Raw genomic sequence first — 54,684 nt, 5'->3', positions numbered from 1 at the left:
TCTATCTCGCGGGGTTCGACGTTTTCCGCGTCGATGCATTCGACTACGGTCGCGCGCTTCAGCGCATGTGCGCGGACGCCGGATTCGAGGGCCACTACCCGCTCGATGCACTGGCGCCGGAGGACCTGTCACCGCAGGAAAAAGCTGCGTGGATCTATCGCTCCAACCTCGCTGCGATCGGACGCGCGGATATCGTCATGGCCAACGTGGCAGACTTTCGCGGCGCGGGCGAACCCGACAGCGGGACCGCGTTCGAAATCGGGTTTGCGGCTGCGCTTGGGAAGCCCATCTGGGCTTATCGGGAGGATCTCGCCGCGTTGCGCGAGCGCGTGCCATGCAGCGCGACACAGCTCGGCAATATTTGCGAACGTGGCTATCTGGTTGAGGACTTCGGGCTTCCCCTTAACCTGATGCTCGCATGCGCGGCAAAGATCGTCCAGGGCGGTCCTGCCGAGTGCCTGCGTGCAATCTCCGCCGCCTATGACACCTATGAGGGTGGGAGAAGAGCCCCCTCCTCCTGCAGGCTGAGTGGCGGATCGGAGATTCGCCAGCCGTAGGGATGACGCCATTTCAGTATATAAGGTGCTGAATGCCATGAACGAATCGCATCTGTGGACAGCGGAGCCGCATACCGCCTACCTGCATTGGCAGACGACGGACGCGGCCGGCGCGGACCGCCGTCGGTTCTCCCAACGCTCGATCGTGCAGCACAGGGCGATGTTCGACCGGTTCCTGCGCCATCTGGTCACCCGCGGCGTGGCACTCGCGACCTTTGGGCCCGAGCACCTTGAGTCGTTCTTTGACGACGTCGAAAACCGCTGTGCGCCAGGGACAACCACCCGGCTGCGTTACGTCAAGCTGATCGACCGGCTGTGTCGCCATCTGGTCGACGTCGGCCTGCGTCACAGCAATCCGGCGGCAACCTTCGCGCTCTCGGCCGCGTGGCCCGAGGACGAGCCCGAACCGCTCTTTCTCGATACCGACGCAGACACCGCCCTGCAAGGCTATGTCCAACCCGACGCCGGCGACGATGGCCGCCTGTGCCGCAACCGCGCGGTCGTAGCGCTGCTGCTCGGCGCGGGCCTCACTGCAGCCGAACTGCGCGGCGCGCGATGGCGCGACATCGTCATCGAGGGGATAAGGCCGCAGGTGTCCGTTCCGAAGCGAGGCGCACGCCTTGAGAGAACTGTGGCCCTTCCCGCGTTCTCGACGCCCGCGCTTGCGGCATGGCAACGGCTTCATCCGTCGCCCGACGGCGCGCTTCTTTTCCCCGCGCCGCGCACAGACGACAAGCCGATCAACGATGTACTCCTCGGCGCGATAGTCCGCGACGCACTGGACGCAATCGGCTTTGCCGCGCCGGACATGAGCCCACGCGTGTTGCGCAATACCTTCGCGCGTCGTCAGCTGCTGTCTGGCCGCACCAACGAACAGACGAGCGCAATGCTGGGTCTGGCCAGTCATCGCACCGTTATCCGCATCCGCGACACCATCAGCGCCCAGACGACTTGACTTCGCTTCCCACTCCGTAGGCTGGTCTTGCCAGTTCATCCGTACCGGCACAACGTTTGTTCGGAGTGCTACATGCCATACAAGACATCATTCACGGACATGGCCTATCCCGATGAAATGGGCCGGCCATGCGCCCTTCAGTTCCGCATTGCGCTTACCGCTACAACTGAGCGTCTGGCGATTGTCCATCTGCTTGAAACGAAGGCCGAGTACCAGGGTCCGATGGAGTCATCCATCGTCCGGGACCAGATCCTGAATCGCATTCTGGATACTCACCTGCGCGGTGTTCCGTTGAACGCTATCCGGCTCGTCGTCGAGAGCGGCGAAGAATCGTCGTTGTTTCCAATCGATTTCGACGTTGGGGACTACATCAAACGCGGCAATCCCTATGAAGCGACACATGTCACCACTGGTCGCGGCCTGTTCCGGGAACGCGTCGCGATCCGGTCCGAGTCGGTTGTCGCCGGGCGCACCCGCGTACAGACCAGCCACGCCGAGCCTGTTGCCGTCCCGCGCGACATTGCCAACGCGCTGCGCTAGGCGTGTCACGACGTCGCCCAGCGCGCAAGCTGGAAAGGCGGTGCAGTTAAGCCGTCTTTTGCGAGCGCGTTCATGCGGCGACCTGCCAAAATGTTTGAGAGTTTCTGTATCCGATGACCTGCAACGCACATCACAGCCCTTCGTTGCCCACCACCATTCGAGAGCGCATGAAAACAATCAAGCCGACGAACGAGCAGCTCGACACACTCGAGACGGTCGCCTCCGGCGCGACGGTAAAAGTGAAAGCGTACGCCGGCGCCGGCAAAACCTCGACGCTCGGGATGATTGCGGAACGGTTCAGCACGAAGCGTGGCCAGTACCTCGCTTTCAACAAGGACATTGCGACCGAAGCCAAGCGGAAGTTTCCGCGCAACGTTATGTGCCAGACAGTCCACTCGGTCGCCTTCCGGGCCAGCGACAAGGCGCTGACCGCGCGGCTGAACCTCCCCAAGGAGCCGCCTCACCTCCTTGCCGCCCGGTACGGGCTCGGGCCCATCCGCGTACCGACGATTATCGGCAAGAATGTCGAGCTATCCGCCTTCCAGGTTGGCCGGCTCGTTGCCGACGGAGCCGCGCGCTTTTGCCGGTCCGCTCAGGACGAGCCCCAGGCGTGGCACATTCCGGTGGACGAGATGATCACGGAGCAGTCGGCCGACGAGTTGCGGACGATGCTGCTGCCGTTCGTGGAGCGCCACTGGAACGAGAGCATCGACCCACAGGGGAAGACCGCCATTACCCCGGACACGTATCTGAAGACATGGGAGCGGTCGCGGCCGCAGATCGGCGCCGATTTCATCCTGTTCGATGAGGCGCAGGACAGCGACGGCCTGATGCTGTCGGTCCTTCGTCGCCAGCAGCACGCTCAGGTCATTTATGTGGGCGATCCGTATCAGCAGATCTACGAGTGGCGCGGCGCGGTCAACGCGATGGAATACATCAACGCACGGGAGTGCGCGCTCACCGAGTCGTTTCGCTTCGGACCGCACTTTGCCGCGCTCGCTTCTCGCATTCTGAACCTGCTGGGCGAGCGGGTACCGCTTCGCGGCCAGGCCAGCGTCTCATCGACCTTCTTCGAGGAGCATGACCCAACACGGAGCTTCGACGCGATCCTCTGCCGGAAGAACGTGACCGTCATCGGGACCCTGGCAAACGGCCTGCAGTGCGGCCACAAGGTCGCCGTGCGGGCGAACATTGAGGAAATCCTCGCATTCGCCGACGGCGCAGACCGCCTGATGCGGGGCCAGCGGACCTTCAGCCCGGCGTCGCTCGCGTTATTTGAAACATGGCGCGACGTCCAGCAATACGCAGCTAGCCACGCGGGTCGTGACCTCCTGCCGGTCGTCCAGCTTATCGACCGTGAAGGCACCGCGTATCTGCGCGACCTCCTGTCCCGCGCCTCTCCGGAGGCGGAGGCCGACTATGTGGTCTCAACGATTCACCGGGCGAAGGGTCTTGAATGGAACCGCGTGAAGGTCTGCGGCGACTTCCGCTTCAAGACAGAAGATGACGGCCGCACCACGGTGACCGATGAGGAAAAACGCCTGCTGTACGTCGGCCTCACGCGAGCCCGGCATGAAATGGACGTCTCTGAACTGCGCAACGATCTGCTCAAAGTTTTTCACGACGCCGCTCCGATCGAGCCGGGGCGGTAACCGTTCGGTCTTAAGGACGACACCTTTTGGCCAGACGCGCGCCTGGATATACCCTAGAATCACCGCTCAATCCAGATCGTCAGAATGTGATGGCAGGTATACCGAAAGGACAATCGACCCGACGACCGGAACGCTCCGTCATCCATGAAGGTGTATTCGACGCGCGCGAGCCAATTACGCACGGAAGAGAGAGGGAGTACGGCGATAACCTCGCGAGGTATGCGACCAGGGGATTCCCCCGACTCGACCTTGGCACATCGCTGACGCCTCAGGAGCCGCCAGGACGATCGAGTGCGAGTGCTTGCGCACGAAGGTCTGCGACACGGCCTATCGCAGACGAAAAAAAGCCCGGGGTTCCAGAGGAACCCACGGGCTGATCAAGACACTATCGGCGCTCACGTGTTGAAAGTGAGGCGAAACTGATCGCCGACTATCGACACGCGATGGTGCGTTATCGGTACTACTGTCTTCACATCATGTTTGATAGAGAAAAAGCGAGCGCTTGCTTGGAAGCAGCGCTGACGGAACACGAGGACGTTTTCGTTCCACCAAATCGTGAGCCCGAAGCTTACTTTGATGAACTCGAGGCCGACATCCGCGCATGCGTTTGTGAACCGTTCCTGCTTTCAGCCAAGGTCGAAGAGCCGGCATTCCCGTGGGCGAATGCCGGCGAGCAGATTTCTGGATACTGCGTTGCGCGAAGAGATGGCTATTGGCTTGTCTATCAGATTACCGAACGACGTTTCCTCTGCTTTTGGGGAGCAGGCGAAAACCTTGCCGCACACGGCGTATACGGTTCTCCGCTGTACTGTTGGTCAGCCTGACGGGCGACCACAAACGGGAGATCGACCGCCTGGACAATTGGCCGAGAGCCGTATTAGGCTGCGCCAGTCGCGATCCGGCTCCGTGGGGCCATGAGCCGACGGTCGATTGCGTTACCGGTCGGCCATTCAGGCGTCGGCTCCGCCTCCGCGACCGGTCATTCGACTGTCGAAGACGAACGCACGTTCATCGGCCATTGCGTTCGTTAGGCCGATCTCGGGTCTACGACGGCAATGCGGCGGAATGCTTCCCGTGGCTCCGTCTAAGAGTTGGACGGCGGCTTCACGTACGCGAAGGCCGGGTCGATGCTGCTTGACCTGACGGACCGTACGGTCGAGCAGGCGGATCTTTTCGCCGACACGTCGCCCCGTCTGGATCGCCTGAGGGCGGCGTTGGACGCGGTGAACGACCGGTTCGGCCGGCACACCATCCGCGTGAGGAACGTCGATGGCCGGTAGGCTTACCACATGAGCCAGAACGCCAAGACGCCCAGCTACGCCACCGAGTGGGAAGGGTTGCCCACGGACCGGTGAGCCGACACCCTGCTGCTCCGAACTACGCCCTTTTCCTGATATAGTTGCCGCTGGCTGTCGCCGCCTGCCGCACGCGCCCTCCAGGGCATGACGAAGACGATGTTTCACCGCACCCACCCCATTCAATCGTCGTTGTTTTCGATGGGCGGTCCGCAACGCGTGCACCGGATGTACCGCCCAGGAGAAAGCAATGGACACTCAGCAGTTGAAGCTGCTGGCCGGGCTCGTCCGCGGCCTTTTGCAGCCCTCGCATCCTTCCGTTGGCCACGGCCAATCGCTCGATCTCATCGCAGCGCTCCCCGGGCTTCGTAACTGGCCCGAGGTGATGGCCTTTCCGGATCGCGTCGCCGCGACCGAACTGGACACCACGTCGACCGGCCGCTTGGCGTTTCGCTTGAAAAAGCGCTTCGCGGTCGACATGTCGCCGCAGGAGCTGCTCGCTGCCCTGTCACCCCCCGGGGTGGTCGTCAGCCGCAGTGCTCTGCAGGTCTGGCCGGCTGGCCCCGTTCCTGGTGTCTACCTCACCACCTCACAGGACGCCATCGACGCCCTGCTGGAGGTCTACGAGGACGCCACCGACGGCGCGGTCGTCTACGCCGAGCGCGCTGGCAATCAGTGGGCCGGGAGCATCGACCTGGGCGAGTACGGCCTCTGGTCGTCCGGCTTGGACCGAGTGCCCAGCGGCACGCTGCTCATCGTCGGACCATTGAAGCTGGACCAGCAATCGTGGAACGACGCGGGCGAGCGTCTCGAAATGGCATGCAACCATGCCCTGAACTCCGGGCATCGCATCGCCGTGCTTCTCGACACCCCCACGCCTGAATCCGCCCACGAGGATGTCCGCTTGCTCGTGACGTCGCGCCCGGACCACACGGATCACGATACGGCGTTGATCGGTGTTGTCACGGACGATGGGGAGCTGGAACCGCGCACGCCCTTCGCGCGCCAGTGGCCCCGCGTTGAGCTGGTGCCCACCGCGGCCACGCCGGACGCTTTCCCGACCTCGATCATGGGTCCGCTGAGCGAGGCCCTGGCCGGGAAGACGAGCGGCCTGGTGCTGTTCGGGTCGGGGGCCATCGACGAGCATCCGGCCATCCATCTTGTGGCAGCATCGCTCGCCCTGACCGAGCACGCGGGCCCGGCGGCTCGTGTAATGCCCCGGCACCGCTCCACCCCGTCGAAGGACTGGGACGTGCCGGAAGCGATTCGCGCGCTGCCATTCCTCCCGTCGATCGAAAGCGCCTACGCCCAGGGGTATCGCCGGATCATCTACACGCCAAGCTCTAGCCGTTCTGACCAATTGCTTGGCTTGAGCAACGACGCGCTGCTGATCAGTGGCGCCTACGGCAGTGATCTCGCACAGGTGTTCATGGCCTCGTCGCGCTACGGTGGTGGGAAGGACGAGGAAAGCCTACTGAGCCGCATCATTGCCATCGCCGCCACGGTCGACATGCCGACGGGCAGCAGCGGCACCGCGTCGGTCGCCGATCTTTACATCGCCAACGGGCAGGCCGTCGGAACGCTGAAGCGGTTCAAGGAGGTCGACGAGTTCATGACCGCCCATCGCTTGGTGCGTTGGGAAGACGAGCTGACACGCCTGCTCGATGCCGGGTCGGTCACGCATGAAGCCGTCAAGGAAGCGTTCCCGCGCAGCCATGGGATCGAAGCCTTCCTGGCCGACCACGCGGCGACGCGTTCGGACCAAACAGCGTAAGCCGAAAGGGGGCGCGCCCTCTTGCCCGACGCCCCTCCAGCACCCACGGGGATACTCCATGGACGTAGCCTGGTTTCTCAACCGCCGGCTGGCTTTCATCCGCCAGCTCTACACGACCTCATCGGCGCCGTTCGTCGATCGCCGGATCAAAATAGAAAACGAGGAAGAGCCCTGGATCCCTCCGTATTCGGAGGATGGTGAGCCACCGTTCGAGCTTGAATGGCAGGAGGCCAGTGACTCGGTCGACGTACTGGGCCACACGTGCCTGTGCCTCGTGGCCTCATCGTTGCAGGCTTACCTCCAAACGCGAGTCATTCTCCACTGCGAGAAGCTGACCGACGCGGAGCGCAAGCGGGTGTTCCGAAACGGATGGATCTGAGGCTACAACATCATTTTCACCGAAGCGTTCGGCATCCCCCTCGCAGACGGCCCCGTAAGCTTGGACGTCCTCGAAGACATCGTGCTGACGCGCAACAGCATCCAGCATGAGGTCGAACTCACCTCGATGCGTCCGCGCCACGCCGACCGAAAACCCGGCGCCGCGCCCTCGGTGTTTCTCGATGCCAGCGAGGTCGAACTGCTGCACGGGATGGACCAAAGCACGACAACGTGGCTCGCCCCGCCCACCGTGCACGTCAATCAGGAAACGTTGGAATCATCGATCGACACCGTGGAGCGGTTCGTCGGCTGGCTTGACGCAGCCATCGAAACCAAGCTCCATAGACGAGAATGATGGAGTGATCGTCCCGGCTGACCGGACCTTATCGAGCGCGGTCCCGGCCGCTACACGAATACCCACCAGCAGGGTCGCCGTTCGTCTGACGCCGCTCGTGCTTGCGCCGCTATGGCCGAAGACGAGTCCATAGATGAAGGCGCGGTACGGCCGTTCCACCCTGATACCTGCCGTTGGAACCGCGAAGACCCGACCGCCGGCAATGGGTCGACTCCTGCCCGACGCAGACCGATCGATGGCGGGCGACTCCCCCGGTTCTACGTCGGACCGGGTTCGGCCAACTTCCGACACTGGCCGGCGTACGCGCGCGGACACTCGAACGGCTGCTCCTCCCTCCCCAACGGACCTTCAAGCGTTGAGCCGAATGGCCCGACCGCGCTTGACGGGGCGCACTGTACTCACGGCGATGACGTTGATTCGCGCAACTGAAGTTCAAGGTACTCGGACGACCATCTCGACCTCAAGTTGATAGTCCGGCGTATACAGCGCCTGCACGCCGATCGTGGTGATGCTCGGCTTGCCGCCGCTGAACGTGTCCCGAAGTGCCGTGAGCGCCTGTTGGAAGCGACCGGTCGTCGCGTTCACAACATAGAGCCGGACCATCACGACGTCGTTTGCCGAGGCGCCCAATTCGGTCAGCGCCTTCTTGAGGTTAGCGGCGACGATGTATGCTTGTGAGGTGAGATCCGGCGGCAAGTGCTCCCCATCGGGGGCGCCTCCGACCTGGCCTGACAGGAATGCCAAGCGGCCGGGGTCTGCCACGCTGATCTGCGCGAACCCTCCCGCAGACATGTCCCATAGAAAGGAAGGGTTATGATGGGTTACCGGTGCCGCAACGGCTTTCTGTGGTTCTGATGACATCTTTCTCTCCTGTAAGGGATGTGCCGCGACACCGGACGCGGCTGGTAGTACACGCCGGTCCGGTTCAGTCCAAATAGCTCGCACTGCCGCTTCGCAGGCAGCTTCCCACTTCGCTCGATCATCGCTTGCCGCTCGGACCAGGGAATCGCCCGAGCGCGCGACCTAAAAGATCAGGGCCGTACCCGCGTAACGCCTTCAGAGTTGCGACCAACCGCCATCGACTGGAAGTTCCATGCCTGTCGTGAAGGTCGCATCGAACCCGAGGTAGAGGACCGCCTTCGCAATTTCCTCTGACGTGCCGAAGCGCTTCATCGGAATCATGCCGATCGTCTTCTCCCTAACCTGGGCGACCACGGCTTTATCGGGAAACACCTTGTTGAGGATCGGCGTGTCGATGGGGCCGGGCGTCACCGCGTTGACGCGAATTTCGCGAGGAAGCAGCTCGACGGCGAGCGTCCGGGCGAGTGATCGCAGTGCAGCCTTGGCGGCTCCGTAGGTAGCTTGGCCCGGCAGTCCCTTGACGTTGGCGACGGAGGTCGTGAGGACGACGGAGCCTCCCCGATTGATCAGCGGCGCGAACTTCTGGACCGCGAAAAAAGGGCCCTTGGCGTTCAGGTTGAACATCTCGTCATAGATGGCTTCGGTCACGCTCCCAAAAGGCGTTGGAATGCTGAACCCGGCGTTGACGAAAAGCAGGTCGATGGTGTCGAACTCGGTCTTTACCTGAGCGGCCAGGGCGTCGATGTCGGTTAGCGACCGCGCGTCGCTCGAAACCACGATCGCGCCGTCCCCAAGCTCCTGCTGCGCCGACTCCAGGCCCTCCTGCGAGCGGCCGGTCACCAGAACGCGCGCGCCCCCGTCGAGGAGCATCTTCGCTGTCGCGAGCCCCATGCCACTCGTGCCGCCGATAATCACCACCTTTTTATCCTGGTACCGGTTCATATGTGTTCTCCTTGAGAGGGTTAGGGTTACTTTGCCGATACTTAGCTACTTTGCACTACTATTCATTTCAAAATACCGTATGGCCCGTGGGCGATCATGTAACTACGCAATCTCCCGCTGATTCTGGCAACTGCGACCATTTCGCCGCGACCGGCGCGCCTTCAGGACACCGCGCGTAAGGATTCCGCGTACGACCAGTTGACGCCAGAGACGTTGACGACGGCCTGCCACGCGGCTTCTTGATTAGCGCCATCGAGGAGGTGTGGGTGTAGCTGCGCCTCAATTGGGCCTGAGAACTTCCCTTGAGCGGAGGCGAAGAATTGCCCTGAGACCTCGGTTCCGAACTTCGAGGCCTGGATATACCGGCCCGCTGCCGTCTCCGGCGTCTGATTCATGCCGGGAATGAGGTTCGCGATCGGGATAAACAGATACTTCACGGCTAGGCTAGCTTGTCGCGAAACGTTGGTCGCAGTCGCCGCACCGGGCGAGACAGCGTACACGGCCATGCCAGAGGGCAGCCGCCGCGCCAGCGCTGCGACCCACCAGGCGACGAAGAGCTTCGCGTCGGCATACGCATTGTTGGGCACATACTTCACGTTCGGCCCGTTGCGAATCAGGGCTTCCATAGCAGCGGTCAGGTCGCCCTGGTGGTATCTGGCAGCGAGTGCGTCCACGTCGGTGTACTTGAACATGGGTACGCCCCCTCGGGCAGGCTCCGCGCTGGTGATGACAATCCGCGCGTTGGGGCTCAGCAGGTTGGCGCGGAGCAACCCGACCGTCAATTGATGATGACCGATGAGCGGGGCCTGAGAAGCCTCGACGCCCTCCGCAGTGATCACGCGCGCCTTGCCAGGAACCATCCCTGCATTGAGCAGTAGGAAATCGATCGGCCGACCTCGCTTGACGAGTTCGGCGAGCGCGGACAGGACGCTGGCCGGCGTGTCCAACTCCAGCTCCAGCGGCGTGAAGACCTGTCTTTTAGTTTCCGCCGCGAGGCTAGCGGCCGTTTCCTGGGCCCGAGCCAGGCTACGGCCAGTGACGATGATCTCGCGCCAGCCCTCTCCGGCAAATGTGCGGGCAGCCGCATAACCGAGCCCGGAGGTGGCACCGGTGACGAGCACGATCGAATGTTCCATGGGCGTCTCAGTGGTAAAGGGAAAGGGGGAAGGTCGAGTCGTGAGGCCACGGACGACTTGCTAATTTCGAACTATTCAGTTATATATTGATGCGATGACGAGTGTCAAGGAGTTTTGAACCAAATGATTCAAAATGCTGCCAGGCCGAGGGGCCGACCACGCAGCTTCGACGAGACAGGGGCGCTGGAAAAGGCGACTCAGGTATTCTGGTCGAAAGGCTACGACGGAGTGACGATTGACGATCTCGTCGCCGGGATGGGTGTGGGACGGCCGAGCCTGTATGCCGTCTTTGGGGACAAGCGGGCGATATTCTTGCGGGTCCTTAAGGCGTACGCGGAACGGAAAGGCGCATCAGCCGCGAAGGCACTCCTCTCACCACTGAGTCTTCGCGACTCGATCACGGGCTTTCTGAGGTACGCCGTCGAAAGTGCGACCGAGAAAGGGTCCGCCCGGGGCTGCCTTCTGATTTGCGTCGCGCCGCTTGTGGACGACCCTGAGGTCCAGCAGTTCCTGCAAGATGCGGCCGCTGGTGGCACCGCGCTGGTGGACGGTCGTTTCCGGGACGCAATCATTGCGGGAGAAATCCCATCTGGCTTTCCCGTCGCCGCGCGCGCAACCCAAGTCACGGATTTAGCGCGTGGGCTAACCATGCGTGCGCAGCTAGGAGTGCCGCGCAAGATGCTCCTCAAAGATGCCGAGGAAGCGGCCGACCTGGTGCTCCTGCCGCGACGCATCTGACGGGTTATTGGACAAAAATTAATTGAGAAATGACCACGACAACTGACATGTGCGGCGGATCCGGGCGTTTCGTCGTCTGATGAACAAAGTGGCGACGTGGTCAATCGACTCCAGGCGCGCCGATGGGAACGCAACAGTTTTTTTTACTGCGGCAGTGCGGGACGGATATTTCATTTTCCTTGGCACGTGCTGGTTGCTCGACGCCACTCTTGCTGAAAAAATCGCCGCAACTTCAGCGACGCATTTTTCATTATTGGTGGCACCCGACAGGTACAGTTCTCTTTCGCGGCGAAACGGAATTCGTGAGACTGGTGCGCTTTTCGCCAGACAGGAAATCGAAAATTGAAAGACCGACCGCCTTGATCGGGCGCAACCACCCACGATAGTCGACGTCCGTTGTACAACCGGAAGCTACCGTTCAGGAGGCAAGGTTGGTGAGCGTCTCAGAAGGGTCGGCTGCGGTCCTTCGCTTACTCCTTTTCGGTGAATAAGAGCGCGCCGAAATGAAGAGGCCGGTGGAAACACCGGCCTCTGAAGTTTTTATGTATTACGATGTATAGATACATACCTTGCTAAGATAGCGAAATCCTCTATCCGGCAAGGCGGCCAGCAGACCATCCGCTCAACTATGCACCGTTAAGGTATTAGTCAAGCGATCCCGTAGGGGTATAAATGCAGGCTAGGACGACTCCACGACCCGGATATGCTTCATCCAGGTGACGCCTGACGGAAGACGCCTGATGAGGGCCAGCAGACCCGCGTCATCGTGATTCCGCGCCTCGACAAATGCGTCGTTAAGAATAGCGGCCTGGAGGTAGAACAGAAAAGCGAGCGCTCCGGTGCCATGTTCTTCGGCTACGGTGCCAAGAGTTTCAACTTCGTCCAGAAGCTCACGGACAAAATTCGAAGACAGACTCGCGCGATGCATCGTCACGATGGCCGCCATCGCCAGATCCGCGGCGGCGCCCAGGTCGTTCTCCGGAATGTCGGCGGCTGCGATTGCGCCGGAATCGGCGAGACACCGCATCACGTCGTCTGAAAAATCAGTGCAAGAGTAAGTCATTTGGCCCGCTCCACAAGAGGATTGCCGGGGCAGGCTCCCCGTCCGGGGGCTTGCCCCGGCGGGTGAGTAAAAGATGCGTCAGAGGTTAGGTCGGCACACAGTCGCCGTGACGCGAGTCGCGTCGCGTGCCCGTGGACACGGCTACTTTCAGGCGCCGGTCGAACGGCGACGGACTCGCGCCAGATGTGCGTGTCGCTCTGTGTGCCGTGGCGGACAAAGCGGCCGCCGACTGCTGCTCCCAGAACAGGCATGCAACGGCAAGCAACGCGCCAATTGCAGCGGCGGTAGTGATCTGCTTTTTCATGAAGGCTCTCCATGCGAAAGGCCCCGACACTCTTTCGAGGTCGAGGCCTTGCGGATCAGGAACAGGTTTTCGGATGCGCGACCGGAAAAACCAGCACGCGACCATCGTTGCAGAGAATGAAGTCGCCCGGCTCACCTCGCGGCTGCTGGATGACAATCGTCGATATGTGTCTCGACGGCTGAGGCTGGGCCTGCGGTTGAATCGTGCAGGCACACAGCGTCGAACTGCCTGCTGCCAGAAGCAGCATCATCAGGTTTTGCATTTAATGAACCCGGTATGAAAAGGAGAGCCGCTTACGCGGCCCGCGATTCGAGAGGGATGCTGGCGTGGTGCGTTACCCATTTGCCGCCGACGAGGACGTCACGCAGAAGCGTGCCGTTCAGGACGTAGGTGTGGACAGTGCCCGTGCGTTGCATTGCAGGCCGAACGGAGACGGTGACCGCTCCGGTTCGTGCATACATGTCGTACTTCTGTTTCATGGCGTTCCTCGTTGAAAAAATGGCGAGGGAACGCCCCTGTGGGGAGCGATCCCCACAGGGTTGAAAGATAAATTGACGCTCAAACGGCAAGCGCCTCTACGTCGATAACGGCGTCAGCTTCCGCAACCAGGTCCGGCGTTTGCGAGATGAAAAACTCCCGCTCATAGCCGCCCTGCCGCAATACCTCCCGCTTCATCCGCATGAACTGCAGCTTGCGCTGCGGATCCAGCGGACCGTCGGACTCATCGCTGAACAGCGTCTGATACGGCTGACCCGCGTTACTGGCCAGATACAACGCAATGCCGCGCGTCAGGCATTCGTTGATCCAGACCTTCTGGCCACCCGACATCACCGTCACTGCCTTGGTGCTGTCGATATCGGCGTCGTGCACGAGGATTTCAAATCCCTCGCGCAGTTCGCCGCTTGCCAGTGCACGTTGAGTCTGGATCTCGACCGTGAAGCGCATGCCATAACAGGCAAGCAACAGGTCGTTCACCATCTTCGTCAGCGCCGGGCCTGCATCGTCGATCGTCAGGGCAATCACACCTTCATTGCCCAGACCCTTCGCAAGCAGCTTCCAGCTGGCGATCTCATCGGAGATGCGGTTCGCACGCGACTGCGTCGCGTCGAATCCCGCCAGCTCTTTCGCGATGGCCTGCCGCTCGACTTCACGCGTTGCCTGTGAACGGATCAGCGATTCGATCCGCGCATCGGCGGCGGTGATGCCGTCGCGACACTGCGTCAGTTGCCGGTCCAGATCAGCAATGGCAGCGGTCACATCCTCGACACCGAGCCGCGCAACTTCTGCGTCGAGCTCGCTCACCTGCAACGACAGGCTGTCCTGCTGGACCTGTCGTCGCTCGCGAACAGCTTTCGCCTCGGCTTCCACAGCGGCCAGTTCTTCACTGGCCTTGCGAACGCCTTCGGTTGCTGCATCAAGTAATGGCTTGCGCGCAGCAAGATCGACTGCCGCCTGCAGTTCGCCTCGTGTGGCCGATATCTGGTCGGACAGCGTCTTCAGTTCGGCGCGCCGCGTAGCAAGCTGCTGCACTTCGGGCGTCAGACGGTCCACCGCTTCGCGGCTCGTGCGAAACGCAACACGGAGGTTGTTGAGCGAGATGCGCTGCTCGGGAACCTTCGCATTGGCCTCACGCGCCTGGGCAAGCAGAGGGCACGTGTTATGCATCGCGTGACCCGCACAGGGAACGGCAGCAATCACGCTAGCCTGCTGTTCCAGAGACTTGAGCAACGACGCCTTCGACTCACCCTCGGACGTGAGCCCGTTGATGCGAGAAGTGGCCGCGGTCAGTTCAAGCTGCTTGCCTTCCAGTGCCGCGATGGCCTGCTGCATTGGCTCGACACGCGTCTCAAGGGCCGCCAGACGTGCCTGGGCACCATCGCGTGCAGCGGTAGCACCCAGGATGGCATCACGCTGCCCAATCACCGCGTTGTGACCGGCAATCGCCTCGCGTAAGGCCGACAGTCGCTGCGCAAAGCGGCGATCGTCAGCCACGCTGTCGTTCGCCAGCGCCTGCAACGACGAAGCGATCTGACTGCGCCGTCCGGCCAGTTCCCGCAAGCGCGCTTGCGCATCCACGTTCGCAGTCTGTTTCGAAACCAGAACTGCGCGCTGATCGCTCAGCTTGACTGCGCTCGCATTGAGTGCCTCCCGGCTCTCCCGAGCCGCGACGAGTGACTGGACATCTGAAGCGATGGCCTGATCAATCTGCACAACACGGTCGCGCTTCGCCCCGAGGGCAACAAGCTGCTGGTGCGTAGCATCGAGCGCGCGGCCGAGAACCTTCACGACGTCGCCGGCTTTCGCCGACAGCGCGCGCAGATGATCGATATGCAGAAGCTCCGCGAGCAGCCCCTTGATTTCACTTGCGCCATAGGACGCGAGCGGTCGACGGTTCTGCGCGGAAAAGACGCTGGTGAAGAAAGACTCCAGCGAACCGCACACCGACTCGACGCACGCATCGTAGGTTTCAGCTTTCCCATCTGACACAGTGCCGTCTCCGGTCTGCATCGGTTGCCATGTGCCGCTCGGGTCGCACCATGCAAGGAAATACTCAGCCTTGCCGGTTTTTCCCGGTTTGCGGAATGCAAACGACGAGCGGTAGTGGACACCGCCGTGCTCCCATTCGAACTCCTTGAGCGCTTGCGATCCGTACAGGTGGTCCCAGTACGAGAAACCGTCGACAGAAAGCTTCGTTGCCCGCGAAGGCATGATCCGGTACGGATGCAGGTTATCCATAATCGTGGATTTCCCCGCACCGTTTGGACCCGTCAACGCGATAAGGCCTGCTGGCAGCGACGCGAGATCGAGTGAGACGCTCTCTCGCTTCATGCCGTCGCGCACGCCAATGAAACCCGTCAGGGTGAGCTTCAGTGGGCGCATGAGGCGACCTCCGGATGCGGTGCATCGAAGAGGTAGTCCGACGGCAGCCACGGCACATCGTCCTCGTTGGCGTACATGGTGCCCACGACAGGATCTGCCGCAGTGCGCGACGCGGCCGACGCCAGTGCCGCAGCCGACTTTTCAGCGGCCAGCTGCTCGGCGGCAAGCTTCTCTGCCGCCTTCGCTTCAAGCGCGCCCGAGACAGCTTCCTCAACGAGGTCGCAGGTCTGCGCGTAATCGGCGCTTGCCTGCCGCAGCAATGCATCCCAATTGTCATGACCGGTCAGCACGCGGAGCTCGCGGGAGCCCCACTGATTCGCATAACCGCTGTTGAACGACCACAGCAGGTTCTGCATCTGCACGTCCGGCACCAGCGCCAGATCGGCACTGACCGAATCAATGCGTTCGGCGAGTACCAGCAAACGACCCTTCTGCGCGATTACCGCGCCGCGGCTCTCACCGAAGGGCTGATGGAAAATGCCTGCGCTGAATCCGGCGTGGACCGTGAGGACCTTCTGGATGTCGCGAGCCGCACGTGCTGCCGAAAAGTGCCGGACCCATCTGGCGCCGGCGGGATAAAGACCAAACATGAGGACACTCCGAAGAAAAATCGGCGGAGTGCATCCCCTGGGGGGATGATTCCCCGCCAGGGTTAAAAGAAAAAAATGGATGCAGCGAACTGCGATCGATGCGTCAGCGACGCGGGTAAATCCTGTTCCGGTATCACGCGAGCAACGTGTTACCGGAACACGACTCGTGTTCCGCGCGGGAGCGCCTTGCAGGCCGCTCCCGCTACATGGCGGCTATGCCGCGAAAAGATCATCATTGAGCCAGTCCAGCGTTGAAGGCTGAGCGCCGGCAGGCGTCAATGCTGTGCCCGAAGCTGCCAGCGCATCCGGAGTCACCGCAGTGACCGCAGCGGCCGCGGGATGCGACAGCACAGTCGCAAGAGTCTGCGAATCAGACCGCTCACCCGGCTGTGAGTCGATGCGCGCCAGAACGCCGGCTGCAATCGCCTCCACCTCACCCGAGACAAGCAGCTGCAAACGCTCCTGCAGCGGATCGGCATCGACGGCTGCCAACTCAGCCCAACGTGCGAGCTTTCCGTCGACCGTCGTCTCCAGACTGATGCCCTGTGCACGGCTGCGCACGACAGGCAGCACCCGCGATTCGACCTTCAGGCCCGCGGCACCGGCAAACAGTGCCTTGATCGCTTCACGATCCACGCCCTGCCGATGCTCCTCGTCGACCTGCCAGCGCACACGCACGAACTTGTCAGTCGCGTCGGCAGCGATTTCAGCGAGACGCGCCATATCGGGCGGCCCGTCGAAATCGACACAGACCATCTGCCGTGACGGCGTCGCGATGAGCGTTGCTCTCGCCTCACCAGGTCGCACATCCCACGCGAGATAACCCTTCTCGCCCTCTTCGCCGTAATGAAACCGGCCAATCGAGCCGGGATACGCGACCAGTCTTCCCTCACGCGCCCACTGCTGCGCCTTGTGGATATGGCCGAGCATGAACCCATCGCATTCGGCCTCGAAGAGCGCCGTGAGCGAGAACTCATGGTCAAAGCCTGCCATCACCACACCATGCTCGGTCGTGCAGCCATTGACGGTGCCGTGCGAGACACCCACCGTCGGGATACCCGCCGCGCGAAGCTGCGTGTTCACGCGGCCTGCCGCCGCCAGATATGCGGCAAGCACATCGCCCAGTTCCGTACCGGCTGCGAGCGCGCCAACGCTCGCTGCCAGTTGGCCCTTGTTGACCGTCGGAAGGCAAGTGAACACGACTTCGGGCTTCACGCCGATGAAATGGCCCAACTCGTCGTCCGAGAATACCGGGCCCGCCGAGGCCCAGAATCGACCGTCGATGAGCGCGACCTGCGAAACACGATCGGCAATGTGCACCTGATGAGCGCCGCCCATCAATGCAAAGTTGTCGAGCGTGCCCGGAGGTTCGTGAGAGAAGGTGCCTTGCAGCATCAGTACGGGCATCGCGTCAGCGAGCCGGTGCACCTGGGTAGCAAGCGCGTGCAGGGACGGCGCATGAGCGTCGAGCCGATGATCGGTCGAATCGCCGGAAATGACACCCACCTGTGCGCCGCTCGCGATCGCGTCACCCACCGCAAAGCTGAAGCAGCGCTCGGACTCGGCAAGATTGTCCGGCGCGTAATGCAAGTCAGAAAAATGAGCGAGTTTCAAATTCGCCTCCGTAAAAAGCACAAAGGCCGCCCGAAGGCAGCCTCATGGATGAACACCCGCGAGGGTGTGAAGAAAGGATGATCAGTTCATAGCGAGCGCATCGCGTACCCGCATCAGCGTGATGCCGAGCAGGTTCTGTCCACGCCATTGCGACCGGTCAGTCAGCCGTGGGTCGCGCTCGCCTATGCCGATGCCCCAGATGAGATCGTAGGGACTGGCTTCGACAAGTTCGGTCGGCGCCGTGGCGAGCAGGATGGACCTGAGCCCCGGGTTCTGCGCGAACTTCTCGCGACATCCCACGAAGACAATCGACTCGCGCTTCGCTTCCCAGATTTTCTGATCAAAGCTGGCCACCTTGCGGCCTATCATCTTCTGGGTCATCGGATCGCGAGTGGCGAGAATCCTTGCAGCCGACTTCTCGTCGCTGAAGAGCTTCGCTTTGGAGAACATCATGAACTGTTCAACGCTCGTGAACGCAACGTCGTGATAGGTGAACTGGCACGGATGCCAGTTGCTGAACACATCGTCCGCGCCAAAAAACGCGGTGAAATTGCCGATCTTGCGCACAGGACGACTCCTTGAAACCAGACAGAAAATGGGCCGCCGGGGCGGGCTCTTTTCGATGCGCAGTTGCGCGGTCGAAAGCATTTGAGCAAACGCGGGCTTGCTGAAATGTTCTCGCAATCGAAACGGGAAGGAAACCAGCCCCGAAGGGCTGGCAAGGATTGAAGGAACGTCGGGTCAGTCGAGAAACGTCGGTTGTCTGGCCGCGCCGATCTCTCGATCGAACGCTTCACGGTCGGTCAGTGCCTGCACGAGTCGCTCGTTCATCTGGTCAACGTCCTGCTCGCGCTCGATCCAGCCGCGCCCGAACTTCGTATGGGCGTAGACGCGGAAGTCCTGTTTGCGATCCTCCGCGCTCAGGCCAAGCCGTTGCAGCAGGTCGGACATCCGGTCGCGCTTATCTGCAAGCGTTTCCGTCGATCCGGCAGTCGCCGGCTGTGCGGCAAGCACGTGTTGCAACAACGGACCGGTGGTAGCCGCAGTGCCTTGCCCCGCTACAGGGGACGCGGTGGAAACCGCCGCTGCAGCTTCGGCCGCGCCGCCTTCCGTCGCACCGACAGCCGCACCCGCTTCCGGCTCACCAGACATGTCCATCACGGCACCGTCAGCAACCGCGTTACCGATCGCTGCATCGACTTCGCCGCCGAGCCGCACGACATTGCCGGATGCTTCGATCAGCGCTACCGCCCGGCTCGCCGTTTCCAGCGCGGAGGGCGCATCATCGGCTGCGTCGAGCAACGCACCGATATCGATGTCTGCATCGAGTACCGTGAGCATCTGGCTCGCTCTCACTGCCTCGCCGTGCTCGTTGATCCGCGTAATGTCGAACTCACGTTTTGTGATCCAGAATCGCGTGCCCGTCAGTTTGCCCCGAGCAAGCTGCACCGTCTGCATCGCCGAGTAGGCCTTCTGCAGAACGTAGATCGAGTTCGTCGGCAACTCAATCAGGCCGAGCCCCTTGATGTCCGGCACCGCGAACACGAAGCTTGCAGACAGATTGCAGTGTCGCGCCTGATACTGCGGGCACTGTTCCGGATCGCAGATGCCGTCCGGAATCGCCTCATCCTGGCGACGGATGACGGTGCGTCCGCCGAAGTGCCGGACCGCACGTTGTGCACGCGGATCGCGCTCGATCTTTGCATACGTCATGCAGTAGCGGATTCCATCGCGCTCATACTGGGAGAAGAACTTCCGACCATTTGTGCCGTATACGGTCATCTGGTTCGGCAGGTTCTGCATCCAGTCATTGAACGCGAACAGTACGGGAAACCGGTAGAGCTTCACACCGTCACCGCGGTCCTCGCCGTAGAGCCGGAGGATTTCGCCGGCCACGTCCGGATTATTGAAGTCCGAGCGGCGGCAGGTGAAATATGCGGTGTTCTTCGGCACGAGCGCGTTTTTAAGATCGCACTTCGATTCAATCACTTTGGCTATCGCATCGAACGGATGGCCTTGAGCGACCATGTCGTTATAGATGCCGATCGCCTGGGCGTTGCCTCGCGCCTTTGCAGTGAGCACCTTGATACCCGGGCGGATATGCCCGATAACGGGCGGCCGCAACGCGCGTTCCTCAACGACGCTGCGAGCAGGGCCATTGACGAGATTGACTACGGCATTCATGAGAGTTTTCTCGCTAGAAAAAAGATGGCCGTGGTGCGCAACTCGCTGGCTGACTGCTCCAGTTCGTGTGCTGCCGCGTCTCCGCGGCGCTCGGCTATGTGGGAAAGAAAAACGCGGCGGTCCGGATCGCTGTACTTCGCGACCTGGGCGACCTCGCAACGCGCCCGCCATGCTGGCGATGCGGTATCTGCAGTGGCGCGCTCCTCGGCAATCGTGTGGCTGATCGCTTCGGCGATGCGCTCATCAAGACGGTCTGGGAGCAAGTAAGACCTCCTATGGACAGGACAACAGGACGAAAAAAAACGCGTCCCTCGGAGTGAGGAACGCGTTTCGGGATTCGATAAAAATGACCTGAGCGCCACAACCCTTCTGGGGTCGTGGCGCTCAGGGAGCCGAGGGCTCATATACGAGGACGCGAGTCGTCCTCGCGCAGCATGGTCACGCTGCGCAACAGCCCATTTTCGGAGAAATGCATTCCGCCGCAGGATCACGGTTCAGTCGACTTCGATCGTTCTACCCAGACGGGCTCTGGAGAGAGAACACCCGATGTCCGGGTCCGAACGATGTCGCGGCGCAAATGAATGCGGCCGGCGACGAGTTTTACGACTGAATGAATGGGGAGCGCGGGCGAGGCGCTCATCAGAAAGAAAATTCCACACCAGTAGCCAACTGGTCGGAGCATGCCTCGGGGTAAAGCTGCGGGCACGGCTTGGTACAGAAGATGGACTCCGGGCTGGCCGAGGTCATGTCGATGCGTCAGAGACGCGAGAAGTAGAGTCAGTATTGCGCAAAAGTGAGCTCGCATAACCCCGAAAGATCGCGAAAACAGCGCAGCTTTTGCCTGGGTCAATGTGTGCTATCGCACGCAGAATTGGAGGTGAGAGAGACCACCCGAAAAATACCATGGCCGCAGTTCCTGATTTCCTCCCGGAGCCAGAGCGCCCGGACAAAGACGTACTCACAGCCGACAGCCCGCCGCTGAGCGGGCTGAAGCCCATTGAGCGCCTGACCAGTGACACGCGTATCGCGCGGATCAATCCGGAATCCGATACAACAACGGTCCTGCGCTACAGCTCGCAGTTTGCCCGCGACTACATCCGCTCCGACTACAACTTCTGCGCGGCAAAGATTGCCGTCGCGCGAGGCGGTAAGGTCCGGGCTCTTGAGAACGCATTGCGGGACACGGCCGAGTGGCTCCGGAAGACCGATGGCTGGCTCGCGCGTCATGAGCTACGCGCGATTGATATGCCGCACGAAGAGATCGAGCTCGTCGTTACGCGCCCGCTCGCCGGCTTGCTGGTTCGCTGCCTCACGCAGTTCGACCGCATCTTCGTCAAATCGCTGGCGGCCGTTGTGATGGGAAAGATCACGCCTGAAGCACGCGCCCGGATGCTTTCGAACGCGGAACGGCGGCTTAAGCACATCGTTCAGGTTTGCATGCCTGACAACGACCAGTACGAGTTCGACGGCGAACGCCGGGGCTCCTGACCGCATCATCCCGTCGTCGACTTCGCCGGCACTTGACCTTGCTGCCGGATGGTTACGCTCGGCCGATCACCCTGTTGGAGAGGAAATGGACATCAGAGAAATTCAGGCGCTGCACGCGCAATATACTGCTCAGCCCGTCATCATCGATCTTTCACGCCATGCCGCGGCCATGCCGATGCTGCCCGCGCCCGAGGGCTCAGCGAGCGGTTCACTTTCGGCCCGCGCGCTCATGTCGAAGATGCGCAGCGCCGGACGACCCGCATTGCTCGTGCTTGCTATCGCCGCAATCGCCGGTGCAGGTGGCGTAAGCGCCGCCCGGATCTGGCAGGCGATGCATGCGACGGCTCACGTCCCGCACGACGCGCAGACGCCCGGCCGACCTGCACCGGCAGTGGCCCAGCAGCCCGCATCCGCTGACATGCCGGTTAACGCCGCGCCACCTCGACCATTGACCTCCGGCGAGCTCGACACTGCACTGACGGGCGGACGCACACCGCTCTCGCATGTCGATCCAAAGGCCCTTGCGGTTCCGACGCCAGTGGTGGTGGCGCCCGCGCATGACATACAGCCCACCGCAGTGACGCAGGCGGCAGCTTCGCCTATCAGGGCGACACACGCGACAGCAGCCCCGGCCCAGACGCAGCCACAAGCTTCTGCACCCGTCGCTGCCCAGCCCGCCCAGCGCCAGGAGTCTGCAGCACCCGCCGCGCGAGTTGCCGCAAACACCGCAACGAACCCAGCCTCACAGGCCGAGAGTGCCCAGCCTGCGGCGACGCGTCCCGCGTTGCGTCCTCTTCATCACATCAAGCCACACCGTGAACCGGCTTCTTCAGTGGCCCACGACGCTCCCGCAGCGCCACCTGCGCAACCCACCGCACCGGCCACGAAGTCCGGCGATGTTCAACTGTTCTGATGAGGTCTCCCATGAAATCGCAACCACTTAACGTAACGTTGCTTTCCACCGGACTTTCGATCCACGGAAATGTCATCCTCGACCACGGTCTCAGCAGTTTCGGCATTGTCGACGGAAATGTCGTCTCGAACTCGGGGCTGCTTCACATCGGCCAGGGCGGAATCGTGAAAGGTCAGGTCGAGGGCGAGCACGTAAGAATTGACGGGACGGTTGAGGGCGACGTACACGCGCGAGGCGTGCTCGAGATCAACGGCCGCGTGAAGGGTAACGTCTACTACTACGGCACGATCCGGCTGGGTCCCCGCGCGTCGCTCGAAGGTCAGATCAAGCGTAAAAGCGAACTGACGATCGAAAACTCCAGCAACGTCCAGCAGCTATCCCGTGCGGCCGCCGGCAACGCGTAGCCCCGCCGATGTATCGAAAAGTGGCGCGAACAGCGCCAGACGCGGTAGCGATGCCGCATATCGGAGAGAAGGTAATGAAGATCACGACAACGAAAATCGGCGCAGCACTAGTGTTGACGGTTGGAGTAGTTGCTGTAAGTGCATCGACGCTGATCACCTCGCTCAACGAAGGCTCTGCGCTCGCCATCGGAAGCATGGCTACAGCTGCCCGTCTCCTTGGAGATACGACGCTGTCAACCGACCTTCCGCGGATGACAGCATCCGATCGTGAGCCCGCACTGTCGCAGCACGGTCTGTCTTCGGAAAGCGCGCTAGCGACGAGGATTGGGAAGACACGCGAAGAAATACATGGCTATCTGGACCGCCAGGAACATATCCGAACTGTGGTGAACTATTCTTACGGATTCCTGTATGCGTCGCTGATGGTGCTTGCAATTCTGTCCGTTAAAATCGCCATGGTTCCTCGCGACAAAGAGCCCAGCCGTGACGACGCAGCGCATGCGTGACAGTTAGCTCTGCAAGGGGCCAACGATCTCGTCTCCGCCCACAAACCCTGACAAAACACCGAAAAATGCAACGGGCGCTTCCTCAACAAGCGCCCGTTTTTTTGCTAACCGTCCGATCGAACGCGTCGTCCCTGTTTCCATAGCTACGCCACTCTTAGCGAGCCTCGGATTCGATTACAAATCGTGAGACCGGGTTCTTCTTGATCGTAGCGATGGTGAGTGTGTCCCGGGCGCGCGTCATGGCGACATAGAAAAGCCGACGCTCTTCCGATTCAGTACCCTTCTCGTCGGGAACGACGCCTTCCTCGGCGCGAGTGATCCACACGTGATCCCATTCAAGGCCCTTCGAACTGTGCATGGTCGTGAGCACCAGTGCACCGTCCGCTGGCTTGTTGTTGTCACGTTTCAGATACTCGATGCGCTCGCCAAACGTCCCGGTCAGGCGCGACAGCACATCGTATGTCGCCTGTATCGCGCGTTTTGCCTGATCGTCCCGGGCGTAGGTCATCATCATTTCGAGTACCCCGTCGAGCGCCAGCGAATAGAACTTGCGTTCGGACATCTGCGTCCACTCCGCGAGCCGCTTCATGAAGGCGCGATACGCGCTTGCCGTGTCCTCCGGCAGGCCGAGGGCGACGAGGTCCTTTTTTGCTCGCTGGATAAGCTCGGCGCCCATGTCCCGGTGCAGTGCACTGAGATGCGTCGAACTCATGCCGGTGTACCCAAGCACCGCGTCCAGCCCATTCTGCTTGCGCCCCTCGACTATCAGCAGCAGGTTGCACATCAGCGCGCCCTGAGGCCGGTTGAGCACAGAACTACCAGATGCACGATAGTAAGGCACACCGTGAGAGCGGCAAACGGCTTCGATCGGATCGAGAATGCGATTGGTGCGCGCGAGGATCGCGCACGAGTTACCCGCGCCGAGTAGGGGTTGGAGTTGCTCGACTGCGGCCACAGCGTCCGCGTACTCGTCGTCAAAGCGGCGCGTGGCAATTGCGCCCCCGGCGCCGCGTTCGGCCTGCAGCACCTTCGCGACGCGCTCGACGTTGTTCCGGATGACCCGGTCGGCCGCCGACAGGATCTCAGTGCGGCAGCGGTAATTGCTGCCCAGCACGACGCGTTGGGCACTGAAGGATTCCGCAAAGCTCTCCATGCCGCGAAACCCGAGCGCGGCGCGAAAGCCGTAGATGCTCTGGTCATCGTCACCGACAACCGTGACGTTCGCGCCCGCCCTTGCGTGAAGCTCGACCCACCGATATTGCAGCGGGTCCGTATCCTGGAATTCATCAACGAGCAGATCGGTGAACCCGTATGGTTCGATGTCCCCGCTTTCCATGCCAGCCACGGACAGCCGCAACATGTCCTGAAAATCGATCTTGCCGTTGCGCGTGAGTGCCTCCTGGTAAGCATGGTACAGCTGGGCGTCGGGACTGTTGGCGTCCACGCGTCCAAAGTTGGTCTTGATCCGCTCGATGACCGGAATCACCTCGTCGACCTTCCATTGAAGCCCAAGCTCTGCAAGCACGCGCGCGAGAAGACCTGCGCGGTCCCCATCCGTCGCAATATCGCGTTTTCCCAACTGTCGGTTCGCGAGCGAATGGAACGTCCCCGCAATCAGACGGCTTCTCGCGCCGGCACCGGCCAATGCGAGGATCCGGTCGCGCAGCTCCACGGCCGCGTCCTTGCTGAACGTCACCGCGCCGACAACTGCGTGCGGATCGGCAAGAAGCAAGGCTGCCTTCGCGGCAATAGTCTTCGTCTTGCCCGCGCCCGGACATGCAATGGCGACACAGTGCCGGCGTAGCTCCGCCACCTCGCGCTGCTGCGGATTGAGCCCATCGAGCATTGTGGGCTCCGGTTAGCGGCCTCGCACCGTGGTCATCAGGCGCAAGTGGGTCATGTAGCCGCGCACGCCGACGGGATGGAACTTGCGCAGGAAGCGGGTGGTTTCTTCGTCCACGTCCGACTGATCGCGCACGCCATTCCAGACCAGGAAGTCGAAGTGATCCATCACCTTGTCGAACTTCAGCAGGAGCGAGAGAACGCGCATGGAAAAGCGCGAGTAGGCTTCGACCTGGATGTCGAGGGAAGGCTTCGTGACCGTCGGCGCGAACACGATGTCGCCCTGCTCCCTCATCCTCCCCTCCGTCTTCTCGCGGAAGCCGGCGGCTACGTTCAGTTGCTCTTCGACGTAGGCTTCAAGTTCGCCAACCTGCTTTTCAAACCAGGCGGTGACGGTGCCGAGATCTTCCGTGCCGAAGGTGGATCGCCCAAAGCGCTGCAGGTTGATGCTCATGCGGTTCAGATACGGCCACCACTGCTCGAACAGCGGTTTGAGACGCGTATGGTTCAGCCGCACAGTGGCCTGCACGACGGCAGCGCCGGACAACTGCCTGTTCATCAGTTCGCGGCCGATCTCCCGGCGGCGCTGCACGATCGCTACACGCTCTGCCGGCGAGAGTTCGCGAAACAGCTTTCGCGTACGCGCGACCTGTTCGCGCTTTTCCGCGGCTTCCGACTCGCTGATCATCCCTTCCTTCTGAAGGGTGTTGGCAGCGTCCTCCATCTGCTGGAGCTCGGCCTCAATCTCACCGCCGTCCGCGCCGTCGGTAACCAGACTCGCCGGTTCGACCGGGGTAGCGTCCCCCGCGGTCGCGCTAACTCCCGCTGGCTTTGCAACAGGTTCAGTGGCGGCGTCTGGCTTCGATTCTTCGGTGATGGCGCTCATATTTGTGTCCCTTGGTAAGTGCACGCGCCCGCGCGCGGCATGAACTCTATTGTTTGCGCGGCAGACGTTGATCGCCGCCGAAAACGTGGGCGATTTCTAGCCGCTTTCATCGCAGCTCATCGTTGGACGGCTTCGTTAGAGGCAGCCGGGAGCGCAGCGCACACTGCGTGCAACGGCGCTCTAAGGCCGACTGCGATATGGGAAGGCGTTTCTGGCTGGCGTGAGACGACTAGCGAGCGCGAAAGCCAAGGAGGGGGGCAAGACAGGGATCGAGGGGTGAAAACACGTCTCGGACGAGCCGGCTCACGGTCTTAACTGGGAAAGCTACAGAAAACCGTATAGCTTTCCCCGGTCGCTCTACTGATACGACGAGGCCGCTTTCCACAAAAGCGCGCCCAAGATCGCGGCCACCGCGATCCAGCACTGGGCGTAGATGGGAACCGGCAGGACGAGCACGGCGAAGGAGACGCCGAATACGAGCAGGATGCCATGCCCGGCCAGATGGAACGACAGCGGGCTTGCGAAGCCCGCGGCCGACGCCTTGATCTTGCGCCGGACCGTACCGTCGACGAAAGCAGCGACACAAAAGACGAGCGTGCCGAGAATGAATAGCTTCATCACGGTCGCGCGATAGACCACGCGGTAGATCTCCAGCCAGAAGTTGTGCACCCAGGCTTGCGCGAGGTCCGACATGCCGCCATCACTGATTTCTCCGCTGCCGGCCGCGTTCATGGTGGACCGCACGAGACCGCTTTGCACAAACCAGCGCCTGAAACGGGCGTTGGTCAGGGCTACGGCCTCGTCAGCCCGGTCGGCTCCTACTATGGAGACGACGGAATTCACTTCTTCGTCGTTGATCGAAAACCATGAACGGTCGGGTATCGCAGGCATGAGCAGTACCGCTATCAGCGGCACGAAGAAGAACCACCACTTTATGTGGGATACAAAGCGGCTACTGGCCATAGGTGTGGACACCCCACTCCAGCAGGTTCGTGACGATCCTCGCGAGAATGTAGATTGGGAACGCGACGAGCCCGCTTAGGCCCAGCCAGAAGTGCACGGGCCGGCGCGTGACGAACAGGGCCAGCGCGTAGACCATCGCGCCGCTGCCCCTCGAAAATTCGGCGGGCCTCGGCGCGTCGACCTCGTCCTGCGCCCTCGCGGTGGACATCGCGCGCCGCGCGACGTCCGGCTCAACCCGCGACAGCTTCGCTATCAGGAAAAGTGTGGGCGACATCATAGTCCTCGAAATAGAGCCTGAAATGCTCGCCGGTCAGTGCGCGAGCCGCTAACTGGAAAGCAGCCGAACGATGCGTAATGGACTCGGGGCATTGCTCGTCGACCATTTCGGTGCCGAGCGCCACATGCCGTGCCTCGAACTCTGTGACCGGCTCAAGCATCGGCGGCCATACGTGATAGCGCTCGCCGTCCCGGGCGACGTACCGGCGCGCGTAAAGCAGATGCGCGCCCGCGAACAGACCCTGCATGAATGCAATATGCGGATTCCCTGTCTTTCGCGTCCGTTTGTACGCCGCGAGGCCACTGTCGAGCATCTCCTTGACGAGCGGTTCTGACTCGCCAACGAACTTCTCCCCGATGAAATCGGCCACACGTGCGCAGGCGAGTTCAAGCTCCGGCGCCACCGTGAATACCGGGACGAGGCGGGACGACAGCTTGTAGTCGCGGATGATTTTTTTAAATACGGCAGACATGCGTTTGGTTAGCCTTGAAGGATTGGAATACGTCCCTGATACACAGCTGCGCCCGAGATGCGCATGAAGTACTGCAGGTTCGGAAGTTTATGTATCAGACCAGTGGGAATCAGAGGAGCCTTCTCCAGTTGTAGCGAACGGGAAACCCCGCCGGTGAATTCACCAATGTGGGCCTCACTGCCGGTGCTCGTGCTGCCAGTGATCGTCATGTTGCGAATAGCGGTTTCACCGACCTTGTCCGAGAACCACTGTGCCGTATCACTGTCCTCCAAGCGTAGAATGATCTGGTTGTTCAGATTGCCCAAAACCTGCAGCATCTTGGCCGCATTTCCAAGGCGAGCCTCCAGGTCCGCCCGCGCCTGAAAGGCGACGAACGCCTTGAAGCCGGCGCCCCGCCCCTTGTTCAATATCTGGATCACCTGTTCGTTGATCGCCTCCGCGATTTCATCGATGATGAGCACCACCTCCGGTGGCGAATCGTAAAAGTTATAGATCGAGCCGCACACTGCCGCCACGTCGGACAGGATCATCGATGCGATCGCCTTCTGCACGATGTTGTTCGATAGCGAATCCAGGCCCATATAGAAGACGGCCTTCTGCTTGATGATCTTGTCGATATCCCAGATCTCGCGCTCGTCGTCGAAGTCGTCGGCCTTTGGCGCGAGCATCAATCCGGTCTCGCCGGTAGCGAGCATCTGCAGCAGAGGAAGGGCCGACGCAATGATGCGCATGTAGTGCTCGCGGTCGTGCACGTGCGTCGCGATCAATCCGTCGATCGCTTCATGTCCGCGCTCGTGCGCCGCAAACCGCGCGGTGTACAGCGCGATCATGGCGTCGATAGGTCCGGCGCCGTTGTTGCGCGCGCCCTGGCGAGTCGTTTCAGTTGCGACCTGCTCTTCCCAGTCCGATAGCCCTTGCTCCACAAAAAAGCGCCTCAGGCTTTTCTCTAGCAGTGTGGTGATCCCCGACTGCGCATACTTCAGGATTGAGCGCAACGTTGGCTTGTCGCCGATGTACAGTTCGCCCTTGACGGCGCGGTCGATGAACAGGAACGCAAAATCCCGGAATGGTCCCTCCTCCATCAATTGGGCGATCCGGCTCGGGATTTCCGAGGGCTGCGACCAGTTCTCGATCGGATTCAGGCGGATGGACTCCGAGGGCTTGGCCTGATTGAAGTACAGAAATTTGCGGCCGGATCGCGCGCACTCCTTCTCGACCCGGCGCTTCCACTCGGCATCGTTCTTCGGGTCTACGATGATAAGCACGTCGCCGAGGTGGATTACCTGGGTGGAGATCACCTCGTACGTGCGCGTCTTGCCGGCACCGGTCGTGCCGCCCACCAGGGTGTGGCCGCCCATCGCCTTGTAGTGGAACGGAACGAGCGCCTTCTTCGGTTCCATGCCGTGTATCCACGAAGAACCCTGAGGCATGACGTCGCGGATACTGTCTTTGGGAGCGAAGATGCCCTCGATCGCTTCCTCGATCCTGCGACCCGTCTTCGTCTTGTTCAGCCATCGCGGCAGGCCCGGTATGTCAGTCGTGGGCATGCGCAGGATGTCGTGCGCGATCTGGCAATGCTTCTGGGTCCATTCGTAGCCGATGCCCAGGTACATTGAGTTCGCCTCTTCGCGCATGCGCTTCTGGACCTGCAGCAGCCTGGGCACCTGCAGCGTCGTGAGCCACTTGGTCGAAATCGCCATGCGGAACTTGAGCGCGCTCCAGATTTGCAGGGAGCGCACCAGCAGGAACGAGAGACCAACAAGCATGAATGCCCACGCGTAAGGCATGCCGGAGATCGGCAGCAAAATGCACGCAGCGAGCCAGAAGACGGCCGCGCGGAACTCGTATATCGGCCGGAAATGGTTGATGTAACTGGTCACGCCGGTCGCTCCAGAATAAGCTGGCCCGCCCGAGGGGCAAGGGTAATGTCAGTAGAGCCATCCGCAACCATCAGACTTCGCTTGCGCATGTGCTCAACGAGCGTGCTGGACGCCAGCCCGTAACTACCAATAAGGCGCTTGCCAATCACCAGGCCCTTGTCGTTCCACTCGACCTTGGCTGAGCCCGCGATGACGTCTTCCCGCAGTGCGACGAACAGTTCACGCACGGAGTTGGGTAGGCCCTTCAGCACGTCGTCAAACCCTGCTGGCGCTTCAGGCCTCTCGCGCGTGTCCGCCGCGCGAGGAGTTGCGCGCATTCCGGTCGGGTCGACCAGCATTTGCTCCGGCGCGGTGGCCGCCGGATCCGTCCCTGGTGTGATACCGATGGCTTCATGCAACGACTGCGCGCGCGCCGCGGGAGAAGAGACGGCCAGGCGCTCAGATGACGGGCTTGCCGATCGGCCCAGAGAAGCACCTTCCGCCGCCTGCATCGGAGTTGGCGCGACAGCGGCATCCGACGGCGAAAGCGACGCAGACGTCCCCTTGACTGTGGCGGCCTCCGCTGCCGGCGCCTCCGGAGCACCTTGCGGTACTGAGGTCGCGGCTGACGGTGATGGGGACGGCGAGGCGGGCGTGGGCCCCGGCGCGACAACTGGCTGCAGTTCAGCAGCCACCTGTACGGCAGAGGGAACGGTATAGCTCACCGGCGCGAACACGCCCCGCTGCGCCTTCCGGTCCGACTCGTCCGCAACGTTGACGGCCTCACGCACCACCTTGTGCAAGAGCGTCTCGATACCTTGCGGATGCGGGATTGGATTGATCGCCCCGAACGTCTCCGCGAGCACTTCGCCATCGAGCCCTGCAAGCAGCTGTGAGCCGATCAGCACCTGCGCAAGCATGCCCGTGCGCATGCGCTCGACAGGCAGCGGCACCGGCCGGACCACGATCCGGTAAGGCGCATTTCCAAGCCACGGCTCAAGCGCGCCGTGAACAGACGGATTCCACTCAACCCGGTCAGTGTCGCGCAGGATCTGGAAATACCGGTAAGGCTCATCCAGCCTCGAACACGTTGCGCAAAGGAATACCGCGTAGTTGTACTGCGGCTCTATCCGCCTGCGCTGTTCTGAAGGCAGGTTTGTACCGAACTTCCGCCCGCTGGCGAGCCGCATCGCAAAGAAGGCGGTTTCGACGGTGCAGCGAAATGCCCCGCCGGCGTCATGGTAAAGCTGCGGGCTGAGCGGGAGCGTGGAGAACCACGCCGCACAGCCGCGCAGCACCGAAAGCCATTTGCGCTCGAACTCAGCCCTGTTCGGCTCGTTGGCGCACTGCGTTATCAGGTCAATACGTCGCTGGTGCTGCTCGATCAGTGCAGCTGCGCCAGGTGCAATGCGTTCGCTCATGGTATCAGCCCGCCCGTAGCTGCCCGACCGACCTTCCCGACAATCGCACCGCTCGCATTCGCACCCCCGCCAAACATGCCCGCGATTTTCGGAATCTCGAACGACACCAGGAACACGAAGATTGCGAGGTCGAACACGTAGCCACTTGCCCCTGTGGTCGTTAAGCCTTTCCCCGCTGCGTCCTGGACCGCTTCGATGAGGCTATGGGTCACGAGGCGCATCAGGATCGCGGCAACGACGACGTACATGCCGGCGCTGATCATGTAGTCGAGCCACGTCTTGAAGTACCCGCGCGTGAACGACGAGAAGCCGAGAGCGAATGCGATCTGCCCCATGACGACGCCACACGCGAACTGCAACTGCCCGAGGTTGATGAAGAAAGCGAATACGACCGAGGTGATGGAGAGTACGATCCACGCGAAAAACAACGGCACCATCGCAACGATGACCCCGAGAATGGCGGTCCAGCCGGCGCCAGAGAATGCCTTGGCGATCGCGTCGAGAATCTGCCCTGCAGCATTACCGATGATGCTAAGCGTGCTCGACATGTTGGCCCCGCCGATCGTCGTCGCCAGCGTGAGGAACCATTTGTAGAACCCCGGCCCAAACTGCGAAAACTCGATATAGAACGATGCAAATATTCCGAGGATGCCGACCTCTTCGAAGAATGCCAGCCATGCCATAACCGGGTCTTTTGTCGCCGCAAACCGCACCGCGGCCAGGACGAGCGTGATAACGCCGAGTCCTCCAGCAAACTTGTCGGCCTCCGGTTTGATCTGCTCGCTGATCGCGACAGCGGTGTCCATCACCGACGAAAACAGCGCGGTGATCTTGTCCATCGCCTGCTTGCTACCGGCCGAAAACTCGCCCGGCTTCACGTACGAGCTCGCCGTTGTCGTCGCGGTGCTGCCCGACGAGTTACCCGGGACGACCGTACCGTCGGGAAGTACCTGAGGATCATCAGCGAATGCCGCCGCCGGCGCGCAGAGCAGCAGGACGGGAAGCAATACGGCAGCGATGATGCGTCTGAATTCATGCCACATGTCGAGACCCGCCGTCCTAAAAGCCGTAAGCCGCACGCTCGGCTTGCTGCTGATCAAGGAACGCCTTTGCCGATGCGGCCTTGTTCTTGTCATCCGCGTTAGACGCCGATTCCTGCTGTGCCTCCTTCTGCTGCTTGCCTGCCGCGAGTTGGAGCATGTCGCTCATCTGGCTCGAGACAATGTCGAGGTAATGGGTGGTCAGTTCTGCGGTTGCCTGTGCGGTCGGAGTCAGCGCCATTTGTGACTGCAGATCCTGCCGGCGTTTCGCAAGCGTCTGGATATGCGTCATCACGCTATTGCCAGTCTGCAGAAGCTGTGTCGCCTGTTTGTCGCGCTGGTTATAAAGCGAAGCCATGTCGGCAAACCACTCGGCATTTGACTTGCCCGATCGCGAGATAAGCGACTGGACATGGTTCAGCCACTGACCGCCGTCCTGAAGGTCGCCGTAGAGATCCGTTGCCGTGCTGGCCAGCTTTTTGTAACTGTCGATGTCACCCGTGATCTCGTCATACTGCGCTTTCATGGCGGTAGGATCGAGATTGGTCGCCTGCAACAGCTGGTTTGCCATCATCTGGTACTGGTAGGCGATATTACTGTCCTGGTAGACCTCGGTCTTTATCGACTTCAAAGCCGTAATCGTGTTCTGGATCAGGTTGGTCGGATCGATGACCGTCAACTGCGCATAAGCGCCCTGCGAAAGGAAAAACGTGAGGCCGACGGCCGCGGCCAGGCGTACAAATAGTTTTTTCATGGTTGGTCCCCGTTGGGTCAGTCGAGCGTCATCATTTCTGCGAGGTAATTCTGTTTCCAGTTCTGCGCACCGGACTTGAAGTGCTTGTCCAGCACCGCCTGTGCACGCCCATCGGACCGAAGCACAGCGAGCGTTTCTTTCGGGAAGCTCGCCTGCAGCATTCGGGTCTGGGTCGGCGTCACCCATAGGTAATCGCGGTTCGGAACCGCGTTGGCCACCATGTCGATCTGGCTCATCGTGAGACCGAACTTGTCGCGATAGAGGTGGAGGTTGTTCCTCGCATCGGGGTTCGGGAGATAGAGGATGTTCGGGATGTTCTCCTTGAGCACCTCAAAGTCCGCAATCCGGGCGACCTGGGCAAGCGATTGCGTCGCCATCATCAAGGTAGCGTTCAGCTTCCGGATGGTCACCGCCCACACTTCCAGCCGTTTGTAGAAGCGCTCGTTCTGGAAGAAGAATCCGGCCTCCTCCACCTCGATAACGGTGTAGCGCCTGCCATCGAGCCACTGCGCAATGCGGTAGAACGCGTAGTCCATGAACAGCGCGGCACCCACCGGGAAGTTATTGAACAGATCGCCCATCTCGATAGAGATGTCATCCGACAGTTCGAATGCGTCTTCGGCGTGGTCAAAAAACCGGCCGTTCTTCTCGCCCTGTGTCCATACAGCAAGCCGGTCGCGCAGCTCAATGGAAAGCAGCGTATTCAGGAACGACAGCGTCCAGAGTTCGGGGCCGTAGCCGTCCCCGAGCGTCACCACTGCGTCAAAGATCTCCCGCTCCTGCAGCTTCGTGCAACGGAACGTGTCGTCCTCGATTGCCATCTGCACCCACTCCGCGACATAGGGGTAGTGTTTTTTGTCGTGCAGCAGGGACAGTGGATTGACCGACGTGGCCGCCTCGAAACGTCCGGTCGCGTCGATGAAGCGCCCGCCGGCGAGCACGGTCGGAATACGCGTGGAGCGGTCCTTGTCGAAGCGAACGCGCCGCGCACCGTGTCGTCCAGTCTGCGACATCAGGAAGTTCAGCATGATCGACTTACCCATGCCGATTGGACCCAGCACGAGCAGGTGTGATGCGCCACCCGGGATATGCAGGTTCACGCGCTGCAGCGTCTTGTGACGCGTCGGCAGCATGGTGAGCGGACCGGTGCGTCGGCCGGACTGCTGTGTCAGCCATGCGTTCACGTCGCTGCCTTCGGCCACGCTGCGAACTGGAGCAATGTCCGACACCGTTGCGGTCTCGACAAACTGCAACCGCCGCTGCTGGTCCCATCGGCCGGGCATGGTGGAGGCCCATGCCGCAAAGAGATTGTCCCGCTCGATGATGACGCCGAAGCCGGCGTTACCGACCCGACCTACGACCTCACGAGTCGCGTCCTCGCATTCCTGGACACTGTTGCCGTAGACGACCACCGACACGTTGGCGAAACCGAATTGCTGGCCTTCGGCCTGGATCTTCGCGAGTGCGTTTTCCGCCTCTTCGGCGAGGGTCTCCCGTCCCTTGTCGTTCTTCTGCTCTTCCTTTGCAAAATACGCTTTGACCATCGCCCAAGGATTGAACGCGGCCATCTTGTAGAACTTGCGTATCGTGTCGACGTACCCGCTCGCCTTGCTCGTATCGAGAAAGCGGAACATCACGCAAACGTCCAACTCCGCATCGACCTCGCCTAGCACATCAAGCGCCGCCTCCTGGAATCCCATCCATTCCTTGACGGCCACTATCTTGGCAAAGCGCTTTCCGTATGCCGACTCGAACATCAGCATTTCGGCGCCGATCGTGATCTCGCTCTCAGTCAGGTGAGAGTCGAGCATCGTCACCGGATATCGAACGCGCCGCGGCGGCACGGAGGGGTTCGCCGACTGATGCAGGAAGGCCAGTGCCGTCTGGAGTGAAAGCCGCTTCATCCTGAGGCGGGTAACACCCCCTTTGAATGCGTCGAGAACGCCTTCAAAGCGTTTGATATCGGAGGTCAACCGTTCGAGATCGAACACAAACGCGCTGCGCGCGAGCAGCGAATCCTTCAGGGCCTCGATCATGGCGATCAGCATCGACTTCCCACCCACCGTCATGTGATAGGCGATCTTGTCGAATACCCGGTTCACGCCGGTTTCGGGCGTAAAAGCGAGCGCGAGGGAGTGGGAGTTGCGGAAGTACTTGCCGCTGCCCACATGTCTGCGGTTGATTTCATCGATGTGCGCATCGATGTCGGAATTGAACTCACCGTCTATCTTGCCCTGAACGCGTCTGTGAGACAGCCGCCACCACGCCGTCACGCGATGATCGAAGTTTTTGCAGGCGTGGTCCAGGTTGTCGCGCGCGGCCGAGATATCGCCGACATTAGGCGTGTCTGCATCGACGCCTTCGAAGTCAAAGACGGCAAGCAGCGAGCCATCCTTGTCGAGGATAAGCTCGGGAGTCACCATCGTGGCCCACGGGGCGACCTCCTGGATTGACCGGACGGCGAGTCGTTTTTTCAGCATGGAAGATCCTGATCGAACCCATAGGGGCGTTTGAATCGGGCCGACGACTTCGACGAGGGCCACGGCCGATAGACATCCGCGTAGCGGTTATAGACGAGCATGACCTGCCGCCACCACGGATCGCGTGCACTCTTCCAGCGCAGCAGCCAGTGCACCCCGATACCAACGACAAGAAATGTCGGGGTCGTGCTGGCGTAACAGAGCAGCACGGTCATCGTGCCGTTGGCAATCGCGAGTCCGCGGTCGGCGCCGCCCATCTGACGGGGCAGCGAAAGACCGCGGCTGACCTTTGTCGGCTTACGCACAGGTGTAGCTGATGTGGAAATGGTTTTTCATGATTGGTACCGCGCATGCGGCGATGCCAATGCCGACGAAACATGTAGAAATCACCTTGACGATGGTGCTTTCAGAACTGCCGATAGCGACTGCGGCCAGGATGATCACCACGCAGCCAATGACGAAGAGCCACGGACCGCTGATATACGCGGAGATCAGGCAGATCGCGTCGGTTGCAGATCCCAGGTCGTCCAGACTCACTGCCGATGCAAACGGCGCAAATCCGGCGAGGACGGCGGCAACCAATGTGGTGCGCAATTCGCGGCGCGTCAGGAATCGGGACCAGATGAACTGACGCATCGCGTCGACGGTCGTGCGAGCGGCCGCGAAAAATTGTGAGACGTACTTCTTCATGCAATGACTCCGGTAAGTTAAAAAACGCGATTGAGGATGTAATCCCCGTTCTGAAAGCCCTTGATCTCGACGATCTCGGATACGTGACGCAACTCGCCTGAGCGGCGAAGATGAATGACGTAGTGGAAGCAGTCCGCGATAGCCTTGCGCATGTCAGAGAGCTCCCAGCGACTACCCGTCGGGATACCCAGCATGGCGAGGCTCTCAAGCCGGCTCAGCCCGCCGCGGGCGTCGTTCGAGTGGATGGACCCGAGGCCGCCATCGTGTCCGGTGCTCAGCGCCTGGATGAAGTCGTACGCTTCGCCGCCACGCACCTCACCAACGATGATTCGATCGGGTCGGAACCGCAGGCAAAGTGCAACGAGTGCCTGGGTCGTGACACCTTTGTCCGGATTCGACAGCAGGCGCACCAGGTTCGGCACGCGCAGCTTCAGTTCCATGGTGTCTTCGATGCTGATGACGCGCTCGTCGTCCGGTATATCCGCACCTAGCGCGTTGAGAAACGTCGTCTTACCTGTCGAGGTGCCGCCCGCGACAAGGATGTTCTTGCGCCGGATAACAAGCTGGCGAACCGCTTCCATGAGCGACTCGTTTTCGATGCCCGGCTCAAAGAGGTCGTCGTCGTTGCGCTTGGTGCGTGCATGAACGCGGGAGAAAGCCCCCATCGCGACGTAGTCCTGCAACGAGAGGTTCGACTCGCGGTGCTTTCGAATTGACAGCGCATGGCCGTCGATCGCTGTCGGCCTCATCACGGCGGCAATACGCAGGCCCTTGTGACCCGCGTTGATAATGCCCTGCGAGGTACCTGCGCGCGCTGACTTCTCGACGGAGGCGGCTAATGACAGGATCGCGCCATTGAGGGTCGCCTGGTTAAGAGCCAGGGGAAGCCGGTGCATGGCCCCGCGCCGCTCTACCCAGACGCTGTCGAAATTGTTGATCATGATTTCGGCAACGTCGGGCGCTTCGAACTGTTCGCGCAATGGAAGAACAGACTCGAAGAACATCCGCACCGCGCTCTCCTCGAGCGGGCGCACCTTGAGCAGGGGATTTTCGGTATCTTGAGACATGCTGCTATTGTTCAGACTGCCTGCTTGCGCGACGCACGGAAAGAAGCATGAAATGAGACAGCTTTCGCGCGCGGCGAGCTTTCGTCGCTGAACAACCATAGACTTCCACGGGGCGTGTGCTCCGGCCCGCGGTCGGACGAGCCGGCTCACGGTCTTAAGTCAGAAAGAGCCCCATAATCGTGTAGCTTTTGACTCCCTTGCGAAGGGTATCGTCTGTATGGAATCCGACTTCGCACTGTTTAATGTTCCGCTTGATGACCAGAAACACTCACTACTCGCGACGCCCTCACGTCACCCACGCGCGCCGGGGCAAGACGCTGTTATTGCCTATGCCTCGCGCGGCGGCGGATGAACTCTCTCTTCAGATTCACCTTGCCCTCGATGCCATGCGGCGTGGGAAAGGGAATGTGAGCACCGCCCAGACACTGTGCCAGGCGATGATTCTCGTTGGTCTGTTAGCAGATCTAGGGTACGGCGCTACAACAGTCGAGCAGATGCGTAGCGCCGAGACAGTTATCTCGGAGGCGTTCGATCGAGGGTGCGACTCGGGCGTCTGGTGTCTCGACGAGGCCGGCTTCCTGCAGTTCGCATGATCGCGACCATGTACGACGAGCAGCTCCGGCGCGCACCCATGTCGGCGATGGCCGAAGCGAGCAACCGTCTCGACCGGTTCCGTCAGGGCGCGGCGTTCGAGGCGACAGCCTCCCCTCCACGCCAGTAGTCACAATCCGGGCGCAGAGAGACGCTCATCCACGCATTGCCAGCTTTTTCCACCAATGCAAAGAAAACTCCTGGCCGTCGGCTAATTCTTTTGCTTCAATTCCAGCCGATAGCAACGATTCTTTTTCCTTGGATCGAGCTTTTGCGGTTGCAGATAGTTACGCTCGATGCATTAATTTGTCGGCTTTCCGTGGATGAGCGGCCTTCTATTGCACTTTATGCAATAGGACCGTTAGCCGGCTCACGGTCCTCGCAATGGGCAAAAACCGCGTTTCCCTTGCCCAGCAAGGCTTCCACGCCAGCGGTTGCTCTGACTGACCTTGTAATTTATGGAACCGCCTCGAATTCCACATATCGATACGTCGAGGCAAAAAAAAAACCCGGCTGCACCAGCCGGGTTGGGTTCATGAGAATGGGCAAACACAAAGCCGCTAGCAGATGACTTCAACCGTTTCACCGAATGGCGCCTTCTTTGCCCGTTTAAGCGGCGTGGTCGACGCCCAAAGAACGGGATACGACGGCGCTTCGTCGGGGAAGCGGCCATCCATGTCGGTGAGATACACGAGAAACGCCGGATGAATGCCTTCCGCTGCGAGCCGCCTGAACGGCTCGACAAACGAAGTGCCGCCTCCGCCGCGAACGGGTTGCAGTTCGAAATCGACTGCGTCGCCGCGCTCGAAGATCTGCAACTGGGTCACGCGCGTATCGCAATCCATCACGATCAGCCGCCGCGGCCGCACGCCGTCATTTACAGCGATTATTTCCGCTGCGAACTGTGCCTGCGTTTCGTCCCAGACCGACCCACTTGAATCGCGGACGAACACCGCGTCGCCTACCGCCGGTTCGTGCAGCGAGGGCAGATACAAACCCAGATGCAGATAACGGCGATTCGGCATCACGTAGCTGTAGTCCGTCGGCGACGAGTCCTGCGCAAAGCGATGCAGGATTGGTCGCCAGTCGACGGCAGGTTCGACCGCCTGCGCGACCATCCCCTGCAGCGCGCCCGGCATGCCCCCGCGCATCTGGGCAGCCTTCGCGGCCTGATGCACGGCAACCTTCCACTCGGCCTCCTGCCTTGCACGATCATCCGCGACATACTGACGGACCTCGCCACACGAGAAAGTGGCGTCGTGAGAAGGCGGCGAAGCACTGGGGCTAGGGTTTGCGGACGGTGTGTTCGCGCCGTTCGCGGATTGCGGCGGGCTGCTGCCCCCGTTCGGGACCCTTGGCTGGGAGCCAGACTTCCCTGCTGGTTTGCCACTATCCTGCTGCCCTTGACCCTGCTGCTCCTGCCGTTCCTTCTCCCTGCTCCGTTTCTCCTGCGCGAGGATGCCGTAGATCTCCTCGGCCGACTTGCCGGTGAACCGCGCATCAATCAACACGCCCTTGGGCAACTGCATGCCCGCATCGATGATGATTGGATTGATCGCGTAGTCACACGCGTCGTTCCATAGATCCGGGTCGCGATCACCCTGACGCCAGCAGTGGCCGCCGGCCACGTGCAGTACTTCATGCGCCAGAACCCCGCGCGTCTCAAGATCGTTCAGTTGCGATAGAAACGATGGGTTGTAGCCGATCGAAACCGAGTCGGTCCAGAACGTTTTGCACGAAGGATCTTCGACGACCTTGAGCCGCAGCGCCAGCGCCCCGAAAAACGGCTGGTCCAGCACCAGCGCGGTACGCTGCTTCGAGATACGAGGGTCCATAGCCATCTCACGCGACCAGACGCAAAAGCGGCGTCTGCTCCTGAGTCGCCGGCTCCTGATCGATCATCGGCTCCGGCGTGCTGCCCATGAAGGCCGCCATCAGGCCTTCGATTTCCTGGGCCTTTGCCGCAACCTGCGAGCGCAGCACACGCGACTCCTTCAGATCCGCTCCGGTGTGCACGGCAAGGTGCTTCTTCGCCTGCTCGAGGATGTGCGTGAGCTTCGGGTCGTTGCTGAAATTCAGCTTCGGCAGGAGCTCACACAGTTCGCGTACCTGATTGGTCACGTCCAGTCGCACATTGCCTTCCGCGTACAGCCGGTCGGCAAGCTTCGAGGTGGCTTCGTAAAGGCGGCCGACAAGATCATTGTTGGCCGTCGAGATACTGGCCAGAACGTGCTGGTCGATATCGGTGCGCAAAGCTGACAGAACGTCGTCCGGCAGGTCGATCCCAAACTGGCCCGCGTCCGGAAACGGAAGCACGGCCATTTTGATCCCGAACTTCCCGGACATCTGCGCGAGGCTCGGGTAGTCCGCCTCGTTGAACAGCCCGTTCAACTCAGCACGTGCCTTTTCCTTCAGGTCCAGATAGTCCGTCAGGAAAACGGACACGGCCAGTTCGAACTCGTCCTTCAGCTTGCGCATATGGTCCGCGAAGTCCATATAGACCATCGTCGGCAGAAGGCGCACGCCCAGCTGGTCGTACTTCAGCGAGTGGTCATAGTAGTACGAGCGGATGCGGTTACCGATCGATACCACCTCCTTGTAGCTCGGCGCATGTTCAGGCATCAGACGCTTGTTGAAGCGGCCGATACCCTTCGTCTCGTGCGACTTCTCGACTTCTTCAGTCGCCTTGACGTCGAAACAGCGTGCCTGCCAGGTTGAGATCGTGACCGACGACAGCATGACTTTAGACTTGATATTGGTGATGTTCATGGAATGACTCCGGTAGATAGATGAATGGATGACGCAGAAAGAAAAAAGCCACGGCGCGCGCGAAGCGGGCCGTGGCAAGGAACAACGGATGAAGCGTGAAAAAAAGGCCGGTCAGCCGCGGATGATTGATCCGAGCGGACCGCTCTGGGCACGAATGAACGCGTGAGTGTTCTGCAACGTCGGTGTGCGCCGGATGGCGTCACGCGCGAGCAGTGCGCCGAACTCGCGATGTCCGGCGTCAATGAGCCGGTCGTTGTAGGTCAGCACACGATCGAAGTTGCCTTCGGTTGCATGCGCCGCCAGCGCGGTGGTCGTTGCGAACAACGCCGCCGGCGTTTCCGGAATGGGCGCCGTGTCGGGCGACAACAGGATCGCATCCGGCGAGGGCAACTCGCGATAGATGCCGAGGAAGGCAAGGAGCTCCGTCGCCGCCCCCTCTCCCACCGTTCCGGCGTAGGAGGTCAACTCGAGCGACTTGGGAACCACGTTCATCGTCTTGCCGACGAAACCCCAACTGCGCGGGCTCGGCGAATTCTCGATGTCGCGCGTCGTTTTGCGCACGGACAGCAGATCCGGTCTGAACCGTAGAAACGCAATCAGCTCGGCCGGTACGTTGTGCCGCACCGCCCAGTCCGACCAGCCCTGAATCGTCGGAATCAGTTGCACGACAGTCGCGAAACGCGAAATGACGGGGTCAAGAATGCCTGTCACACCCGCGTTGTCATTGCGCCGGTTAGACGCAGCAACGAACGTGACATGATCCGGCAGGACGTGGGTTCCGATCCGCCGCGCCAGCAGCAACTGCATCTTGGCTGCCTGAACCGCGGGCGACGCCTGCCCCAGGTCATCGAGAAACCAGATCAGGGGCGTCTTGCTGTTGACGGCCGCCTCAAGATCGCCAAACGGCAGGTGGCGTGCTGTCGTGCCGTCGGCAGACGGAAACGGCAGCCCCTTCGAATCGGTCGGATCCTCGACCACCGGATGGCTGATGAGTAGAGCGTGACCGGTCGCTTGCGCAACCTGTTCGACGATATCGCTCTTGCCGATACCCGGGCTCCCGGTAATGAGCACCGGCAAGCGCGCCGGAACATAGGCCGTAAGGAGTTCGGTCAGCTGCGCTGCAGTGACCTGGTTGGCAGGCGCGTGATCGGCGACAGCAACAGATGCAGCAGCGTTATTACGTGCGTTCATAGGGTTCTCGCAAAAAAGAAATGCCCCACGAACCAGCGCCCCAGGGGACGTGGTCCCTGTGGGGCGAGTCAGGTGTGCCGCTATCGCAGCGGGTCGATGCGTCGGATGACGCGAAAAGAAGGGGGTGTAGCTTACGTCTGCGCGCCAGCCAGAGCGGCCAGTTGCGCCTCGTTCAATGCTTCACGGGCCACGTCGGTCTCGCGAAGGAAAATCATCCTGCCGTAGAGATTGGCAAGGCAACGTGCTTCGGCACACAGCACCAGCACATCCGTTTCGAACATCGACGGATTGCGGTTGCGCCAAACATTGATCGCGGTCTCGATCTGTGCGACCGGGATGCGGGCGGCTTCAGAACCGCTGTTCAGAACAGTCATGGGGACCTCACTGGGAAGCGCCCCGGCCATCGCCCGTAGGAGATCGCGTTCCCCGGGGCAGAGTTGTTGCCCACGCAGGGGCGGTTCGATGCGTCAGGGACGCGGGTGATATGGACAGTTTATGCAGCCGTCGTTACCGGACCTGTCCGTATGCTGCGCAAAATCACCACCCTTAGGCCTCGCCCGACACAGGTTCACACTCGGTGCGGACGAAAAAAAACCGGCGCATAGCGCCGGTTTGAGACAGAGAAATGTCGAATCAGGACAACGACAACGAGCACTGCGCGGACAGCGTTGCATCGATGCGCGCATTCATCGCGCGTTCGCGTTCACGAAATACGCGCGATTTTGCTTCACCGACACCGTTGTGCTTCTCGATCACATAGGAGAACGCGGACGGTCTTGCGGGTCCTGGCCAGCCGGTCCATTCCTCCATGATCCGCGCCCGCTGATCGGGTGTACACGCGAAGTACTCACGACGCGAGCGACGCCATTGCTGTGCGTACAGATCCCGCATACGCTGCTCGGCCTGCAGGAACAGCCTCTCACGACGCGCCAGCTCTTCGTCGAGCGTGCGTGCGGGCGGAAGCTCAAGCTGGTCGCTGAACAGGGGATACGCCTTCGCGAGCTTTTCCAGCTGTCGCTGCTCACGGCTAAGGAACAGTGCCTGACGGCGGCTCGTCCAGGAGAAACCTTCCGGCCGGGCCTGACGGTCAAATCGCATACGCCCTCCCCTTACGCAGCACGGCGTTCGAGGACCGCTCGGGCATAGGCTAGCGTGCCGTCCTTGGCCTGCTGCAAGCGCCGTCCCTCGTTAAGTGCCGGGTTCACCAGTGCGTACTGAAGAATCGCACCAGCGCGCCAGTTGCGGATCTCGCTGAAGCCCGATGCGATCGCCTCGTCGACATGCTTGACGCCATCGATTACCACGCCGTCGTTGCGCTTGTAGCGGGCGCCAAGCGCCGCTTCCTTCGCACGCCGTGCTTCATCTTTCCGGCGCTCTTCAAGCTTGCGGTCGGCATCGGCCTTTTCCCATTGAACCTGGGCCGGCTCGTCGAAGCCACATAACGCGAAGACAGCCCGGCGCCGCGCTTTCGCTTTGGCTCCGCGCAGTTTCACGCCATGAAACTCCTCGACGGCACGCTTGCTGCTCTCATTTCGTTCATCCGTCGTGTCCAGAATGTCCAGCAGCCTCGCAATGTCGCGCTTCTCGATGGCTGCAGCCAGGTGATTAGCCCACTCGTACGACTCGCGCCCGTGTGAGAGAACCGCCATTTCGCATTCGAGCTTGTGCCGGCGCGCACTCATTCGGCCTTGCGCACGCTCCATGTCGGCCCGGTCCACTGCCTTGTCGCGCCGCGAGTCCGCCTGCAACTGGCGCAGCCTCGCAGCGAAGTCGTTGACCGGCCGCCCGATCGCAACGGGCGTGTCGAACATTGCTGGCAACGGCTCGGCGTTCACGATCTGCGCATCGAACAGAGCATCTTCGACCTCGATATAACCTGCCGTTTCTGGCAAGCCTGCCGTCGCGGCAACGATCGCGTCGAGGTTTTCCGCCGTGAGCGACTGCTTCGCGTGACGCATGATCGAACTCACCCGTTGCAACCTGCCGGCAGAAAACCGGCCGCGAACTTCTGGCACGTCGAGAAGCGGTGCGGCCCACTCGAGGTCGTAGCGGAATGGCCGTTCCATCGCACGGTAGTCATCCATTACTCCGGTCGGGACGTCCTCGTTCCGAAGCAGAGCGTAAGCAACGTGCACCTCGTGGCGGCCGTTCACCTGGCCGCCGGCCACTGCTGGACCGCCGGAACCAAAGCCAAAGCGCGCCATCGCCGCGTCATGGAATAGCGACGACAGATTGAAGAATTGTCGAGCATCCCGCGCGGCCGCTTTTTCGGCATCGATCTGGTTCGTCGACAGGAAACTCTGCGGCGCACGCGCCAGCTCGAAGAGGCCGAACAGCTCCTCCCAGTGCGCCGGGCGGATCTGCCACGGACGGGCCTGCTCGCCATAGGCGGACAGCCAGAACGCGTGAACCTCGCCGAACAGCCGGGCGACGATCTCGACTGCTGAGCCTGCACACCGCAGCGCCAGCGCGCCGTTGTAACGGGTCACGCTTGCCGGAACGGCGTCGCTGAACAGCGAAATAGACGATGTCTCCGTCTCCTTCACACGCTCGCTGGCGAACAGGGCAACGACGCCTGCGAGCGTCGCGACGGTGAAGCTTTCGCCGGGAATAGACAGTTGGTACATGAAGTTGGCTCCGCAAAAAGAAAGGGCCAACGTCCCCGGATGGGATGTTGGCCCATCGGGGTTCAGGAAAAGAAAACTGGTCAGTCGATATCGAGCATGCGCGAAACTACCGCCGCCACCGCCCACGCCTGCGAGCGTGACAGCGACTTGATGCGGATGAGCGGGACGCTCTTCCACAACTGGGAGTCACGGTCCGTGACGAGTTCAATCAGGTCGACCCGGATAATCCACCCTTCCGAATTGCCGCGCTCGACCGACAGGGTCAAACGACGGTTTGACTGCTCGACAGGCCACGGCGCCAAGGGCGGCAGGCCAAACCGGTCCGGGCAGTCCGCGTCGATAAAATTCGCGTGCGTCACCCACTCCGGCTCGATCTCCGTCCGCCGCAGGGCACGGGAAATCTGCTCTACGACACTGCCGACGGTCGCGCCAAGCGTTTCAAAGGGTGCGGTCGCCAGCGCGACCGGCAAATCAAGGGTTTCGGACATAGAGGGCCCATAAAAAGCAAAAGGCCGCACCCGAAGGTGCAGCCTTTCAAGAAAAGACGGACCGGTTAAAGCCGGTCCGCGTCACAATCAGCGGGGAACGCGCGGATGCCGACGTTCGCGATCCGCCTTTCGGCCGAGGTCGCTCATGTGCTTGCCATACGCACAAATCGCAATCGTCAGGATTAGCGCAACTACACCGAAGCCCATAGTCATTCTCCGTTCATGGAATCCATGCCCTCAGTAAAGGTTAGCACAATGATCGCCGCGAGCGCTGCCTCGTTGAGAACAGCGCCCCACGTCCAATCGCTGGTCGAGTGCCAATATCCAACGAAACTCACTAGCGAAGCGACGGTGAGCGCGTGGCAGAAGCGACCGAACTGCTGCCTCTGATCCTTGCTCCACGCCTGCCCGAGCGGTATGAATGACCGCTTTCGATCGACGTTCGCGACCGGAACACTGACCGAGAAACTACCGTCCACGCGATGATCGAGCGGCGCATCCAGGTCGTCGATCAGAGCACTTACAACCGGCGGTGCCTCGGTTGCGCCCAATTCGCGTAAGAGAGAAGCAAGGCGCTCGGACGGAATTACTTGCCCAAGCTCTCGGGAAAAAGTCGCCTGATCGGTCACGACCATGCCCGATGGGTATTCGACAGTGATCTCGACAATTTCCATCGACATCACCTATCGGCGTTCGCCATCAAGACCAGCGGCCAGCCGCAGGCCCGAAAGCAAGGCATCGTAGCCTTCACGGGACGACAACTGCTCGAAGGGCACCGCGTTGTCCACACCGCCCGACATGTCTGAGCGACCTCGGCGGGTGCGAAACGACACAGCCACCCTCTGTCGCTTCGGTATGTCAGCGACCTCCAGCATGACCGCCGGCGTGCGCAGCGTGACGCGGCAGCCGCGGCCGCGACGCGCCGGTTCGGTGACGATCTCGTGATCGTGCGGACGCAGACGAAGATCTCGCGCCACCCGGCGCAACATCCGCGTCGCGTGGTCAGTTATTGCGGCGTCCGACGCCGCTCCCGAACTGCGGCGATCGGCATAGAACACCTTGGGAACTCTCAACATACGGACCTCGAAAAAAAATGCGAGGTGCCCTTTCGGGAACACCTCGCGATGAAAAGACAGGCCGGCGTATACCGGCGCGTACAGGAAGGAAGCCAGGTCAGTGCGTAACGCGCAGACCCGAGTTGGTGGAAATGAGGAGAACGTGATCGCCCGGCGCGAACTGCTGATCGTCGGGTTGAGCCACAACCACATCGCGCCCTGTGCTCGTGTGCACGATGATTTCAAGACCTGCGTGATGCGACAGCACCTGCGAAACCTTCTGCGTGATGAAGCCGGATGCGGCTCCGGACAAGGCGCCGGCAATGTAGCGACCGGTGCCGTTGCCAATCGTGCGTGAGCCAAGGAAAGCACCGACACCCGCGCTGATGAGCGACGTCAGCCCGGAGTTGTCCTGGCTGGCTTCGATCGTGATTGCGCGAGTGCGGAGAACCGTTCCCTGTTCAAGGGAGCCCGCGTGCTGAACGTCATACCGCTGGTACGTATTCGGCGAACCGAAGTCGATACCTGCGCAAGCGGAAAGCATGGAAGCGAGAACGAGACTGACGATGATCTTGAACATTTGATTGCCTCAACGAGATTGGGGCAACCGTCCCGTCAGGGAGGTCGCCCTGACGGGAAAAAAAGGTGTTTGGTTCAGTGAGCCATAGCAGGGCGAAGGCTCGTGCTCCGTTCGCGAACAGCAAACCAGCGCGCTGCGGTGAGCAGCACGACCGAGAGCGGTGCGAGAACGAAGACAAACCAGAGGCCGACGCCTTGTATGAACGCGCTGTACGCGTAGCCGTGTCCGGTAACGGACTCAACCATGAGCGCAGCGAATGACAACTGATGCGAACCGACATGCGCCAGATAGGTATCGAGAGCAGCCGGTCCGGATGCGCGCAGCAGATCGAGTTGACTCTGCGCTTCGAACGCGCAGCCGAAAATGACCAGTGCGCAGCCCGTTAGAGCGAGAGCGGCGGCGACGATCAGAACGAACTTGGACGAAACGGCCGTGGCCGTGTGTTTACGATTCGACATGGAACAGCTCCACAGAAAACGGGAGCCGGTTCCCGTTGGGATTGGCTCCCAAAAGGATTGGATGAGTGCGACAGGTGGTTTCACCTGACGCATCGGACAGACGCGGTTACGACGAAATGCGGGTGAGGTAATGCAGGTCGACGCGACCGCTTTGGACGAGCTCACGCTCGGTATCAAAAGGGATCTGGTGATCGAATTTCACGGTTGCTGTTCCATCTTCCCAGACATACAGAATCGTGCCCGAGTAAGTCCGGATCGGCAATTTCGCAATGGCTTGCGCGACGACACGTTGGTTTTCGCGGAAACCCCACTTCTCCGAAACCTTGAGGGGACTGGCCGAGATTGCCAAAGCCTTGACGAGTTCCGGCGAGAAAGTGACTTGCTGCAACATGGTGCGGCTCCAGAAAAAAAAGGAGCCGGTCCCGTTGGGATGGCTCCCAACAGGGTTGGCAGACGGGTTTGAACCGTCGTGGAGGACCGACATTGCCGGTCAAAGGTTCGAGCACACCAGCAAGCTGGAGTGTTCTTTCGATGCGCAGAAGCGCGGGTGATAGGGTGAGTCTAGGGCACATCTGAGCCGCCGAAGCCTGGAAACCTCGTGGATCCAGCCTCGCTTTCACCGATTGGGGGTACCCGGCTGTCATCCCAGATCATTACCCTGTCGGCACTGCGCCGCTTCGCTGCATAAAACGGTTGCCGGGCTCGCGCGCTTTGTGACCACCACACCGGGGGTTTATGCGCTGCTCGATCAAAACGCGGTCGTCGCGATCGGCGTTAGTGGCGGAAAGGACAACCTACGACGAGGCAGTGCTGCTCGCAAGCGTTCGCACCCGCGTCGCGAAACTCGTCGGCATTGACATCGGGCACGTGACGGCCGACTCGGTCGTACAGCGATATGACGAACTGCTCGCCACGCGCAGCTCCAGGCAACCAACAACGCGCCCACGCGACGACGTAACAGGTGCAGTCACGACGCAAGCCGCGTTCGCCTTCTGAGACTACGCGATCGGACAGCGGGATTGAGCGGACGAAAAAAAACGCCATTCCCCGGAGGGAACGGCGCTCGTCGTCATAAGTTCAGTACAGCGTCGCCCAAACCACACGTTTTTGGGCTTCGGATGCACTGGTACAACGCAAACAGCGGAAATTCAGCCTCGGTGGCCGAATGCGTCCGGCGATCTCTACCGCGCGCGTTGGCCAAGCAGCCGGACCGAATACGCCCCAGCAATGCTGCCTTCCATACCCGCAACGAGCGCCGCGACTGTGGCCTCGATCTCGATATGAGGCATGCCGCTGGGGAATATCGCAAAGCTACCCGCCAATACATTCTCGCCCGCGCTGGTGAATTCGCCGTTCGTGAGCCACCAGCGATCACACTCGCGCTCGAATCTTAGCCAAATGCTGGCCCGCTTCGGCGCTACAACGGTCTGGAACGTCTTGCTGAACGCATCCACGATCCGGTCCTTGTCCCAGCCGTGTTGCGCCAGGCTATCAATAATCGCTTGTTTCATGATTCTCCGGAAAAAAAAAAGCCGCTTCCCGAAGGAAGCGGCATATCAGATTACGGCGGATTTTTTCCGGCTCCTGCGAGCCTTCTTCTCCGCCAGCTTCGGCGCTTCGTACCCGAAGCGAGCCCATGCAGCAGGATCAGTGGCAACCGGGTTCGTTCGCCCCGTTGTGAGGTTCACGAATACCGCCGACCAGTCGAGCGACCCGGTGCGAAAGAGCGTCCACAACAGATTGAACGCCTGCACCGAAATCGCCTGGTTGATGACCAGCGACTGCTTGCGCAGTGCGTCGGCCATCGAACAGGAAGGCATATCATCGCCTTTATCATTCTTCGCATTCAGCAGGTCCGGAAACAGGTCGCCCACATGGGGTAGCCTGTCATGCCGTTGCTTGCCGAACTCGCCAAGAATGACCTGACCGCGGTCCGTCTCATTTCCACAGTCGAGGTAGTAGCGGCACGATCCCCGCTTTGCGGACTGCACAATCGCGTGGCGCGCGCGCCGGGTGTCGACGCAACCGATCACGAGGTCCGCCTGTAGGCGGACACTCGAATCGACACGGCGTGCTTCGGCCACCCAGCGTGTGCCCATCAGGTTGTTGAGCCGGTTCACAAGCAGCAGCGCCTTGTACTGGCCAACATCGTTCGGATAAAACCCCTGCCGGCCGACATTCGTTTCGCTGACCGTGTCATCGTCGTACACCGTGCATTCGATTCCGCCCGGGTGTCCGAGCTCGATCATTGCGTGATGCAGGCGCGCGAGGCTTGGTAGCAATGCGCTACCGGTGCCACCCGCCCCCACGACGACCACCCGCCAGGCCTGCGTGAGCATGTGTTGGGGGATGCAGTGTCTGATGGCGGTGTTCATGCCGTCACCTCCGCTTCCAACGCCACCTGCCACGTTCCGGGAATTCCGCCCTGCTTCTCGAAAATCCCCTTCACACACAGACGGAATGCCATCGACGGCGAACGATCACAATTACCGAGCACGAGCGCGAGCTTCACGTCATGCCGGTCATCATCGTTGTCCGTGCGAGAGAAGAATGCCCCGCCCGAACCATGCGAGTGGCAGTCCACCACAACGCTTTCGCCTTCATCCAGCAAGGGTCGCTCGTACCTGAGATGACCCGGACCGTGCGACAACGAAGGCAACGACACCGTGCGAAACTGGCCGGTGTGCCGATTCCAGACGATCCACGCCCCCGCTTCATTGGGCAGCGCAGCGTGCGCCATCCGATAGAAAGCAGCGACGTGCTCCGCAGGTATGGCGCCGCACAGCAGGTCCGTCGATTCGGCGACCTCCCCGTAAGGAATCGCGGTGGCCACGTCATACCGCGCGATGCGGCGAACCACACGAATCCACGGCCGCTGCACTTCGAGCCAGATACCGTTGGCGGCAATCAGCAGCCGTTCACCGTCTGTAGTCATGGGTTCCACCGCCTCACTGCGCGGCACCATAACGGACGGGAATGACTTCTGCAGAACCGTATCGAGTGCGTTCATGCCACACCCCCAACCCGACCATTCACCAGCGCCAGCGCCGCAAACTTCGTTGGCACAAGACACTCCATCGGGAACGCTTCGCCGAACTTGCCGTCCAGCATGTCGCGCCAGAAAGCGTATTCACCATTCGTATAGCTCACGCGCTTGCCGCCCGCGTTCGGATGGGTGAATGCCGACTCAAAGAAACCCGCTTCCCAGCGGGGGATCGACGCAACGTCGACGCGCTTTGGAACACGTGCAGTCCCAATGCAGATGCCGCCGTTGTCCCAGGTGTTGAAATAAGGCGGCTCGAACAGCTTTGTTCCGGCGGTGGGCCGATCTGCGTCCGCGACTGCGAAGACGCGAAAACCGACGTTCGACGCCTGAAACACGAGGCCGGGATGCGGCACGATCGCCGAGCGTTCGCCAAGCGTCGCGCACTTGAAGAACACCCGACGCAACGCCGGCGGGCACCACCACGTAACAGCGGCGGGAGACATCCCCAGCACTGTTGGCGGCAGAAATTCCGCTTTCGGTGCAGCGTGTTCCGCGAGCTTCGTCAGCGCCGAAATGAGCGCGTCACGTTGCAACGGCCGTCCAGCGCCGATCGTGGGACGACCTTTTACAAGAGCGATCGGGTGCGCCGTGGCGAACACCGTTTCGTCAGGTTTTGCGCCATAGAGCAGCAACGCTGATTGCAGCGACACATCCGCGCTGGCGCGGCCAGTCGTAATACCGGTCATGGGAAACTCCTTAAAGAATATGCGTCACGAGCGCCAGCAGGCTGTCGAGACGTTTGAGGATGGAAAACGCGAGCGTCCAGTCGGCGTATTGCCGGCGGATCGCACGCGCGTTGTCGCCCAATGCGATAAAGCCGTGATAGGTCGTGACCTCACCGCTCTGGGCTTCGCTATCGAAATGACAGTCGAGGATGTCGCCGATGAACTCGTTGCCATCGATAACAATCCCGCATCCCGCGTAGACGGGGTTCGTCCCATACGAAGCGTTAAACAGCTTTCGTCGGCGCGTGCCGTGCATCAGGCGGTTAAGCCTGAGCAGTTCGGTGCAGACACGCCGAACCGTTCCTTTGCTTCTGTTGCGCAGGGTGAGCAGCTCGTCATCGGTCAACGCCTGACGAAGCCGCCAGCGACCGCCCGAGAAGACGGACGGTTCCGCATCCTCAGGACAGAGCATTGGCCTGACCGTCGAAGGCAGATACGCTTTTCGCGCCTCTGCGTCTTCGCCGAATCGCTCCTTGAGCATCTCCGCCGCATCCGCGTCGGAGATGCTCTCGTCGCCTTCCCAGTACCAGCAAGCGAACTCGTACATGAACCAGTCCGGCGTACGCAGCCAGACCGTGCGCCAGGCAGCACGATTGATGACAGACATGACCGTACGCAGGAGCAACGGGTGCGCCGCGCGTAACCTGCCCACCATTGGCCCGAAGGAACAGAGCCACTCCTCGGGCGACTCCAGCGTAAAGAACAGCGACGAAGGATCTTCGTCGTTGTTCGCGGTGCCCGTGTGCTGGAGAACATCCCGCACTGCGAGGCTGTCGAAGAGACACGGTTTTAGCGTGATGCGCTTGAGCGATGCGGTTTGGCGCTTCACCCAGGCAAAAAAAGCCTGCTGGAACGCGTCCCCCGCATCAATCGGATTGCTCACGTCAGCTGCGAGCAACGGACCATGCAGGAAATGCTTTCTGGCGAGTCCCGTCAGGGAAACGTCCGCACGCCACTTCACGCGCGCCTCGACAGGAACATCGTCGGCGACGTCCGGAAGCGTCAGAAAATCAGCGGCAGATCCACGTCGGGCAACGGCAGCGCGTGGCGGTTGCCACGACCCACCGGCGCCGAAAGCGAGGTGCGAATCAGTTGTTGCAGGATCGAAGAGCATGAGCGGGCTTCCTCGTCATATAAAAAAACCGCCCTCTCGGGCGGTTCCTGGTTGAATGCCGCATCCTTACCGGACAGGGCCTTGAGCAAAGCGTCTCTACGCATGGGAGCCTTTTGCACCCGCCGCGCGGACGAACGTGTAGCGCATCACCGTGTCCTTGATCTCGGGCCCGTCTACGGCGGCCGTCGTCAGTTCCGGATACTGCGCGGTGTAAAGATCGCGAACCTGGTCGGGCGTGAACGCGGGGCCCGGATCGAGCAGGTTCATGCCGTTGTAGGCAAATTCGCGGATCACTGCGGCGATGGAGATGGACATGGGAAATCTCCTTAACCGAGAAGCGACAGGAGATCCGTGCCCTTCGGCTCGGACGATGCGGATGCGGGTGCGGCTGGTGCCGATGCGGGAGTCGAGTCCGACGCTTGCGCCTCGTCTTCGTCTTCGCTCTCGTCTTCGTCCGCCGCGCTGTTCGAAGCCGGCGCGGGTTGCGCCTTTTTGGAACCGCCCTGCAACGCCTTCTGCGCCTTGCCGACCTGCGACTTCTTCGCTTCGTCGAGGATCGCCGCCGTGACGGCAACCTGTTCCTCGAGCGATTTGTGCGAACCCGCATAGGTCAACAGTGCATTGGCGAAACCCTCGTCGAGTTCAATTGCCGTCGCCGTGAGGACGAGCGGCTGGCGCAACGCCGGGCCCGTCGCGCCGTGCGGCACGACAAACACCGCCAGCTGGTCGCCGGACGCCTGCAGGGTCATCACAACCTTGCCGGACGAGCGCACAAGCGCTTCAAGTTGCTGAAACATAAGTGACTCCAGAAAAGTGAAAAAGCCGCGCGAGGCGGCGTATACATATAGAGGGGGAACGGGGCGCTGAACGCGCCCCGCCAGATCAGAACTTCAGAACCTTCGGCAGTTTGCCCGCGTAGTCGAAACCTTCGACCTTGAGCAGTGCCTCGATAACTTCCGGCTTGGATTTCGCGAACACCTTCTTGAAGTTCTCGCCGAGCGCGGCACGAATGCCAAGCTCATCCGCGAGAACGGTCATTTCGGACTTCGTGATCAGCTCCAGAAACTCCTTGTCGAGCGTCCAGTGCTTTTTCAGATCCAGCTTGTGCGACTTGCAAAGCTGGGTGAGGTTGGTCACCTCGAGCCCTTCGATCGCTGCGAACAGCATTGCGATCATCAGGTCGGCCTGCTTGCTTTCGTTCGTCGCCTGCACGGCGTCGATCGCTTTGGGCAGATTGGCGAGCGGTGCTTCACCCTCCGCGATCCGCTCGAAGAACTTGCGGAACGACGCGTCATCGATCTGACGGGCGTGGCCACTCAGCACGATTGCAATCAGGTACTGGCGAGCCAGTTCGTGATTCATGCCGATGTCCACGCGCAGCGCCTTGCGCCAGAGCTTCACGCGATACGCCTTCACCTTCTCGGACTCGGCGATGACCGTGACCGAGGGATTGGTGGAGGACGGTGCACTGGCTGACTTGCTGCCCGTGCCATTCGCGCTCTTCGCCGCCGGCGCCGACTTCGCGCCCTCGGCCTTCTCCGGCTGTTTTGCAGCCTTTTCAGCCTGGATGCGAGCCGCCACCTTCTTCATGTTGCAGACGGTGTCGAAGCACTGGCCGCGATAGACCTTACCGACCGAATCAGGGAGGCCGCTCACTGCCGCGCCGTAATTTGCGCAACCGTGACAGGCTTTCGCCTGTTCGAGACCAACGCCGTTCGTGCCGTCGACAGCCAGTTGCACGCGCGTATTGTTGTCCCCTGCCCGCACGATACGCACGGTCTGGAACTCATCACGCAGGCCTGCCGCTGTCGCTTCAAGCTGCTTCTCCGTTTTCTCGTTGAAGCAGGTGCGGTTAGTACAGTTTCCCGTACCGATCGCTTCGCCAAACATCTGTGCCTGCGTTGACGAGTTGTGCGGGCACCCCGCACAGTCCGTCTTGTCGAAGATGGCAGGAGCCAACGCGCACGACGCCGATTCCACCAGCTTGCGCACATCAGCGGCCGAACGCTTCTCAGCGACAACGACAGGCAGGACCTTGTCCTGATTCTCTTTCGAGAGTGCCGCCAGCAGTTCGGCGTGAGCGATATTGATCTTTCGCTCGCTCAATGCATCGAGCACCGCCGTCGAGCAGTTCAGCAGCGCAAGGCGGCTATCCAGCGTCGCGCGAGACCAGCCAAGAATCTTGGCCGTCACGTCGCGATCGCCGCCCTGCAGACCGAGCAGCTCCGCAGCGTCACGGGCTTCCTCGGCGGGAGACAGGTCGTCGCGCTGGATGTTTTCAGTAAGCGCAATACGCCGCGCTTCGACGTCGTCGACGTCCTTTACGACGATGGGCATCGGAAAGTCTTCGCCGTGAGCTTCCATGGCGCCGCGATAGCGACGGCCACCAGCGATCACCTCGTAGTCAAAATCGTCCTCAACGACCGGACGGACGATGATCGGCGTGTCAACGCCGTGTGCCCGGATCGACTCAGTCAGCTCCGACATCGCCTTCGGATCGAAGTACGTACGGGGATTGCGACCGATTTTGATGCGCTTGAGGGGAGCAGTAAGTTGTTGTTGCATTGCAGGTTCTCCGGAGAGGGAACCTGCCCCCGGTCGGGAGTGGTTCCCGATGGGGTCAAAGATGAAAAGCCGGGCAGTGCCGGCGCGGTCGATGCGTCAGAGACGCGGTAGGTATGGCTAAGATAACGTCTTAAGAAGCCGCGTCCAGACCGAAAAGATTGAGAATTCCGCCCCGCTTTCGAAAAAAAAGGCCCACCGTTATCGGGTGGGCCTTGCTCTCAGAAGAGGGTCAACTGGTCGATCGTGTCGAACACGGTGCGCTCTCGCGTACCGCTCGCCAGCGACTGCTCGAAAAGGTCGGCTAGCGACATTCGATCGCCCGCGCTTCGCTCAACCACGGCGGTCACCAGATCGCGTTCCAGCACCGCCACGTCCGAAGTCTCAGCTTCAGCCGCGAAAGTGGCCTCCGCATCAATCTTGTGCGTTCCTGCGGCTTCCGCCACGGGTTGCCGTTCAGGAGCAACAGCCTCGCGAAGCAGATCCGCTTCGAGTCGCCGCCGCAGTTTGAACGTCCAGCCGCCGAGAATGTGTGCCGGCGTGTACCAGGTGCCCCACACTTCCATCGACAGCGCGTTGCCGTGCACGACCGTTGCAG

General features: G+C 61.1%; 62 protein-coding genes (2 of these 62 running past the window's edge). 14 read left to right on the top strand and 48 right to left on the bottom strand.

The window, feature by feature from the left end:
- The 9 genes from B0G71_RS38015 to B0G71_RS37980 all read left to right on the top strand — a co-directional run.
- A protein-coding gene (locus B0G71_RS38015; RefSeq protein ID WP_116149494.1) for a nucleoside 2-deoxyribosyltransferase crosses the window boundary here: on the top strand, nt 1-557 show its 3' portion. The gene continues 37 nt to the left of window position 1, outside the view; 557 of the gene's 594 nt are visible here — the last part of the coding sequence; the start codon falls outside the window, past its left edge; it ends in the stop codon at nt 555-557.
- A gap of 37 nt (nt 558-594) precedes the next feature.
- Nucleotides 595-1,512, top strand: a complete 918-nt coding sequence (locus B0G71_RS38010; protein WP_116149492.1) for a site-specific integrase — start codon at nt 595-597, stop codon at nt 1,510-1,512.
- Nucleotides 1,513-1,584: 72 nt separating this feature from the next.
- Entirely contained in the window at nt 1,585-2,052 is a 468-nt protein-coding gene (locus tag B0G71_RS38005; protein WP_116149490.1) for a hypothetical protein, read from the top strand.
- A 167-nt stretch (nt 2,053-2,219) separates the two neighbouring features.
- Entirely contained in the window at nt 2,220-3,704 is a 1,485-nt protein-coding gene (locus tag B0G71_RS38000; protein ID WP_116149488.1) for a 3'-5' exonuclease, read from the top strand.
- Nucleotides 3,705-4,210: 506 nt separating this feature from the next.
- Nucleotides 4,211-4,528, top strand: a complete 318-nt coding sequence (locus tag B0G71_RS41125) for a hypothetical protein (RefSeq protein WP_220377355.1) — start codon at nt 4,211-4,213, stop codon at nt 4,526-4,528.
- Nucleotides 4,529-4,831: 303 nt separating this feature from the next.
- Nucleotides 4,832-4,984 carry a hypothetical protein gene (locus tag B0G71_RS41650; RefSeq protein ID WP_181916956.1) on the top strand — a complete coding sequence of 51 codons (153 nt, stop codon included), beginning with the start codon at nt 4,832-4,834 and terminating at the stop codon, nt 4,982-4,984.
- Between the two features lie 265 nt (nt 4,985-5,249).
- Nucleotides 5,250-6,773, top strand: coding sequence for a hypothetical protein (locus tag B0G71_RS37990; protein WP_116149486.1), 1,524 nt, complete (start codon nt 5,250-5,252; stop codon nt 6,771-6,773).
- 58 nt (nt 6,774-6,831) lie between these two features.
- Nucleotides 6,832-7,152 carry a hypothetical protein gene (locus tag B0G71_RS37985; RefSeq protein ID WP_116149484.1) on the top strand — a complete coding sequence of 107 codons (321 nt, stop codon included), beginning with the start codon at nt 6,832-6,834 and terminating at the stop codon, nt 7,150-7,152.
- Nucleotides 7,153-7,212: 60 nt separating this feature from the next.
- Nucleotides 7,213-7,506, top strand: coding sequence for a hypothetical protein (locus tag B0G71_RS37980; protein WP_116149483.1), 294 nt, complete (start codon nt 7,213-7,215; stop codon nt 7,504-7,506).
- A 432-nt stretch (nt 7,507-7,938) separates the two neighbouring features.
- Here the strand turns inward: B0G71_RS37980 and B0G71_RS37975 are convergent, their stop codons facing one another.
- From B0G71_RS37975 to B0G71_RS37965, 3 genes are all read right to left on the bottom strand, one after another.
- A complete protein-coding gene (locus B0G71_RS37975; RefSeq protein WP_116149481.1) occupies nt 7,939-8,367 on the bottom strand; it encodes a RidA family protein in 429 nt (142 codons plus the stop codon).
- Between the two features lie 195 nt (nt 8,368-8,562).
- Nucleotides 8,563-9,309, bottom strand: a complete 747-nt coding sequence (locus tag B0G71_RS37970) for an SDR family oxidoreductase (RefSeq protein ID WP_116149479.1) — start codon at nt 9,307-9,309, stop codon at nt 8,563-8,565.
- A gap of 161 nt (nt 9,310-9,470) precedes the next feature.
- Nucleotides 9,471-10,445, bottom strand: a complete 975-nt coding sequence (locus B0G71_RS37965; protein WP_116149477.1) for an SDR family NAD(P)-dependent oxidoreductase — start codon at nt 10,443-10,445, stop codon at nt 9,471-9,473.
- Nucleotides 10,446-10,568: 123 nt separating this feature from the next.
- On the opposite strand from B0G71_RS37965, the gene B0G71_RS37960 reads away from it, so the two are divergent.
- Complete coding sequence (locus B0G71_RS37960) at nt 10,569-11,183, top strand: TetR/AcrR family transcriptional regulator (RefSeq protein ID WP_116149475.1); 615 nt, start codon at nt 10,569-10,571, stop codon at nt 11,181-11,183.
- Between the two features lie 679 nt (nt 11,184-11,862).
- On the opposite strand, the gene B0G71_RS37955 is transcribed toward B0G71_RS37960, so the two are convergent.
- The 10 genes from B0G71_RS37955 to B0G71_RS37910 all read right to left on the bottom strand — a co-directional run bounded on the left by B0G71_RS37955 (nt 11,863) and on the right by B0G71_RS37910 (nt 20,081).
- Nucleotides 11,863-12,246, bottom strand: coding sequence for a hypothetical protein (locus B0G71_RS37955; protein WP_116149473.1), 384 nt, complete (start codon nt 12,244-12,246; stop codon nt 11,863-11,865).
- An 85-nt stretch (nt 12,247-12,331) separates the two neighbouring features.
- On the bottom strand, nt 12,332-12,550 hold the full coding sequence (locus B0G71_RS37950; RefSeq protein ID WP_116149471.1) for a hypothetical protein: 219 nt from the start codon (nt 12,548-12,550) through the stop codon (nt 12,332-12,334).
- Nucleotides 12,551-12,605: 55 nt separating this feature from the next.
- Nucleotides 12,606-12,812 (bottom strand): hypothetical protein, encoded by a 207-nt coding sequence (locus B0G71_RS37945; protein ID WP_116149469.1) that lies wholly within the window; start codon nt 12,810-12,812, stop codon nt 12,606-12,608.
- Between the two features lie 31 nt (nt 12,813-12,843).
- Nucleotides 12,844-13,029: a hypothetical protein gene (locus B0G71_RS37940; protein ID WP_116149467.1), complete on the bottom strand. Its 186-nt coding sequence runs from the start codon at nt 13,027-13,029 to the stop codon at nt 12,844-12,846.
- Between the two features lie 79 nt (nt 13,030-13,108).
- Nucleotides 13,109-15,430 carry an SMC family ATPase gene (locus B0G71_RS37935; protein ID WP_116149465.1) on the bottom strand — a complete coding sequence of 774 codons (2,322 nt, stop codon included), beginning with the start codon at nt 15,428-15,430 and terminating at the stop codon, nt 13,109-13,111.
- On the bottom strand, nt 15,418-15,852 hold the full coding sequence (locus tag B0G71_RS37930; protein ID WP_258875827.1) for a hypothetical protein: 435 nt from the start codon (nt 15,850-15,852) through the stop codon (nt 15,418-15,420). Before B0G71_RS37930 ends, B0G71_RS37935 begins: the two co-directional genes overlap by 13 nt.
- Before the next feature lie 381 nt (nt 15,853-16,233).
- Nucleotides 16,234-17,634: a metallophosphatase family protein gene (locus B0G71_RS37925; protein ID WP_116124165.1), complete on the bottom strand. Its 1,401-nt coding sequence runs from the start codon at nt 17,632-17,634 to the stop codon at nt 16,234-16,236.
- An 81-nt stretch (nt 17,635-17,715) separates the two neighbouring features.
- Nucleotides 17,716-18,201, bottom strand: coding sequence for an NADAR family protein (locus B0G71_RS37920; RefSeq protein WP_116124048.1), 486 nt, complete (start codon nt 18,199-18,201; stop codon nt 17,716-17,718).
- A gap of 174 nt (nt 18,202-18,375) precedes the next feature.
- On the bottom strand, nt 18,376-19,818 hold the full coding sequence (locus B0G71_RS37915) for a hypothetical protein (protein WP_116149461.1): 1,443 nt from the start codon (nt 19,816-19,818) through the stop codon (nt 18,376-18,378).
- Nucleotides 19,815-20,081, bottom strand: a complete 267-nt coding sequence (locus tag B0G71_RS37910) for a hypothetical protein (RefSeq protein ID WP_116124046.1) — start codon at nt 20,079-20,081, stop codon at nt 19,815-19,817. Before B0G71_RS37910 ends, B0G71_RS37915 begins: the two co-directional genes overlap by 4 nt.
- A 640-nt stretch (nt 20,082-20,721) precedes the next feature.
- Between B0G71_RS37910 and B0G71_RS37905 the strand changes: the two genes are divergently transcribed.
- The 3 genes from B0G71_RS37905 (at nt 20,722) to B0G71_RS37890 (ending at nt 23,129) form a co-directional block, all read left to right on the top strand.
- The gene (locus B0G71_RS37905; RefSeq protein WP_116149459.1) at nt 20,722-21,306 is read left to right on the top strand and encodes an AcaB family transcriptional regulator; all 585 of its coding nucleotides are present in this window, start codon (nt 20,722-20,724) and stop codon (nt 21,304-21,306) included.
- 924 nt (nt 21,307-22,230) lie between these two features.
- On the top strand, nt 22,231-22,623 hold the full coding sequence (locus B0G71_RS37895; protein ID WP_116149456.1) for a polymer-forming cytoskeletal protein: 393 nt from the start codon (nt 22,231-22,233) through the stop codon (nt 22,621-22,623).
- Between the two features lie 74 nt (nt 22,624-22,697).
- Nucleotides 22,698-23,129, top strand: a complete 432-nt coding sequence (locus B0G71_RS37890; RefSeq protein WP_147308750.1) for a hypothetical protein — start codon at nt 22,698-22,700, stop codon at nt 23,127-23,129.
- A 154-nt stretch (nt 23,130-23,283) separates the two neighbouring features.
- Here the strand turns inward: B0G71_RS37890 and B0G71_RS37885 are convergent, their stop codons facing one another.
- The 13 genes from B0G71_RS37885 to B0G71_RS37825 form a co-directional block, all read right to left on the bottom strand.
- Nucleotides 23,284-24,975 (bottom strand): ATP-dependent helicase, encoded by a 1,692-nt coding sequence (locus B0G71_RS37885; protein ID WP_116149452.1) that lies wholly within the window; start codon nt 24,973-24,975, stop codon nt 23,284-23,286.
- Nucleotides 24,976-24,987: 12 nt separating this feature from the next.
- Nucleotides 24,988-25,857, bottom strand: a complete 870-nt coding sequence (locus B0G71_RS37880) for an ATPase (protein ID WP_116149450.1) — start codon at nt 25,855-25,857, stop codon at nt 24,988-24,990.
- A gap of 357 nt (nt 25,858-26,214) precedes the next feature.
- Nucleotides 26,215-26,820, bottom strand: coding sequence for a DUF4400 domain-containing protein (locus B0G71_RS37875; protein WP_116124040.1), 606 nt, complete (start codon nt 26,818-26,820; stop codon nt 26,215-26,217).
- On the bottom strand, nt 26,810-27,097 hold the full coding sequence (locus tag B0G71_RS37870) for a hypothetical protein (protein WP_244231106.1): 288 nt from the start codon (nt 27,095-27,097) through the stop codon (nt 26,810-26,812). The genes B0G71_RS37875 and B0G71_RS37870 overlap by 11 nt, the downstream gene beginning before the upstream one ends.
- Nucleotides 27,051-27,569 carry a hypothetical protein gene (locus B0G71_RS37865; RefSeq protein WP_116149448.1) on the bottom strand — a complete coding sequence of 173 codons (519 nt, stop codon included), beginning with the start codon at nt 27,567-27,569 and terminating at the stop codon, nt 27,051-27,053. Before B0G71_RS37865 ends, B0G71_RS37870 begins: the two co-directional genes overlap by 47 nt.
- An 8-nt stretch (nt 27,570-27,577) precedes the next feature.
- Entirely contained in the window at nt 27,578-29,449 is a 1,872-nt protein-coding gene (gene traD / locus B0G71_RS37860; protein ID WP_116124038.1) for a conjugative transfer system coupling protein TraD, read from the bottom strand.
- Nucleotides 29,446-30,849 carry a TraI domain-containing protein gene (locus tag B0G71_RS37855; protein WP_116149446.1) on the bottom strand — a complete coding sequence of 468 codons (1,404 nt, stop codon included), beginning with the start codon at nt 30,847-30,849 and terminating at the stop codon, nt 29,446-29,448. The genes traD and B0G71_RS37855 overlap by 4 nt, the downstream gene beginning before the upstream one ends.
- Nucleotides 30,846-31,892, bottom strand: a complete 1,047-nt coding sequence (locus B0G71_RS37850; protein ID WP_116149444.1) for a type IV secretion system protein — start codon at nt 31,890-31,892, stop codon at nt 30,846-30,848. Before B0G71_RS37850 ends, B0G71_RS37855 begins: the two co-directional genes overlap by 4 nt.
- Before the next feature lie 16 nt (nt 31,893-31,908).
- Nucleotides 31,909-32,643: a type VI secretion protein gene (locus B0G71_RS37845; RefSeq protein WP_116124035.1), complete on the bottom strand. Its 735-nt coding sequence runs from the start codon at nt 32,641-32,643 to the stop codon at nt 31,909-31,911.
- Nucleotides 32,644-32,660: 17 nt separating this feature from the next.
- Nucleotides 32,661-35,123: a VirB4 family type IV secretion system protein gene (locus B0G71_RS37840; RefSeq protein WP_116149442.1), complete on the bottom strand. Its 2,463-nt coding sequence runs from the start codon at nt 35,121-35,123 to the stop codon at nt 32,661-32,663.
- The gene (locus tag B0G71_RS37835) at nt 35,117-35,428 is read right to left on the bottom strand and encodes a VirB3 family type IV secretion system protein (protein WP_116124033.1); all 312 of its coding nucleotides are present in this window, start codon (nt 35,426-35,428) and stop codon (nt 35,117-35,119) included. Before B0G71_RS37835 ends, B0G71_RS37840 begins: the two co-directional genes overlap by 7 nt.
- Entirely contained in the window at nt 35,421-35,759 is a 339-nt protein-coding gene (locus B0G71_RS37830) for a conjugal transfer protein TrbC (RefSeq protein WP_244438820.1), read from the bottom strand. The genes B0G71_RS37835 and B0G71_RS37830 overlap by 8 nt, the downstream gene beginning before the upstream one ends.
- Before the next feature lie 71 nt (nt 35,760-35,830).
- Complete coding sequence (locus tag B0G71_RS37825) at nt 35,831-36,880, bottom strand: CpaF family protein (RefSeq protein WP_116149984.1); 1,050 nt, start codon at nt 36,878-36,880, stop codon at nt 35,831-35,833.
- A gap of 589 nt (nt 36,881-37,469) precedes the next feature.
- On the opposite strand from B0G71_RS37825, the gene B0G71_RS42770 reads away from it, so the two are divergent.
- Nucleotides 37,470-37,601, top strand: coding sequence for a hypothetical protein (locus B0G71_RS42770; protein ID WP_404935496.1), 132 nt, complete (start codon nt 37,470-37,472; stop codon nt 37,599-37,601).
- Nucleotides 37,602-38,031: 430 nt separating this feature from the next.
- On the opposite strand, the gene B0G71_RS37815 is transcribed toward B0G71_RS42770, so the two are convergent.
- From B0G71_RS37815 to B0G71_RS37710, 22 genes are all read right to left on the bottom strand, one after another.
- The gene (locus B0G71_RS37815) at nt 38,032-39,306 is read right to left on the bottom strand and encodes a DUF2201 family putative metallopeptidase (RefSeq protein ID WP_116149438.1); all 1,275 of its coding nucleotides are present in this window, start codon (nt 39,304-39,306) and stop codon (nt 38,032-38,034) included.
- 7 nt (nt 39,307-39,313) lie between these two features.
- Nucleotides 39,314-40,240 (bottom strand): hypothetical protein, encoded by a 927-nt coding sequence (locus B0G71_RS37810; protein WP_116124031.1) that lies wholly within the window; start codon nt 40,238-40,240, stop codon nt 39,314-39,316.
- Between the two features lie 111 nt (nt 40,241-40,351).
- Nucleotides 40,352-41,431: an ATP-binding protein gene (locus B0G71_RS37805; protein ID WP_116149436.1), complete on the bottom strand. Its 1,080-nt coding sequence runs from the start codon at nt 41,429-41,431 to the stop codon at nt 40,352-40,354.
- Nucleotides 41,432-41,562: 131 nt separating this feature from the next.
- Nucleotides 41,563-41,805 (bottom strand): DUF3717 domain-containing protein, encoded by a 243-nt coding sequence (locus B0G71_RS37800; protein WP_116124029.1) that lies wholly within the window; start codon nt 41,803-41,805, stop codon nt 41,563-41,565.
- A 259-nt stretch (nt 41,806-42,064) separates the two neighbouring features.
- Nucleotides 42,065-42,529: a hypothetical protein gene (locus B0G71_RS37795; protein WP_116149434.1), complete on the bottom strand. Its 465-nt coding sequence runs from the start codon at nt 42,527-42,529 to the stop codon at nt 42,065-42,067.
- An 11-nt stretch (nt 42,530-42,540) separates the two neighbouring features.
- On the bottom strand, nt 42,541-44,058 hold the full coding sequence (locus tag B0G71_RS37790) for a hypothetical protein (RefSeq protein WP_116149433.1): 1,518 nt from the start codon (nt 44,056-44,058) through the stop codon (nt 42,541-42,543).
- An 80-nt stretch (nt 44,059-44,138) separates the two neighbouring features.
- Nucleotides 44,139-44,546 carry a hypothetical protein gene (locus B0G71_RS37785; RefSeq protein WP_116149431.1) on the bottom strand — a complete coding sequence of 136 codons (408 nt, stop codon included), beginning with the start codon at nt 44,544-44,546 and terminating at the stop codon, nt 44,139-44,141.
- 209 nt (nt 44,547-44,755) lie between these two features.
- Nucleotides 44,756-45,220 carry a hypothetical protein gene (locus B0G71_RS37780; protein ID WP_116124161.1) on the bottom strand — a complete coding sequence of 155 codons (465 nt, stop codon included), beginning with the start codon at nt 45,218-45,220 and terminating at the stop codon, nt 44,756-44,758.
- Between the two features lie 9 nt (nt 45,221-45,229).
- Nucleotides 45,230-45,622, bottom strand: coding sequence for a hypothetical protein (locus tag B0G71_RS37775; RefSeq protein ID WP_116149429.1), 393 nt, complete (start codon nt 45,620-45,622; stop codon nt 45,230-45,232).
- A gap of 97 nt (nt 45,623-45,719) precedes the next feature.
- On the bottom strand, nt 45,720-46,181 hold the full coding sequence (locus tag B0G71_RS37770; protein WP_114158354.1) for a glycine zipper 2TM domain-containing protein: 462 nt from the start codon (nt 46,179-46,181) through the stop codon (nt 45,720-45,722).
- A gap of 74 nt (nt 46,182-46,255) precedes the next feature.
- Nucleotides 46,256-46,639: a hypothetical protein gene (locus B0G71_RS37765; RefSeq protein ID WP_116124024.1), complete on the bottom strand. Its 384-nt coding sequence runs from the start codon at nt 46,637-46,639 to the stop codon at nt 46,256-46,258.
- 106 nt (nt 46,640-46,745) lie between these two features.
- Nucleotides 46,746-47,030 (bottom strand): hypothetical protein, encoded by a 285-nt coding sequence (locus B0G71_RS37760; protein WP_116149427.1) that lies wholly within the window; start codon nt 47,028-47,030, stop codon nt 46,746-46,748.
- A gap of 790 nt (nt 47,031-47,820) precedes the next feature.
- Nucleotides 47,821-48,150 carry a hypothetical protein gene (locus B0G71_RS37750; protein WP_116149424.1) on the bottom strand — a complete coding sequence of 110 codons (330 nt, stop codon included), beginning with the start codon at nt 48,148-48,150 and terminating at the stop codon, nt 47,821-47,823.
- Between the two features lie 45 nt (nt 48,151-48,195).
- Nucleotides 48,196-49,014, bottom strand: a complete 819-nt coding sequence (locus tag B0G71_RS37745; RefSeq protein ID WP_116149422.1) for a PRTRC system ThiF family protein — start codon at nt 49,012-49,014, stop codon at nt 48,196-48,198.
- Nucleotides 49,011-49,649 carry a PRTRC system protein A gene (locus B0G71_RS37740; RefSeq protein ID WP_116149420.1) on the bottom strand — a complete coding sequence of 213 codons (639 nt, stop codon included), beginning with the start codon at nt 49,647-49,649 and terminating at the stop codon, nt 49,011-49,013. Before B0G71_RS37740 ends, B0G71_RS37745 begins: the two co-directional genes overlap by 4 nt.
- Complete coding sequence (locus B0G71_RS37735; RefSeq protein WP_116149418.1) at nt 49,646-50,371, bottom strand: PRTRC system protein B; 726 nt, start codon at nt 50,369-50,371, stop codon at nt 49,646-49,648. The genes B0G71_RS37740 and B0G71_RS37735 overlap by 4 nt, the downstream gene beginning before the upstream one ends.
- Nucleotides 50,372-50,381: 10 nt before the next feature.
- The gene (locus B0G71_RS37730) at nt 50,382-51,371 is read right to left on the bottom strand and encodes a PRTRC system protein F (RefSeq protein WP_258875826.1); all 990 of its coding nucleotides are present in this window, start codon (nt 51,369-51,371) and stop codon (nt 50,382-50,384) included.
- 41 nt (nt 51,372-51,412) lie between these two features.
- On the bottom strand, nt 51,413-51,613 hold the full coding sequence (locus B0G71_RS42330) for a hypothetical protein (protein ID WP_258875825.1): 201 nt from the start codon (nt 51,611-51,613) through the stop codon (nt 51,413-51,415).
- Nucleotides 51,614-51,620: 7 nt separating this feature from the next.
- Nucleotides 51,621-51,839 carry a PRTRC system protein C gene (locus tag B0G71_RS37725; RefSeq protein WP_116124016.1) on the bottom strand — a complete coding sequence of 73 codons (219 nt, stop codon included), beginning with the start codon at nt 51,837-51,839 and terminating at the stop codon, nt 51,621-51,623.
- A gap of 11 nt (nt 51,840-51,850) precedes the next feature.
- Nucleotides 51,851-52,321, bottom strand: coding sequence for a PRTRC system protein E (locus tag B0G71_RS37720; protein WP_116149414.1), 471 nt, complete (start codon nt 52,319-52,321; stop codon nt 51,851-51,853).
- 85 nt (nt 52,322-52,406) lie between these two features.
- Entirely contained in the window at nt 52,407-54,089 is a 1,683-nt protein-coding gene (locus B0G71_RS37715) for a PRTRC system ParB family protein (protein WP_116149412.1), read from the bottom strand.
- Between the two features lie 218 nt (nt 54,090-54,307).
- Nucleotides 54,308-54,684 carry the 3' portion of an N-6 DNA methylase gene (locus B0G71_RS37710; RefSeq protein ID WP_116149982.1) on the bottom strand. 649 nt of this gene lie beyond the right edge of the window, so the window shows 377 of its 1,026 coding nt (coding positions 650-1,026); its start codon lies beyond the right edge, outside the window; its stop codon occupies nt 54,308-54,310.

The sequence above is a fragment of the Paraburkholderia sp. BL27I4N3 genome (genome assembly GCF_003386115.1).
Lineage (GTDB): Bacteria > Pseudomonadota > Gammaproteobacteria > Burkholderiales > Burkholderiaceae > Paraburkholderia.
This window is presented reverse-complemented; position numbering and strand designations above follow the sequence as displayed.

Excerpts from the sequence above, each read along its gene's own strand:
- B0G71_RS38010 (WP_116149492.1), top strand. The coding sequence starts at position 595 with ATGAACGAATCGCATCTGTGGACAGCGGAGCCGCATACCGCCTACCTG.
- B0G71_RS38005 (WP_116149490.1), top strand. The coding sequence starts at position 1,585 with ATGCCATACAAGACATCATTCACGGACATGGCCTATCCCGATGAAATG.
- B0G71_RS38000 (WP_116149488.1), top strand. The coding sequence starts at position 2,220 with ATGAAAACAATCAAGCCGACGAACGAGCAGCTCGACACACTCGAGACG.
- B0G71_RS41650 (WP_181916956.1), top strand. The coding sequence starts at position 4,832 with ATGCTGCTTGACCTGACGGACCGTACGGTCGAGCAGGCGGATCTTTTC.
- B0G71_RS37990 (WP_116149486.1), top strand. The coding sequence starts at position 5,250 with ATGGACACTCAGCAGTTGAAGCTGCTGGCCGGGCTCGTCCGCGGCCTT.
- B0G71_RS37985 (WP_116149484.1), top strand. The coding sequence starts at position 6,832 with ATGGACGTAGCCTGGTTTCTCAACCGCCGGCTGGCTTTCATCCGCCAG.
- B0G71_RS37975 (WP_116149481.1), bottom strand. The coding sequence starts at position 8,367 with ATGTCATCAGAACCACAGAAAGCCGTTGCGGCACCGGTAACCCATCAT.
- B0G71_RS37970 (WP_116149479.1), bottom strand. The coding sequence starts at position 9,309 with ATGAACCGGTACCAGGATAAAAAGGTGGTGATTATCGGCGGCACGAGT.
- B0G71_RS37965 (WP_116149477.1), bottom strand. The coding sequence starts at position 10,445 with ATGGAACATTCGATCGTGCTCGTCACCGGTGCCACCTCCGGGCTCGGT.
- B0G71_RS37960 (WP_116149475.1), top strand. The coding sequence starts at position 10,569 with ATGATTCAAAATGCTGCCAGGCCGAGGGGCCGACCACGCAGCTTCGAC.
- B0G71_RS37955 (WP_116149473.1), bottom strand. The coding sequence starts at position 12,246 with ATGACTTACTCTTGCACTGATTTTTCAGACGACGTGATGCGGTGTCTC.
- B0G71_RS37950 (WP_116149471.1), bottom strand. The coding sequence starts at position 12,550 with ATGAAAAAGCAGATCACTACCGCCGCTGCAATTGGCGCGTTGCTTGCC.
- B0G71_RS37945 (WP_116149469.1), bottom strand. The coding sequence starts at position 12,812 with ATGCAAAACCTGATGATGCTGCTTCTGGCAGCAGGCAGTTCGACGCTG.
- B0G71_RS37940 (WP_116149467.1), bottom strand. The coding sequence starts at position 13,029 with ATGAAACAGAAGTACGACATGTATGCACGAACCGGAGCGGTCACCGTC.
- B0G71_RS37935 (WP_116149465.1), bottom strand. The coding sequence starts at position 15,430 with ATGCGCCCACTGAAGCTCACCCTGACGGGTTTCATTGGCGTGCGCGAC.
- B0G71_RS37915 (WP_116149461.1), bottom strand. The coding sequence starts at position 19,818 with ATGAATGCCGTAGTCAATCTCGTCAATGGCCCTGCTCGCAGCGTCGTT.
- B0G71_RS37905 (WP_116149459.1), top strand. The coding sequence starts at position 20,722 with ATGGCCGCAGTTCCTGATTTCCTCCCGGAGCCAGAGCGCCCGGACAAA.
- B0G71_RS37895 (WP_116149456.1), top strand. The coding sequence starts at position 22,231 with ATGAAATCGCAACCACTTAACGTAACGTTGCTTTCCACCGGACTTTCG.
- B0G71_RS37890 (WP_147308750.1), top strand. The coding sequence starts at position 22,698 with ATGAAGATCACGACAACGAAAATCGGCGCAGCACTAGTGTTGACGGTT.
- B0G71_RS37885 (WP_116149452.1), bottom strand. The coding sequence starts at position 24,975 with ATGCTCGATGGGCTCAATCCGCAGCAGCGCGAGGTGGCGGAGCTACGC.
- B0G71_RS37880 (WP_116149450.1), bottom strand. The coding sequence starts at position 25,857 with ATGAGCGCCATCACCGAAGAATCGAAGCCAGACGCCGCCACTGAACCT.
- B0G71_RS37875 (WP_116124040.1), bottom strand. The coding sequence starts at position 26,820 with ATGGCCAGTAGCCGCTTTGTATCCCACATAAAGTGGTGGTTCTTCTTC.
- B0G71_RS37870 (WP_244231106.1), bottom strand. The coding sequence starts at position 27,097 with ATGATGTCGCCCACACTTTTCCTGATAGCGAAGCTGTCGCGGGTTGAG.
- B0G71_RS37865 (WP_116149448.1), bottom strand. The coding sequence starts at position 27,569 with ATGTCTGCCGTATTTAAAAAAATCATCCGCGACTACAAGCTGTCGTCC.
- B0G71_RS37855 (WP_116149446.1), bottom strand. The coding sequence starts at position 30,849 with ATGAGCGAACGCATTGCACCTGGCGCAGCTGCACTGATCGAGCAGCAC.
- B0G71_RS37850 (WP_116149444.1), bottom strand. The coding sequence starts at position 31,892 with ATGTGGCATGAATTCAGACGCATCATCGCTGCCGTATTGCTTCCCGTC.
- B0G71_RS37845 (WP_116124035.1), bottom strand. The coding sequence starts at position 32,643 with ATGAAAAAACTATTTGTACGCCTGGCCGCGGCCGTCGGCCTCACGTTT.
- B0G71_RS37840 (WP_116149442.1), bottom strand. The coding sequence starts at position 35,123 with ATGCTGAAAAAACGACTCGCCGTCCGGTCAATCCAGGAGGTCGCCCCG.
- B0G71_RS37830 (WP_244438820.1), bottom strand. The coding sequence starts at position 35,759 with ATGCGTCAGTTCATCTGGTCCCGATTCCTGACGCGCCGCGAATTGCGC.
- B0G71_RS37825 (WP_116149984.1), bottom strand. The coding sequence starts at position 36,880 with ATGTCTCAAGATACCGAAAATCCCCTGCTCAAGGTGCGCCCGCTCGAG.
- B0G71_RS42770 (WP_404935496.1), top strand. The coding sequence starts at position 37,470 with ATGATCGCGACCATGTACGACGAGCAGCTCCGGCGCGCACCCATGTCG.
- B0G71_RS37815 (WP_116149438.1), bottom strand. The coding sequence starts at position 39,306 with ATGGACCCTCGTATCTCGAAGCAGCGTACCGCGCTGGTGCTGGACCAG.
- B0G71_RS37810 (WP_116124031.1), bottom strand. The coding sequence starts at position 40,240 with ATGAACATCACCAATATCAAGTCTAAAGTCATGCTGTCGTCGGTCACG.
- B0G71_RS37805 (WP_116149436.1), bottom strand. The coding sequence starts at position 41,431 with ATGAACGCACGTAATAACGCTGCTGCATCTGTTGCTGTCGCCGATCAC.
- B0G71_RS37800 (WP_116124029.1), bottom strand. The coding sequence starts at position 41,805 with ATGACTGTTCTGAACAGCGGTTCTGAAGCCGCCCGCATCCCGGTCGCA.
- B0G71_RS37795 (WP_116149434.1), bottom strand. The coding sequence starts at position 42,529 with ATGCGATTTGACCGTCAGGCCCGGCCGGAAGGTTTCTCCTGGACGAGC.
- B0G71_RS37790 (WP_116149433.1), bottom strand. The coding sequence starts at position 44,058 with ATGTACCAACTGTCTATTCCCGGCGAAAGCTTCACCGTCGCGACGCTC.
- B0G71_RS37785 (WP_116149431.1), bottom strand. The coding sequence starts at position 44,546 with ATGTCCGAAACCCTTGATTTGCCGGTCGCGCTGGCGACCGCACCCTTT.
- B0G71_RS37780 (WP_116124161.1), bottom strand. The coding sequence starts at position 45,220 with ATGGAAATTGTCGAGATCACTGTCGAATACCCATCGGGCATGGTCGTG.
- B0G71_RS37775 (WP_116149429.1), bottom strand. The coding sequence starts at position 45,622 with ATGTTGAGAGTTCCCAAGGTGTTCTATGCCGATCGCCGCAGTTCGGGA.
- B0G71_RS37770 (WP_114158354.1), bottom strand. The coding sequence starts at position 46,181 with ATGTTCAAGATCATCGTCAGTCTCGTTCTCGCTTCCATGCTTTCCGCT.
- B0G71_RS37765 (WP_116124024.1), bottom strand. The coding sequence starts at position 46,639 with ATGTCGAATCGTAAACACACGGCCACGGCCGTTTCGTCCAAGTTCGTT.
- B0G71_RS37760 (WP_116149427.1), bottom strand. The coding sequence starts at position 47,030 with ATGTTGCAGCAAGTCACTTTCTCGCCGGAACTCGTCAAGGCTTTGGCA.
- B0G71_RS37750 (WP_116149424.1), bottom strand. The coding sequence starts at position 48,150 with ATGAAACAAGCGATTATTGATAGCCTGGCGCAACACGGCTGGGACAAG.
- B0G71_RS37745 (WP_116149422.1), bottom strand. The coding sequence starts at position 49,014 with ATGAACACCGCCATCAGACACTGCATCCCCCAACACATGCTCACGCAG.
- B0G71_RS37740 (WP_116149420.1), bottom strand. The coding sequence starts at position 49,649 with ATGAACGCACTCGATACGGTTCTGCAGAAGTCATTCCCGTCCGTTATG.
- B0G71_RS37735 (WP_116149418.1), bottom strand. The coding sequence starts at position 50,371 with ATGACCGGTATTACGACTGGCCGCGCCAGCGCGGATGTGTCGCTGCAA.
- B0G71_RS37725 (WP_116124016.1), bottom strand. The coding sequence starts at position 51,839 with ATGTCCATCTCCATCGCCGCAGTGATCCGCGAATTTGCCTACAACGGC.
- B0G71_RS37720 (WP_116149414.1), bottom strand. The coding sequence starts at position 52,321 with ATGTTTCAGCAACTTGAAGCGCTTGTGCGCTCGTCCGGCAAGGTTGTG.
- B0G71_RS37715 (WP_116149412.1), bottom strand. The coding sequence starts at position 54,089 with ATGCAACAACAACTTACTGCTCCCCTCAAGCGCATCAAAATCGGTCGC.